This is a genomic window from Pseudomonas sp. (assembly GCF_049300855.1).
Lineage (GTDB): Bacteria > Pseudomonadota > Gammaproteobacteria > Pseudomonadales > Pseudomonadaceae > Aquipseudomonas.
The window spans coordinates 1-57,671 of the sequence record NZ_JBAQKH010000061.1; the positions used below are offsets into that span (position 1 = coordinate 1).

Here is a 57,671-nt window from a genome sequence, read left to right on the forward strand (position 1 = left end):
CAGCAGTGAAACGATGCATCGCCGATGGTAGTGTGGGGTTTCCCCATGTGAGAGTAGGTCATCGTCAAGATTAAATTCCGAAACCCCAATTGCGAAAGCAGTTGGGGTTTTGTTTTGCCCGCAGGAAAGTTCTTACAGCATGCGTGGACGTCGTCCGGCTGCCACAACCTGCCGACAATGCTAAGGTTCTGCCCTAGCTTTTGTACTTTCCAAGGAAACCCTTATGCCGGACGCCCAGTCCCTCAACGCTGCATTCATGGTGGTCCAGAGCAACAGCCTGGACGAACTGCGCAGCCTTGTGATCAGCATCATGCGGCGCTATCCGCTAGCGCCCCTGGAAAACGAAATTGCGTTGGTGCAGAGCAACGGCATCGCCCAGTGGCTCAAATTGGCGCTGGCTGAAGATCCAGAGGAAGACGACCTCGGCGGTTGCGGCATCGCCGCTGCGATTGACGTGCAATTACCCGGCAGCTTCATGTGGCAGCTCTACCGCATGGTTCTTGGACGAGAAGAAATTCCGCTCAAATCCCTGCTCGATAAGGCACCGCTGACCTGGCGTCTGATGCGCTTGTTACCCCAGGTTATCGATCGCCCGCATTTTGAGCCGTTACAACGTTTCCTCACTCACGACACCGACTTGCGCAAACGCTATCAACTGTCCGAGCGTCTGGCGGATCTCTTTGACCAGTATCAGGTCTATCGCGCCGACTGGCTCGAGGATTGGGCTGAAGGACGGCATCAACTGCGCAATGTCAGGGGCGAAGTAAAACCGCTACCACCGACCAGTTGCTGGCAAGCCGAATTGTGGCGTGCATTGCTCGACGACGTGGGTGAGCAGGGGATGGCACAGAGTCGTGCCGGCGTTCATCAACGATTCATCGAGCGTATCAACAGCCTCACAAAGGCCCCGCAGGGGCTGCCCTCTCGAGTGATTGTCTTCGGGATTTCTTCGTTGCCCGCGCAAGTACTTGAAGCGCTGGCCGGGCTTGCGCGTTTCAGTCAGGTTCTGCTGTGTGTGCACAACCCTTGCCGTCACCACTGGGCCGACATCGTCGCCGACAAGGACTTGCTGCGTCATCAATACAAGCGGCAGTCGCGCAAAAGCGGAATGCCCGTCGTGCTTGACCCTGAAACCCTGCATCAGCATGCCCACCCACTATTAGCGGCCTGGGGCAAGCAGGGTCGTGACTACATCAACCTGCTCGACAGCTATGACGATCCCAACAGCTACCGCGCAGCATTTCGCGATAGCCGTATCGATCTGTTCAGCGAAACCGAGCCAGAAAACCTGCTCAATCAACTGCAGAATGACATCCTCGAGCTACGCCCCCTCAACGAGACCCGCGAGCACTGGCCAGCGGTAGATCTGGCGAAAGATCAATCGATCCGTTTTCACGTAGCCCACAGTGCTCAACGTGAGGTTGAAATTCTTCACGATCAACTCCTCTCACGTTTCAGCGCCAACCCGGATCTGCGCCCTCGTGACGTGATCGTCATGGTGCCGGATGTCGACAGCTATGCGCCGCACATACGTGCTGTTTTCGGTCAACTCGATCGACATGATCCACGCTTCATTCCTTTCACGTTGGCAGACCAGGGACAACGTGGCCGCGACCCTTTACTGATTGCCGTCGAGCACCTGCTCAAATTGCCGGACAGTCGTTTCCCGGTCAGTGAAATCCTCGACCTGCTCGACGTTCCCGCGCTGCGTGCCCGCTTCGGTGTGGAGGAGCGTGACTTGCCGACACTGCACCGCTGGATCGAAGGTGCGGGTGTCCGTTGGGGCATGAACGCCGAGCAACGCGCCGGGCTCGGGCTGCCGGATGAGCTCGAACAGAATAGCTGGCACTTCGGCCTGCGCCGAATGTTGCTGGGTTACGCGGTTGGCAGCGCCGGTGCCTGCGCAGGTATCGAGCCTTATGATGAAATCGGCGGCCTGGATGCTGCACTGATCGGGCCGTTGGTGGCGTTGCTTGATGCACTGGAACTCGCTCACCAGGCGCTCACGCAAGCGGCCCAACCCAAAGAGTGGGGTCAGCGACTGCAAACGCTGATGCAGTTATTTTTCAAGGCCAGCAATGAGCATGACGACTACTTGCTGACTCAACTGGAAGAGCTTCGCGAGACCTGGCTGGAGACCTGTGAGTCGGTCGGGTTGGTGGATGAACTGCCATTGACGGTTGTGCGTGAGGCCTGGCTCGCCGGACTGGATCAGGGCCGTTTGTCTCAGCGTTTTCTCGCCGGTGCGGTAAACTTCTGTACGCTGATGCCGATGCGCGCCATTCCCTTCAAACTGGTCTGTCTGCTAGGGATGAACGACGGCGATTATCCCCGTGCGCAACCGCCGCTGGATTTCGATCTGATGGGCAGCGACTACCGTCCCGGAGATCGTTCGCGGCGTGAGGACGACCGATATCTTTTGCTCGAAGCGCTCTTGTCGGCACGCAATCAGCTGTACGTCAGTTGGGTCGGCCGCAGCATTCGCGACAACAGCGAGCGTCCGGCGTCGGTGCTCATTGGTCAGTTGCGTGATCACCTCGCCAGCGGCTGGCGGCTGCTCGACGAAAGTCAGGATCTGTTGGGCGCCATGACCGAAGAGCATCCGCTGCAACCGTTCAGTGCGCGCTATTTCCATGAGGGCGATCAGTTGTTCAGCTATGCCAGCGAATGGCAGGTGTTGCATCAACAGCATGCGCCACCCGGCAACACGGAATTGCTTACACCCTTTATTCAGGAAGAGCCTCTGAGCCTGGCGTTGCTACAGGACTTTCTACGCAACCCGGTACGGCATTTCTTCACGCAGCGACTCAAGGTGTACTTCGAAGCTGCCGACGCTCCGCTCGCCGATGAAGAACCCTTTGTGCTTGATGCACTGCAGCGCTATACGCTCAGCGACAGTCTGCTCGAGGCGGCTCTGCGGCAACCGGACAACGTCGAGCAGGCACTTGAAGCTCAGGCCCGACGCCTGCAAAACAGTGGGTTGTTGCCCATGGCCGGCTTCGGCGAATGTCTGCAGCGTGAACTGATCGAGCCGCTTCCGGATCTGTTGCAACGTTATCAACAGTTACTGGCACTATGGCCGACGCCGCTGACCAGCGCGATCCCGGTCAATCTTGAGCTGCAAGGCTTGCGTATTGAAGGCTGGCTTTCCAGCCTCCACCAGCGCGCTGACGGCAGCCTGTTGTCGGTGACGACCATTCCCAACAGCATTGGCTCGATCAAAAGCCGCAAATGGCATCGGCTGACCAAATCATGGGTAAATCATCTTGTCGCCTGCGCCAGCGGACTGTCATTGAGTACCGCATTGGTCGCCAGTGACGACACATTGCTGCTTGAGCCTATGGCGCAGGACCGCGCATCGCGTTTGCTTGGCGATCTGCTGCTCGCTTGGCAAGCAGGCATGCGCCAGCCTCTGCCAATCGCCGTGAAAACCGCTTTCGCCTGGCTGTCTCAGACTGACCCGCTCAAGGCCGAAACGGCTGCCCGTAAAGCCTATGAAGGTGACGGGCAGACCAGCGAGGGCGAGCGTCGTGAGAGTCCTGCGTTGTCCCGCCAATATGCCGACTTCGACGCCTTGCTCGCGGACGAAACATTCTCTGGTTGGTGCGATACTTTGTATCGTCCTTTGTTTGAAGCGCCATGGCGTTCATTGTCCAGCGAAGGAGCTCGCACATGAGCACGAAGACACCGCTGGCTCTGGCATTTCCCCTGCGTGGCAGCCAGTTGATCGAGGCGAGCGCCGGCACCGGCAAGACCTTCACGATTTCTGCGCTTTATCTGCGTCTTATCCTCGGCCACGGCGGCGAGTCGACTGGCTTCGCACGAGAGTTGTTGCCGCCGCAGATTCTCGTGGTGACGTTCACGGATGCGGCGACCAAAGAGCTGCGCGAGCGCATTCGTACGCGACTGGCCGAGGCGGCGCGATTCTTCCGCGACGAGATGCCCGCACCTGATTCATTGATTGCGGAACTGCGCGATCAATTCGAACCGCCGCAATGGCCCGGTTGCGCCAACCGCCTCGATATCGCTGCGCAATGGATGGACGAAGCTGCGGTTTCGACCATCCACAGTTGGTGTCAGCGCATGCTGCGCGAGCACGCGTTTGACAGCGGCAGCCTGTTCACCCAATCCCTGGAAACCGATCACAGTGATTTGCTTGGCGAAGTGCTGCGCGATTATTGGCGATTGTTCTGTTACCCGATGCAGGGAGACGCGCTCAATTGGGTCCGCGGCAACTGGGGCGGTCCTGCAGCATTGTTACCTCGAGTACGCGGTCTGTTCGCCAGTGAACGCGATAGCGAGGCGGGCAAAGCGCCAGCGCAATTGATTGAAGAATGCCTGCAAGAGCGTCGCGCGGCGTTGATTGAATTGAAAATGCCTTGGCGCCAATGGGCGGACGAGTTGCTCGCCATTTGTCATCAGGGCGTTGCCAGCAAGACCGTTGACGGTCGAAAAATGCAGGCGCGCTACTTTGAACCGTGGTTCGAGAAGCTCAAGTCCTGGGCCGAAGACGAGGCGCTGGAACAGTTGGACATCGGTACCGGCTTCAGTCGCCTGACCCCCGACGGCATGGCCGAAGCGTGGAAAGGTCAGGCGCCGACTCACCCGGGGCTGGACGCGATGTCGGGGCTCAAGTCGAGTCTCGATGCCTTGCCCACGCCTGACGCCGCAGTGCTGCAACACGCTGCCAAATGGGTCGGCGCGCGCTTCGAGGAAGAAAAACGCCGTCGCGCCGAGATGGGCTTCGATGACATGCTTTTGCGCCTGGATGCCGCGCTGCAGTCCGACGGCGGCGAGCGTCTGGCGACATTGATCCGCGAGCAATTTCCGGTCGCGCTCATCGATGAGTTTCAGGACACCGACCCGGTGCAATACCGGATTTTTGAAAGCATCTACCGCATCGAAGACAACGACCCGGCTACCGGGCTGTTTCTGATCGGCGATCCCAAACAGGCGATCTATGCTTTTCGCGGTGCAGACATTTACACCTACCTGCGCGCGCGTCAGGCCACCACCGGCCGGCTGCATACCTTGGGCACCAACTTCCGTTCCAGCCACGGCATGGTCAACGCGGTCAACCATGTATTCGAACGCGCCGAGTCCAGAGAGCAGGGACGCGGCGCGTTTTTGTTCCGGGAGAAAACCGGTGAAAACCCGGTGCCATTCCTGCCCGTCGAATCCCAGGGGCGCAAAGAAAAACTGCAGGTTGCCGGGCAAGATATCGCGGCGCTGAATGTCTGGCACTTGTCCACAGACCAGCCACTGTCAGGCGCGGTCTATCGCCAACAATTGGCGGCTGCCTGTGCCAGTGAAATCACTGCATTGCTCAATGGCGGGCAAAGCGGCAGCGCGGGATTCACTCAAGAGGGTAAAGACTTCAGAGGTCTGCGTCCGTCGGACATTGCGATCCTGGTGCGTGATGGCAAGGAGGCTCAGGCGGTGCGTGGTGAGCTGGCCGCCCGTGGCGTGCGCAGCGTTTACCTGTCGGACAAGGACTCGGTGTTCGCCGCGCAGGAGGCTCACGACCTGTTGTCGTGGCTTAAAGCCTGCGCCGAACCGGATGTCGAGCGTTCGCTCAAAGCTGCGCTGGCCTGCATCACCTTGAACCTGCCACTGGTTGAACTGGAGCGGTTGAACCAGGACGAGTTGGTCTGGGAATCCCGTGTCATGCAGTTCCGTGGTTACCGCGAACTCTGGCGCAAGCAAGGTGTATTGCCGATGTTGCGCCGCCTGCTGCACGACTTCCATTTGCCGCAAACCTTGATGACACGCGGTGATGGCGAGCGGGTGCTGACCAACCTGTTGCACCTGTCTGAACTGATGCAACAAGCCGCTGCCGAACTGGACGGTGAACAAGCGCTGATTCGCCATTTGGCCGAGCTTCTGGCGTTGTCCGGTCAGGCCGGCGAGGAGCAGATCCTGCGCCTGGAAAGCGACGAGCAACTGGTCAAAGTGGTGACCATCCACAAATCGAAAGGTCTGGAGTACCCGTTGGTGTTCCTTCCGTTCATCTGCTCGGCGAAGCCGGTGGATGGCAGTCGGTTGCCACTGCATTACCACGACGCGACGGGCAAGGCTCAGGTCAGTCTCAAGCCCACCGCCGAGCTGATTGCCCAAGCGGATGAAGAGCGTCTCGCCGAAGATTTGCGTTTGCTCTATGTCGCCCTGACTCGCGCGCAGCATGCCTGCTGGTTAGGCGTGACGGATCTCAAACGCGGCAATAACAACAGTTCCGTGCTGCACCTTTCCGCGCTCGGCTATCTGTTGGGGGGCGGTGCATCGTTGGGCGAGTCCAGCGCACTCAGCCGTTGGTTGCAAGACCTGCAGCAGGATTGCGCGGCAATCAGCGTCGACGAAATGCCCCAGGCCAGCACCGAGCACTATCAGCCGCCGCGCAATGAAGCCGTCCTCAGTGCCACGCTGCTGCCCAAGCGCAAGGCCAGCGAAAACTGGTGGATCGCCTCTTACAGCGCGTTGCGCATCAGCGATGTGCTGAGTGTCGGCAGCGACGAGGCTCCGGACAGCCCGCAGGCACAAAAGCTTTTCGACGATGAACGCCTCGACCCGGACGCGCCACGAGAAATCATCAGTGGCGGTGCCGACATCCATCGTTTTCCTCGCGGGCCCAATCCGGGAACATTTCTCCACGGCTTGCTGGAATGGGCCGGTGACGATGGTTTTGCGGTGTCCCGTGATGCGCTGGAAGATGCGATTGCCCGGCGTTGTAACCTGCGCGGCTGGGAAGGCTGGATCACCACGTTGAGTGACTGGTTGCAGCACCTGCTTGAATCGCCATTGCCGATTGGCGGGGGGCAGCCGCCGGTGATTCTCGAGCAACTCAAGCAATACCGCGTCGAGATGGAGTTCTGGTTCGCCAGCCATAAGGTCGACGTGCTCAAACTCGACGAACAGGTGCGTCAGCACACTCACCGAGGCGTGGCCCGTGTGGCGGCAGAACCGGTGCAGCTCAACGGTATGTTCAAAGGCTTCATCGACCTGACCTTTGAACACAATGGCCGTTACTACGTCGCCGACTACAAATCCAATTGGCTGGGCGTGGATGATCAGGCCTACACCGAGCAAGCCATGGAGCAGTCGATCCTCGACAATCGCTACGACCTGCAATATGTGCTGTACCTGTTGGCGTTGCATCGCCAGCTCAAGGCGCGGCTGCCCGATTACGATTACGACCGGCACGTTGGCGGCGCGTTGTATCTGTTCTTGCGTGGCACACGAGCCGACAGCCGTGGTGTGTATTTTGCGCGCCCGCCCCGCGAGCTGATCGAGCGCCTTGACCGGATGTTCCAGGGCAAACCCGAACCCAAGGCCGAACCCGCATGGGAACAGGGAGTCTTGTTATGAGCCGCACCTTCACCGATCTGTTGCCGACACCCTTGGCTGCCGACAGCCTGTCGGCCCTTGCTCCGCTGACCCGTGCCGATGATTTGCTGCTGTTGCTCACCCGCTGGGTCGAGCGCGGCTGGCTGCGCGCGCTGGACAAGGCGTTCGTTGCGTTCCTGCACGAGCTTGAGCCGGACACCGATCCGCTGGTGTTGCTCGCCGCTGCGCTGACCAGCCATCAGCTCGGCCACGGACACGTGTGTCTCGACCTGTTCGAAACCCTCAAGGCACCGGATTTTGCATTGTCGTTACCGCCCGAAGGGGATGTGCAAGGTGGGGTGCTATTGCTGCCTTCGCAATTGCTCGAAGCGCTCGATGGTGTGCACTGGTGCAAGGCATTGGCCGGCAGTGCCCTGGTCGCGCTGGCGGCCGACGCCAGTGACGCGGCGCAACAACGCCCGCTGGTGCTCAGTGGCAAGCGTCTGTACCTGCGGCGCTACTGGGCTTACGAGCGACGCATCGATACCGCGTTGCGCCAGCGTCTGGCTCAAGGCGAAGCGAGCCCTGGCGATTTGCCGCTGCGGCTGAACGAGTTGTTCGGATCGGCCCGCTCCGGCGCGGTGATCGACTGGCAGAAACTCGCCTGTGCCCTCGCCACGCGTGGCGCGTTCAGTATCGTCACCGGAGGCCCGGGTACCGGCAAAACCACTACGGTGGTGCGTCTGCTGGCATTGCTTCAAGCACCCGCCGTAGAAGCCGGGCAACCGTTACGCATTCGTCTGGCGGCGCCGACGGGCAAGGCCGCCGCTCGACTGACCGAGTCCATCAGCCAGCAAGTGCAATCGCTGAAAATCGCTGAAGAGGTGCGCGCGAAAATCCCCTGCGATGTGACCACCGTGCACCGTTTGCTCGGCAGCCGGCCAGGTACGCGACATTTCCGCCACCACGTCGGCAACCGTTTGCCGCTGGATGTGCTGGTCGTCGATGAAGCATCGATGATCGATCTGGAGATGATGGCCAATCTGCTTGATGCGCTGCCGCCCCATGCGCGCCTGGTGTTGCTCGGCGACAAGGATCAACTGGCCTCCGTTGAAGCAGGAGCGGTGCTCGGTGACCTGTGTCGTGACGCCGAGCATGGCTGGTACAGCCCGCAAACCCGGCAATGGCTGGAGTCGGTCAGCGGTGAGTCGTTGCAGGGCAGCGGCTTGCATGAGGACGTCGATGGCTCTCATCCGCTGGCACAGCAAGTGGTGATGCTGCGCCACTCGCGGCGTTTCGGTGAGGGTAGCGGCATCGGGCAACTGGCGCGGCGGGTCAACCAACAGTTATCGGACGAGGCGCGACAGTTGCTGAAGGCCGGGCACTATGACGATGTGTTTTCGTTGCCACTCCCTCAGGGCGAGCACGATCAGAAGCTGGAACAACTGGTGCTTGAGGGCCATGGTGATGGTCCGCAAGGCTATCGGCACTACTTGACGGTGTTGCGCAATCAACGCCCGCCGTCGGGCAGACCGCTGGAGCATCCGGACTGGATCAACTGGGCGCGTGACGTCTTGCAGGCGTTCGATACCTTCCAGTTGTTGTGCGCCGTCCGTAAAGGACCTTGGGGCGTCGAAGGGCTGAACCAGCGCATCACCGCGGCGCTGCTCAAGGCATGCCTGATCGATAACGACCAGCAATGGTATGAAGGCCGGCCAGTCCTGATGACCCGCAATGATTACGGTCTGGGCTTGATGAACGGCGACATTGGCATTGCGCTCAAGCTGCCCGAGCGTGAAGGCCCGGATGCCGGTAAACCGGTGCTGCGCGTAGCGTTCCCGCGCAATGACGGTCAGGGCGGTGTGCGTTTCGTTCTGCCAAGTCGACTCAACGATGTTGAAACCGTCTACGCCATGACGGTGCACAAGTCCCAGGGCTCGGAATTTGCGCACACCGCGTTGATCCTGCCGGACACCTTGAATCCGGTGTTGACCAAAGAGCTGATCTACACCGGTATTACCCGCGCTAAACATTGGTTCACCCTCATCGAGCCGCGCCCCGGGGTATTTGAGGAAGCGGTGCAGCGCAAGGTCAAACGCCTGAGCGGACTGATGCTGGAACTGGAAGAGGGTAGCGAGACTCGCGGATGAAAATACCCGTGACCGGCGGCGAATACTGACTGGCCGGTCAGAGCTCGCTGCCTCGCTGGTGTTTCTTCGCTGTGCTATCGTTGCGGCATCATTTCGCTACGATCCAAGAGAATCCTGCATGAAGGTGTCTGTCTGGGCGACAGAGCGCGTGGTTGGCTGCAAGCACACGTTGCTTATCGGCCTGCTCTGGTTGTTGACGGGCGTTGCCGTCGCGCAAACGCCAGCGCCGACGGGCATGGCCGAGCAACGGGCAAAATCTGTCACGCAGGTCGTTCTTGGCATCCTCAGCTATGCACGCTGGCCGGTAGAACCTGCACAGTTGCGTCTGTGCATCGTCGGCCCGACCGAGTACACCGATGACTTGGTCAAAGGCACCACGCAAGCCACCGGCCGGCCAGTCATCGTCCGTCGACTGCTCGCCGACAACCCGGCGATCGTCAGTGAATGTGATGCGGTGTACATCGGCAAACTCACCGCGGATGAACGCAGTCGGCTGTTCGCTTCGCTGATCGGCCATCCGGTGCTGAGCATCAGCGAAGGCGGTGATCAGTGCACGGTGGGCAGCCTGTTCTGTCTGCGGGTTGGCGATGACCAAGTGTCCTTCGAGGTCAATCTCGACTCCGTTGCCCGCAGTGGCGTGCGCATTCACCCAAGCGTCTTGCAATTGTCGCGTCGCAAACCGGCGGCGCCATGAAACTGTTCAGAACCAGTAGCCGCCCCACGTTGGGCTCGGTCATCGGCCGAGGTCATTTGATCGTCGCGTTGGTTGGCGTGGCCATGGCCAGCGTTTCACTGACCTTTCTCGGGGTATTGGCGCTGCGTGTCTACGCCGATCACAACTTGCACCTGATCGCCCGCTCGATCAGCTACACCGTTGAGGCGGCCGTCGTGTTCAACGACAAAACAGCCGCGACCGAAGCACTGGCCCTGATCGCCTCGACCGAGGAGGTGGCGGATGCGCAAGTACTCGACGCGCAGGGTGAGTTACTCGCCCGTTGGCAGCGCCCGGAGAACGGCTTGTTCTCCGGCCTGGAAATGCAGATTACCCGTGCACTGCTGGAGAAACCGATCAGCCTGCCAATCCTCCACCAGGATCGCGAGATCGGGCGGATTCTGCTCACAGGGCACGGCGGTAGCCTGATGCGTTTTCTGTTGAGCGGTCTGGCCGGGATTTTTCTGTGTACGGCAATCAGTGCCTGGGTTGCGCTGTACCTGGCGCGTCGACAGTTGCGTGCGATCACCGCGCCGCTGCGCAGCCTTGCCGATGTCGCCCACGCCGCGCGCAGTGAACGGGCGCTGGACCGTCGCGTGCCGGCGGCGCAAATCGCCGAACTCGATAACCTCGGCAACGACTTCAATGCCCTGCTCGACGAACTCGAAGCGTGGCAAAGCCACCTGCAAAGCGAAAACGAAACCCTCGCCCACCAGGCCAGTCATGACAGCCTCACTGGACTGCCGAATCGGGCCTTTTTCGAAGGTCGATTGATCCGCGCCTTGCGCAACGCCAGCAAACTCAACGAGCGCGTGGCGGTGCTGTTTCTCGACAGTGATCGCTTCAAAGGCATCAACGACAACTTCGGCCACGCGGCGGGTGATGCGGTTCTCGTTGCAGTGGCTAATCGCATTCGGGCGCAGTTGCGCGAAGAGGACCTGGTGGCGCGGCTGGGCGGTGACGAGTTCGCCGTTCTGCTCGCACCGCTGCACAAGGTCGAAGATGCCGAGCGTATTGCCGACAAGATCCTCGCCAGCATGGACATGCCCATCGCATTGCCGGGCGACACCCGTGTGGTGACCTCGCTCAGTATCGGCATTGCGGTTTTTCCCGATCATGGGGCCACGCCGGGAGCCTTGCTCGATGCCGCGGATGCGGCCATGTATCAAGCCAAGCGGCTGTCGCGCGGCGCCCAATTCACGGCCGGGGCGGAGCACCCGGCTGATTCCGTTCAAACCAGGAGCTGACTCTCGTGTTCACACTGTCCATTCGATCTTTTTACGCTGTGTTGTTGATGGCCGTACTGGCCCTGACCGGTTGCCAGACCGCGCCACAAAAGGGCCTGACCCCGGCGCAAGTTGCGGTGCTCAAACAACAGGGCTTCGAGCTGACCGACGAGGGTTGGGAGTTTGGCCTGTCCGGCAAAGTACTGTTTGGCAGCGACGTCGAAAGCCTGAACAAGGAAAGCACCGAGATCGTCGAACGCATCGGCAAGGCGTTGCTGGGTGTCGGCATCGAGCGCGTGCGTGTCGATGGACATACCGACGCATCGGGCAAGGAAACCTACAACCAGCAACTGTCGCTGCGCCGCGCAAAAAGTGTCGCCAACGTGCTGGGCACGGTTGGCATGAAGCAAGAGAACATTCAGCTGCAGGGCCTGGGCAGCAAAGAGCCGGTGGCATCCAACGATACGGCGGCGGGCCGCACGGAAAACCGCCGTGTCGCGATTGTGGTCAGCGCCGACTAGTCGGCGAACTGCATGTCGCGGGACTCGCCCATCAACAGCGGATGATTGCGCTCGGTCACCTCACGGATGTAATCCCACAACAGGGTGATCCGCTTCAACTTCCTCAGGTCCTCGCGGCAGTACATCCAGAACTGCCGGGTGATGTTGATTTCCTCCGGCAGGACCGGCAGCAGGCGCGGATCCTGCGCGGCGAGGAAGCACGGCAGGATCGCCAGCGAGCGGCCTTGCTGCGCCGCGACGAACTGCGCGATCACGCTGGTGCTGCGCAAGTTGGCGCTGGCGCCGGGCAGCACGTTCGCCAAGTAGAGCAGCTCTGAACTGAACGCCAGATCATCCACATAACTGATGAATTGATGTTTGCCCAAATCTGCTGGGCGGCGGATCGGTGGGTGTTTGTCCAGATAGTCCTGGGTCGCGTAGAGCTGCAAGCGGTAGTCGCAGAGTTTGCAGCACACGTATGGCCCGTGTTCCGGACGCTCCAGCGCAATGACGATGTCGGCCTCGCGCTTGGACAGGCTGATGAAGTGTGGCAGCGGCAGGATGTCCACCGAGATGGCCGGGTAGGCGTCGACGAAATGGCTCAACTGCGGAGTGATGAAAAAACTGCCGAAGCCTTCGGTGCAGCCCATGCGCACATGCCCGGACAGCGCCACGCCGGAACCTGACACCTGCTCGCAGGCCATGTGCAAGGTGCTTTCAATCGACTCGGCATAGCCGAGCAGGCGCTGGCCTTCGGTGGTCAGGACGAAGCCGCTGGTGCGCGACTTTTCGAACAGCAAGGTGCCGAGTGCCGCTTCCAGCGAACTGATTCGCCGCGACACCGTGGTGTAGTCGACAGCCAGGCGTTTGGCAGCGGTACTGGCCTTGCGGGTGCGGGCGACTTCGAGGAAAAACTTGAGGTCGTCCCAGTTCAACGAACCGAGTGAGGTGATGTTTTTTTGCATGATGGACGGGCTTATATGTGCGTTCTTATTAGAAGTTTGCACATCTATACTCCAAAAACCGTCCGACAACCAATTCATGACACACGCCTCATCTCAAGGCGAACCCTTCGCCTTGGCTCCTACGATAAAAACAAGTTTCGGAGACCAGCATGAACGCATCGCTTACGCCCAACGAAACCACGGTCCAGAATGTCAAACTGCTGATCGATGGCGAGTGGGTCGAGTCGCAAACCACCGAGTGGCACGACATCGTCAATCCGGCGACCCAGCAAGTGCTGGCGAAAGTCCCGTTCGCCACCGCCGCTGAAGTCGATGCCGCCGTCAGCGCCGCCCAGCGCGCCTTCCAGACCTGGAAACTGACCCCGATCGGCGCGCGTATGCGCATCATGCTCAAGCTGCAAGCGCTGATTCGCGAGCACTCTAAACGCATCGCCGTGGTGCTGAGCGCCGAGCAAGGCAAAACCATTGCCGACGCCGAAGGCGATATTTTCCGTGGCCTGGAAGTGGTCGAGCACGCTTGCTCCATCGGCACCCTGCAAATGGGCGAGTTCGCCGAGAACGTCGCCGGCGGCGTCGATACCTACACCCTGCGTCAGCCGATCGGCGTGTGTGCCGGTATCACACCGTTTAACTTCCCGGCGATGATTCCGCTGTGGATGTTCCCGATGGCCATCGCCTGCGGCAACACCTTCGTCTTGAAGCCTTCGGAACAGGATCCGCTGTCGACCATGCTGCTGGTCGAGTTGGCAATCGAGGCCGGCGTTCCGGCCGGTGTGTTGAACGTGGTGCATGGCGGTAAAGACGTGGTCGATGGCCTGTGCACGCACAAGGACATCAAAGCCGTGTCCTTCGTCGGTTCGACCGCCGTTGGCACCCACGTTTACGACCTGGCCGGCAAGCACGGCAAACGCGTGCAATCGATGATGGGCGCGAAGAACCACGCCGTGGTGCTCGCCGATGCCAATCGCGAGCAAGCACTGAATGCCCTGGTCGGCGCCGGTTTCGGTGCGGCCGGGCAACGTTGCATGGCCACCTCGGTGGTGGTGCTGGTCGGTGCGGCGAAGCAATGGCTGCCGGACCTCAAAGCGCTGGCGCAGAAACTCACCGTCAACGCCGGTAACGAGCCGGGCACCGATGTCGGCCCGGTGATCTCGAAAAAAGCCAAGGCACGGATTCTCGAGCTTATCGAAAGCGGCATCAAGGAAGGCGCCAAACTGGAGCTGGATGGCCGCGACATCAAGGTGCCGGGCTACGAGCAAGGCAACTTTGTCGGACCGACCCTGTTCTCGGGCGTGACCACCGACATGCAGATCTACACCCAGGAAATCTTCGGCCCGGTGTTGGTGGTGCTGGAAGTCGACACCCTCGATCAGGCGATTGCGCTGGTCAACGCCAACCCGTTCGGCAATGGCACCGGCCTGTTCACCCAAAGCGGCGCGGCGGCGCGTAAATTCCAGACGGAAATCGACGTAGGCCAGGTAGGCATCAACATCCCGATCCCCGTGCCGGTGCCGTTCTTCAGCTTCACCGGTTCGCGCGGTTCGAAACTCGGCGACCTCGGCCCGTACGGCAAGCAAGTGGTGCAGTTCTACACGCAGACCAAAACGGTCACGGCGCGCTGGTTCGATGACGACAGCGTCAACGACGGCGTGAACACCACCATCAACCTGCGCTGAGGAATGGCCATGAAAATCGCATTTATCGGTCTGGGCAACATGGGCGCACCGATGGCGCGCAACCTGATCAAGGCCGGCCACTCGCTGAACCTGGTCGACCTGAACAAAACCGTGCTGGCGGAACTGCAGCAACTGGGCGGCACTATTCGCGCTTCAGCGCGTGAGGCGGCCGAGGATGCTGAGCTGGTGATCACCATGTTGCCGGCCGCGGTGCATGTGCGCAGCGTCTGGCTCGGTGAGGACGGCGTGCTCGCCGGCATCGGCCAAGGCGTACCGGCGGTGGATTGCAGCACCATCGATCCGCAGACGGCCCGCGATGTCGCCGCCGCTGCGGCTAAACAAGGTGTGGCCATGGCCGACGCGCCGGTGTCCGGAGGCACCGGTGGCGCGACCGCTGGCACGCTGACCTTCATGGTCGGCGCCACGCCTGAACTGTTCGCCACCCTGCAACCCGTGCTGGCGCAGATGGGCCGTAACATCGTGCATTGCGGTGAAGTCGGCACCGGGCAGATCGCCAAGATCTGCAACAACCTGCTGCTGGCGATTTCGATGGTCGGCGTCAGTGAGGCGATGGCGCTGGGTGATGCACTGGGCATCGACACCAAGGTGTTGGCCGGGATCATCAACAGCTCGACCGGGCGTTGCTGGAGTTCGGAGATGTACAACCCGTGGCCGGGCATCGTTGAAACAGCGCCGGCCTCGCGCGGTTATACCGGTGGTTTCGGTGCCGAGTTGATGCTCAAGGATCTCGGGCTGGCGACGGAAGCGGCGCGTCAGGCGCACCAACCGGTGGTGCTCGGCGCGGTGGCGCAGCAGTTGTACCAGGCGATGAGTCAGCGTGGGGATGGCGGGAAGGATTTCTCGGCGATCATCAACAGCTATCGCAAGCCTGCAATTGAAGGGCAGCGCTGAACAAACTGTAGGAGCTAGCCCCCACAGGGGACTTGTGAGTATCAGATATTGTTTGCCGGGAATCACGTCGGGTGATCTCCCGGCTTTTTTGCATCAGGCGAACACGAAATATTTGCGCACGGTCTCGACCACTTCCCATGTGCCCTTCATACCTGGCTCAACCACGAAGATATCGCCGGCGCGCAGGTGAATCGGCGCCATGCCGTCCGGGGTGATCACGCAGTAGCCTTCCTGGAAATGGCAGTACTCCCACTTCACATATTCCACGCGCCACTTGCCCGGCGTGCAGATCCACGTGCCCATGATCTTGCTGCCGTCTTCGCTGGTGTAGGCGTTGAGGTTGACGGTGTGCGGGTCGCCCTCGAGTTTTTCCCATTTGCAGGCGTCGAGTACCGGCAGCGGGTGGGTGTCGCGCAGAACGGTGATAGGGGCGGTCGCGGTCATGAGGACTCCGGGCAGTGGACGTGAGAAATGAACTCGCACCCTATAGCGTCAGGTCAGTGCTCAGTTGTCTGGGGTCGACATCGAACTGCTCATAAACGCGCACAGGCTCAGAGTTTTTCCAGCGGGCATTCGGTACGGGCCTGTTCGAGGCTGGATTCGAACACTTCCAGTTGCGCGAATTGCCGGGTTAGTTCGGCCAGGGTGTTGCTGATTTCGCGTTTCTTCGCTTCGATGGCCTGCTGCGCACGTGCCCAAGGCATGGCCTCACCCTGATGGTCGGCGAAAATCACCTGCAATTCCTTGAGACGAAAGCCCATGTCTTTGGCGCATTTGATGAAGATCAGCAACTCGACGGTCTGCTGATCGTAGAGACGATAATTGCCCTGGCGCCGGGGCGTGGGCAGCAGGCCGATCGACTCGTAATGACGGATGCTTTTAATGGTGGTGCCGGAGCGTTGCGCGGCTTGGCCGATGTACATAAAAGTCCTTTTTGATGTGAAACAGCGCGCTGCATTATCTGCAGAGTCAGTGAGCGGCGATAGCCTGTGCCTGCCGCAACCAGGTTTTTCGCTGCGGCTCACTTGAGCCCAGTACCGGGCCAAACGTCAGTGTGCGCAGCGGTTTGATCCCGCAGAATTCGAGCGTGGTCTTGCGCACCTGATGCAGTCCGGGCATGCGATAAAACCAGCGGTAATACCAGGCCGGCGTGTCCATCGTCACCAGTAAGTGCGCGGTACGGCCCTTCAGTAACTTATCGGGAAAGGCTTTGCCTGGACGGTATTTGAAGGCAAACCCCGGCAGAAACACGCGATCAAAAAAACCTTTGAGCAACGCCGGAATGCCACCCCACCAGATCGGGTAAACCAGCGTCAGGTGTTCGGCCCATAGGATGTCGGACTGCGCCGCGCTCAAGGCCTCTTCCAGCACTTGGATCTGTCGATAACCCTCGCGCAGCACCGGGTCAAAATCCAGTTCGCCGAGGCGTAACTGACGAACTTCGTGGCCGGCGTCGATCGCTGACTGGAGGTAACGCTCGGCCAGTGCGGCGCAGAAACTCGCGGAGGAAGGATGACCGAGAATCAGCAGAATTCGTTTACCCATCATGACTGTCCTTGCTGTTGAAAAGCCAAGGATGAAGTCTGCCCCTTAGGGGAGAGTCAAGGCGTGCAGCAGGGCTTTGGCGTAACCCGGCAGGGCAGGGAAGTCTTTCGCGCAGAGCATCAAGGTGCGGCGCGCCCAGGGTTCGTTCAATGTCACGCTGTTGAATGAGCGCTGCCCCGCGCGTTCGACGGCGGCCAGCGGCACGATGGCCAACCCGGCGCCCCGGCCGACCATGCGCATTACCCCATCGAAACCGTCGGCGCGAATACGCACCTGCATTCGCGCGCCGCTGTGCAGGGCCTGTTCCTCCAGGTAAATCGCCAGAGCGCTGTTGGCGCTGAGTCCTACGAAGTCATGGTGCAAAGCGTCGCTGAAACTGACCTCAGTGGCGTCTGACAATGGGTGGTCGAGAGGCAGAATCAGCACCAGCGGATCGTCGCGAAATGGCTGGGTCTGCAGGTCGCTGGTGTCCACTGCGTCGGACACAATCCCTAAATCCGCCGCACCTTGGCGTAAGGCGTGGGTGATGCGTGCGCTGGGCAGTTCCTGCAAATCGATGTCGAGATTGGGATGATCGCGCAGGAAGTCCGCGAGCACTTCCGGCAGGTATTCGGTGATCGCCGTGGTGTTGCACAGCAAGCGCACCTGACCTTTGACGCCTTGGGCGTATTCGGCCAGATCCTGTTGCAGGCGTTCGGCTTGTTGCAGGAGGATGCGCGCGTGCTGGGCGAGGGCTTTGCCGGCCGGCGTCGGTGTGACGCCACGGCGTCCGCGCTCGAGAAAGTCGGTGCCGAGTGAGGCTTCCATGGCACGGATTCGGGCGCTGGCGGCGGCCAGGGATAAATGGCTGCGGGCGGCGCCGGCGGTGATGTTGCCGGTGTCGAGGATGTGCAGGTAGAGGCGCAGGTCGGTGAGGTCGAAGTGCATGATTGGCAGCCTCTGGTTTTTGTGGTGTCTGGGCTGGCCCTATCGCTGGCAAGCCAGCTCCCACAGGTTTCAGTGTTGATCTCAAAATGTGTGAACAACAAAAAAACTGTGGGAGCTGGCTTGCCAGCGATGAGGCCAACAGCTTCAAAAAAAATATCAGCCTCTTGTCTGGGCAGAGGCAGCCTCAGTATATGGCAGATTTTCAGCCAGCCTCGCCTTGCGCACAGTAACGCCATGAACACACTCGCAGACTTCTATCAAAATCTCGGCCTGGCCCTGTCCTTGCTGGTGATCATGACATTCATGCTCGCCGGCCTGATCAAAGGCGTGATCGGCCTCGGCCTGCCCACGGTCGCCATGGGCTTGCTCGGTCTGGCTATGGCGCCATCGCAGGCTGCGGCGTTGCTGATCATTCCGGCCACCCTGACCAATGTCTGGCAACTGGCATTCGGCGGGCACTTGAAAGGACTGATCAAACGCTTGTGGCCGATGCTGCTGATGATCTTCCTCGGCACCGGCGTCGGCACCTTGTCGATCGGCATGGCGGGCGGGCATTGGGTGGTGCGCGGACTGGGCGCGGCGCTGTTGCTTTATGCCTTGAGCGGACTGCTGCTGCCAACGCTGAGCATAAATCCGCGCCATGAACGCTGGCTCGGCCCGGTGTGCGGCTTGATCACCGGCGTCATCACCTCAGCCACGGGCGTGTTCGTGATTCCGGCGGTGCCGTATCTGCAAGCGCTGGGTTTGAATCGCGATGAACTGGTGCAGGCGCTGGGGCTGTCATTCACCGTTTCGACGCTGGCGCTGGCCGCCGGTCTGCTCTGGCGGGGTGCGCTCGGTAGCGGCGAACTCAGTGCCTCGTTGTTGGCGCTGATTCCGGCAGTGCTCGGCATGTTGCTCGGCCAATGGCTGCGCCAGCGCATCAGCGCCGTGCTGTTCAAGCGGGTGTTCTTTATCGGTCTGGGCGCGCTCGGCGCCCATTTGCTGATCAGCGGTTAGCCGAGGCCTCGCTGAGCATGTCGATCTGGCGGATATCGAAATCCTGTTCCAGATAATTCATGCGCTCGGCGAAGAACGCCTTCATGTGCGGCAGATTCGAATGCACATCCAGGTGCGCTTGCGACGCCCAGATCTCGTAGAAGATAAACAGCGTGGGATCTTCCTTGTCGCGCAACATGTGGTACTCGATGCAGCCCGGCTCAGCGCGACTCGGCTCAACGTATGCGCGAAACAGCGCTTCGAAAGCCTCGGCTTGTTCCGGGCGGGTCTTGGCGTGCAGGATAAAACCCAAACGTTCACTCATCACAACCACTCCTCAAATGCAGATGGCTGCGAATCCTATTGCAACAATCGGCGTTTGATTCGTGCTTTTCAGTCAAATGTATTTTGCGCAATCACGGCTTATTCCGCGCGAGGCGGATCGTTAATCTGCCGCCATTCCAATTTCTCTTCTCCATCCAGCCCTATGGCTGCGCCGAGGCTTTCTCATGAAAAAAGTGCTGTTGCTCAATGGCGGTAAAAAATTCGCTCACTCCGACGGTCGCTACAACACCACCCTGCACGAAGCCGCGCTGAGGGTGCTGGATCGCGGCGGCGTCGACGTCAAAACCACGTTCATCGACGAGGGTTACGACGTCGCTGAAGAAGTGGCGAAATTCCTTTGGGCCGACGTGATCATTTATCAGATGCCGGGCTGGTGGATGGGCGCACCGTGGACGGTGAAAAAGTACCTCGACGAGGTTTTCACCGAAGGCCACGGCAGCCTCTACGCCAGCGATGGCCGCACCCGTTCCGACGCCTCGCAAAAGTACGGCAGCGGTGGTCTGATTCAGGGCAAGCAATACATGCTGTCGCTGACCTGGAACGCACCGCAGCAAGCCTTCGACGACCCGACGGATTTCTTTGAAGCCAAAGGCGTTGATGCCGTGTACTTCCCTTTTCACAAGGCCAACGAGTTTCTCGGCATGACCGGTTTGCCGACGTTCCTTTGTGTCGACGTGATGAAGCGGCCGAATATCGAGGCTGATGTGGCGCGTTATGAGCAGCATTTGACTGAGGTGTTTGGCCTCAAGGGCTGATGCTCGGCTACTATCGAAGGCCTGAGCCTGCGGGGCAGGCCAATCGATTTGAGGACACCCGTGAAAGCCAGATCCGATGAGTTGCAGATTTTCGTCTGTGTGATCGAGTGCGGTTCGATCTCCGCTGCCGCCGAGCAGGTCGGGCAGACGCCATCGGCAGTCAGCCGCACGTTGTCGAAGCTGGAAGCCAAGCTCGACACCACACTGATCAACCGCACCACGCGGCGCATGGATCTGACCGAGGAGGGCAAGTACTTCTTCGAGCAGGCCAAGCTGATTCTCGACCAGATGGATCAACTCGAAGAACGCCTCTCTTCACGTCAGCAAACGCCGTCCGGGCGCCTGCGCATCAACGCGGCATCGCCGTTCATGCTGCATGCGGTCGTTCCGTATATCGATGAATTCCGTCGTCTTTACCCGGACATCCAGCTCGAACTCAACAGCAATGACCTGATCATTGACCTGCTGGAACAAAGCACCGACGTCGCCATTCGCATCGGCACCCTCGCCGATTCGACGCTGCACGCGCGCTCGCTCGGTTGCAGTCCGTTGTTGATCGTCGCCAGCCCCGCCTACCTGGAAAAACACGGCGCGCCGCTGCAAGTGGCGGATCTCAGCGAACACAGCTTGCTCGGCTTCACCCAGAACGAAGGCCTCAACCAATGGCCGCTGCGCTATGTGCACGGTGACCGCTGGCCGATCACCCCGGCGATCAGCGCCTCCAGCGGCGAGACTGTGCGCCACCTGGCGCTGGAAGGGCAGGGCATCGCCTGCCTGTCGCACTTCATGACCATCGATGACATTCGGGCCGGGCGCCTGAAAGTCTTGCTGGGCGAATTCAACAGCGGTTATCGCCAGCCGATCAACGCGGTGTACTACCGTAACTCGCAACTGGCGCTGCGCATTCAGTGCTTCCTCGACTTTATCCAGAGCAAACTCGCCGCTTACGCCAGCGCCGATTTCAAGGGCTGATTCGTGACCCCTGCGCAAGAGTGAATTGGCCGAGGGCGGGTTTTTCCCTCGGGTCGACGGGCAGATACTCGTCCCATCACTTACTCACGCAGGGAGTTTTTCCATGAACGTATTCGTCACCGGCGCTGCCGGTTTTATCGGCGGCTCGATCGCTACCGGTCTGGTTCAGGCTGGCCACACCGTTACCGGTCTGGTGCGCAGCGCCGAACAGGCTGCTGAGTTGAAAGCGCTTGGCATCACCCCGGTCTTCGGCACCCTCGACGACAAAACTCTGCTCGCCGCACAGGCGCGCGCCGCCGATGCGGTGATCAACGCCGCCAGCAGCGACCATCGCGGCGCGGTCGAAGCGTTGCTCGATGCCTTGCGCGGCTCCAACAAAGTCTTCCTGCACACCAGCGGTTCGAGCATCGTTGGCGATGCGTCGGGCGGTAAATCCAGCGACATCATTTACTACGAAGACAACTTGCCAGAGCCGACCGTCGACAAAGCTGCGCGTGTGGCCATCGACAACCTGATCCTCGCGGCGGCAAAGGATGGCGTGAATTCGGCGGTGATCTGCAACACGCTGATCTACGGCCACAGCCTGGGCGTCAAGCGTGACAGCGTGCAATTGCCGCGACTGCTCAAGCAAGCTCGCAAAAGCGGCGTGGTGCGCCACGTCGGCACTGGCCAGAACATCTGGTCCAACGTGCACATCGAAGACGTCGTCGCCCTCTACCTGCTGGCGCTGACCAAAAACGTCCCGGGCACGTTCTACTTCGTCGAAAGCGGCGAAGCCTCGTTCATCGACATGACCACCGCCATGGCCGAAGCCCTGAACCTGGGCCAACCGCAAGACTGGCCATTGAAAGACGCCGAAGCCGAATGGGGCTATGAAATGGCCAACTACGGCCTCGGCTCGAACAGCCGCGTACGCGGCAAACACGCCCGCGAACTGCTTGGCTGGGCACCAAAGCGCACGTCGGTGGTTGAATGGATTCGTAACGAAATGGTGTGATGGGTGTTTGAGCCCCGCTGGGCTTTGCTATCACCCTTCAAAATCTCCAAAACGGCTGCCATCGGGCAGCCGTTTTCGTTTAAGGCTTTGCGCTTATATTGCGTCAGACCTATGGTGCTCTGAAAGTCGCCAGTTCAGCAGGTACAGGGATGATTAACCGTTACGACGCAGAAGGGGCACAGGCAAATCCCTCGGTTGCTCGATGGATTTGAAAGGGACTGTCTTGCCAAATACACACCGTGCAGGCCCGAACTGGACGAGAACCTGATTCGCGCCATCGCTGTAACGCACGTGGAGTTCATCCTTATTCATCCCTTTCGCGAAGGTAATGGGCGCTTGTCGCGATTATTGGCGGATGTCATGGCCGTGCAGGCGGGCTACGTGCCGCTGGACTACAGCAGTTGGGAGCGAAACAAAGAGGCTTACTTTGCCGCGATCAATCAAGGGCTGAATTGCAACTACGAACCCATGGAGTATTGGGTTCGGCAGGCATTGTGGACTTGAGGCGGGGCTACTTGGCCAGGGACAAGTGCAGGAACTTACTGGATCTGAGTTTGAGTTTGCGCTCAATAGTCTCCACGCTTTGACCTGTCTCGATGGCTGTCGAACTGGCAACTGCGCGAATCAGAGTATCGGCTGTCAGTTTTTTTCTGGTGCGAGGCGTGGGGCTCATGGCAGGGACTCCGCGGAGGTTGTCAGGCGAGTATAGCGTTTGGCTGGCTTAGAGAAACACAACGTAGGGTTGGACGCGAACCTGTGGGAGCTGGCTTGCCAGCGATAGCGGTCGATCAGTCAGCATTTAAGTTGAATCTGTAGCCGTCATCGCTGGCAAGCCAGCTCCCACAGGTTATTCGCGTTGTACCTGATGCAACGCAATCAAACTGTGGGAGCGAGCTTGCTCGCGAAAGCGCTGGATCAGTCGCCAGAGATGTTGAATGTGAAGCCGTTTCGCGAGCAAGCTCGCTCCCACAGGGTTTTATGTTCGGCTGAGTATTATGTAAATCCCGCCCCGCTATTTTCATTAATCACGACAAGACATACCCATCAGCGACACGCCTTGCCTCTCCACGAAAATTACTTTCATGCGGTTTGAAATCTCGATCTCGAAATGATTTATGAGTTTCACAACCCATTCGAACGTGACCCTTTCGAGGAGTACCGCATGACGCCTTCCTTCGGCTATTGGCTGCTGGTCTATGCCGCCGTCGCCATCATCGCGCTGATCGTGTTGATCGCCCGTTACCGGCTCAATCCGTTCATCGTCATCACCCTGATTTCCATCGGCCTGGCGCTGGTGGCCGGGATGCCGCCGTCGGGCGTGGTGGGGGCGTATGAGGCCGGGGTGGGCAAGACGCTGGGGCATATTGCGCTGGTGGTCGCGCTGGGGACGATGCTTGGCAAGATGATGGCCGAGTCCGGTGGCGCCGAGCAGATGGCGCGTACGCTGATCGACAAGTTTGGCGAGAAGAACGCGCACTGGGCGATGGTCTGCATCGCGTTTCTGGTCGGGCTGCCGCTGTTCTTCGAGGTCGGGTTTGTCTTGCTGGTGCCGATTGCCTTTACCGTGGCGCGCCGCGTCGGCGTGTCGATTCTGATGGTCGGCCTGCCGATGGTCGCCGGCCTGTCGGTGGTGCATGCGCTGGTGCCGCCGCACCCGGCCGCGATGCTCGCGGTACAGGCTTATCAGGCATCGGTCGGGCAGACTTTGCTGTATGCGATCGCCATCGGCATTCCGACCGCAATCATTGCCGGGCCGCTGTACGCCAAATTCATCGTGCCGCGCATTCAATTGCCGGCGGATAACCCGCTGGAAAAACAATTTCTCGACCGCGAACCACGCGACAAACTGCCGGGTTTCGGCATCACCATGGCGACCATTCTGTTGCCGGTGGTGTTGATGCTGATCGGCGGTTGGGCCAACCTGATTTCCACGCCGGGCAGCGGTTTCAATCAGTTTCTGTTGTTCATCGGCAACTCGGTGATTGCGCTACTGCTGGCGACTTTGTTGAGCTTCTGGACGCTGGGTATCGCCCAAGGTTTCAACCGTGAATCGATTCTGAAATTCACCAACGAATGCTTGGCGCCGACCGCCAGCATTACTTTGCTGGTGGGTGCTGGCGGTGGTTTGAACCGCATTCTGGTCGACGCTGGCGTCACCGATCAGATCGTCGGCCTCGCTCATGAGTTTCACCTGTCGCCGCTGATCATGGGCTGGCTGTTCGCGGCGTTGATGCGCGTCGCCACCGGTTCCGCGACCGTGGCCATGACCACCGCGTCTGGGGTGGTCGCGCCGGTGGCCATTGGTCTGGGTTATCCACACCCTGAGCTGTTGGTGCTGGCGACTGGCGCTGGCTCGGTTATCTTTTCCCACGTCAACGACGGCGGCTTCTGGTTGATCAAGGAATACTTCAACATGACGGTCGCGCAGACGTTCAAGACCTGGACCGTGCTTGAGACGCTGATCTCGCTGGTCGCGTTCGGGCTGACTGTCGGCCTTTCTTACCTGCTGTAACCGGAGCCTGACGCCATGGACATCCTTTATCAGATCCGCGCCCGCCAGGATTCCTTCAGCGCCGGCGAAGGTCGCATCGCCCGGCTGATGCTCGACGACGTCGGTTTTGCCGCCAGCGCCAGCCTCGAAGACCTCGCGCAACGCGCCGAAGTCAGCACTGCCACGCTGTCGCGCTTCGCCCGCACTGTCGGCTGCCGCGACCTGCGTGATCTGCGCCTGCAACTGGCTCAGGCCAGCGGCGTCGGCAGCCGTTTTCTCGACCCGGCGGGCACGCCTGAGCAGTCGGCGTTCTACGGGCAGATCGTCGGCGACATCGAAACCACGCTGCGCCAGCACCTGGCCGGATTCGACGAGTCACGCTTTGCCGATGCGGTGAAAATGCTCGGTCAGGCGCGGATGATTCACGCCTTCGGCATGGGCGGTTGCTCGACCCTGTGCAGCGATGAATTGCAGGTGCGCCTGGTGCGCCTCGGCTATCCGATCGCGGTGTGCCATGACGCGGTGATGATGCGCGTCACCGCCGCCAGCCTCAACGCCGAGCAAGTGCTTATCGTCTGTTCGCTGACTGGCATCACCCCGGAATTACTTGAGACTGTCGAACTGGCGCGCAACTACGGCGCACGCATTCTGGCGATCACCCGCGCTGACTCGCCGCTGGCGGAACTGGCCGACATCGTCCTGCCGCTGCAAGGTGCGGAAACCTCGTTCATCTACAAACCGACGGCGGCGCGCTACGGCATGCTGCTCGCCATCGACGTGCTCGCCACCGAGCTGGCACTGGCCAATCCTGAAGACAATCAAGAACGTCTGCGGCGGATCAAACTCGCCCTCGACGAATACCGTGGCGGTGACGATCACCTGCCGCTGGGAGACTGACATGCTGTACGACACGCTGATTCGCAATGCCCTGATCATCGACGGCAGCAACGAGCCCGGTTACCGCGCCGACGTGGCGATCCGCGAGGGCCGCATCGAGCGTATCGGTGACTTGCACGACGCCACGGCAACCGAAGAAATCGACGCCGCCGGCCGTGTGCTGGCGCCGGGTTTTATCGACGTACACACCCATGACGACACCGTAGTCATCCGTCAGCCAGAGATGCTGCCAAAACTCAGCCAAGGCGTGACCACGGTGATCGTCGGTAACTGCGGGATCAGCGCTTCGCCCGTGACATTGAAGGGCAATCCGCCGGACCCGATGAACCTGCTCGGCACCGCGGCGGCGTTCGTTTATCCACGCTTCAGCGATTACCGCGCGGCGGTCGAAGCGGCCAATACCACATTGAACGTTGCCGCGTTGGTCGGCCATACGGCGCTGCGCAGTAATCATCTGGAAGACTTGTTCCGCACCGCGACGCTGGACGAAATTGCCGCAATGCGCGAGCAGTTGCGTGAAAGCCTTGAGGCCGGTGCCTTGGGCTTATCCACAGGCCTGGCCTACGCCAGCGCCTTCAGCGCCTCCACCGATGAAGTGAAGCAACTGACTGAAGAGCTGACGGCATTTGGTGCGGTGTACACCACGCATCTGCGCAGCGAATTCGAACCGGTGCTGGAGGCGATGGATGAAGCGTTCAGCATCGGTCGTCACTCGCGTTCACCGGTGATCATTTCCCACCTCAAGTGTGCCGGTGTCGGTAATTGGGGGCGCAGTCCGCAGTTGCTGAAGTCGCTCGAAGAAGCGGCGAAAAACCAACCTGTGGGTTGCGACTGCTATCCCTATGCGGCGAGCTCTTCGACGCTGGATCTCAAGCAAATCACCGACGCCCACCGCATCACCATCACCTGGTCGACGCCGCACCCGCAAGTCAGTGGTCGCGACCTGATCGACATCGCCGCCGAATGGGACATGCCGCTGCTTGATGCCGCCAAACGCCTGCAACCGGCGGGCGCGGTGTACTACGGCATGGATGAGGCCGATGTACGAAGAATCCTCGCGCATCCGTTGTCGATGGTCGGTTCTGACGGACTGCCGGAAGACCCGTTCCCGCATCCGCGTCTGTGGGGCGCTTTCCCACGGGTGTTGGGCCATTTCAGTCGCGACGTCGGCCTGTTTCCGCTGCACACCGCGGTGCACAAGATGACCGGTTTGTCGGCGGCGCGGTTTGGTTTGAAGGAGCGCGGCGAGATTCGTGAAGGTTTTTGGGCGGATCTGGTGTTGTTCGATCCGGCGACGGTGCGTGATGTGGCCGACTTCCACGACCCGCAGCGTGCGGCGCAGGGCATCGATGGCGTGTGGATCAACGGCGTATTGAGCTATCGCGATGGGCAGGCGAATGGTCGCCGGGCAGGGCGCTTTCTCGCTCGGCAGGGTGATCTGCGCGACAACTTTCATTGAGGATTCGTGGCGTGCATCACAGTAGTGGCACATTGCAATTAAAGAAAGCCATCAACAGGCCGAATTGCTGACATCCACCCCGTCTACACTGTGGGGCCAATCAGTCAGGGAGCACCCCATGAGCTTCGGCAAAACCACCCCGATCCTGCGGATTTTCGATGAAGCGAAGGCTGTCGAGTTTTACGTCGATTTCCTCGGTTTCAAGATCGACTGGCAGCATCGTTTCGAGGCGAATTTCCCGTTGTATCTGCAGGTGTCGCGCGGCGATTGTGTGCTGCATTTGTCCGAACATCATGGCGATGCGTGCCCGGGTTCGGCGCTGCGTATCGAGACCGACGAGCTGGAGGCTTTCCAACAGCAACTGATCGCCAAGGACTACAAGTTTTCGCACCCGCAGATTCAGGCGATGCCGTGGGGCAGCCAGGACATGACGATTGCCGATCCGTTTGGCAATCGGTTGGTGTTTACCAACGCGATTTGTCTCTGAGCTGAAAAGCCCCTCACCCTAGCCCTCTCCCGGAGGGAGAGGGGACTGACCGAGTTGTCTGACGCTGTACACCGACCTGAAAGATCTGCAGCGATTATGGATTCACGGCAATAGATCGATCTGAACCTGCTCGGTCAAATTCATAATCGACTCGGTCATTCAGGTCGATGTATAGCGCCAGACACCTCGGTCGGCCCCCTCTCCCTCCGGGAGAGGGCTGGGGTGAGGGGAAAGCGATTCACCCCCGATGCATCTGCCGAAACTCCCCCGGCGGCATCCCGCGCCGGCTCTTGAACGTGCGGTGAAACGACCTCGGTTCGGTAAACCCCAGATACTGCGCAATGTCCTGAATCGGCAGCGTGCTGTTGAGCAAATAATGCTCAGCCAATTCCTGGCGCAAATCATCGAGAATCTGCTGATACGACGTCCCCGCCTGATGCAACTGCCGCTGCAACGTGCGCACGGAAACAGCGAGCTGCTCGGCGACCTGTTCCTTGCGCGGTAAGCCTTCCTTGAGCAACTGCCGCAGGATGTTCTTCACCTGTTGCTCGAGCGACGCATCTTCCAGCGTCGCCATCAAGCCCAGCGCATGTTCTTCCAGGGTGCGCAGCAACTGCGCATCGGCCTGACGCAGCGGCAACTGCAAATAAGCCAGCGGCACGATCAGCGCCGAATACGGCTGATCGAACACCACCGGGCAATCGAAAAACGCTTCGTACTGCGCCGGCGTCGCTTCGGCCGGGCACGAATGTTCCAACCAGACCCCGGCCGGCGACATCTGCGTGTCGGCAATCCAGCGCGCGTATTGCAGCCACGAACCGAGCACATTTTCCACCAGATGCCGACGAATCCGTGGACGCTGATAGCGACACGTCCAGATCAAATGTACTTGGCCATCCAACACCTCGGCGCGGCTGACGCCCATGTCGCCGACCAGTTTCTCGAACGGCATGATCCGGCTCATCGCATCGCCCAGCGTCGCGCAGTTCATGGTGATGTAACCGAGCACGCTCCACGAATTGGGCAGGACGAAATTCGCCGCGTTGAGCCCGAACAGCGGATCTCCCGAGTGCTCGCAGAAATAATCGAGCAGGCGTTCATGCGCTTCACCGGGCAAACGCAGGGTGTTGTCGCTCAACTGCTGCGCCTGCAAACCCGCCGCCGCCAACGCCGGCTCGATGGCCATGCCCAGCTGTTCGGCATGGCGCAGGTACTTGAGCAGTGGCGGAACTGAAGTGAAGCCCAGCGATTGCATGATCCCATTCCTTTGATCAACGGCGGCGGAGGCGGACGAATAGCCTGAAAGGTAATTTGAAACCCCGACTAAAGTAAATGGCTGACGCTTGCGCGACGTTTGACTCAATTGGCTACACGAACTGGCCGGATGCGACCGTGACACTTTTCGGCCGCTGGCTAGTATGGGGGCCTGAAATATCACTGATCCGACGGTTAGAAGGACACACGCATGCGACGCTGGAACGGCTGGGGAGATGCAACCACGGTGGTCGAACTGCCGGCCCAGGGCGCGGAGTTTCTTCATGAGCGACTGGGCGAGGGGCGCGCGCTGCCCGATGCTTCGCTCGAAACAGCATTGGCGCGTGTGCCGATATCGCGATTGCCGGCGCACAGCTTGTACAGCGTCGATGCCCATGACCGCTTGCTGCATGCGCGCGGCCAGAGCCTGCCGGACTGGCTGGCGTTGCGTGAGGGTGCGCTGGGTAATTATCCCGATGCCGTCGCGTTCCCCGAGACCGCTGAACACATTCGCCAATTGCTGGCGCTCGCTCACGAACACGACTTGTGCTTGATCCCGTATGGCGGCGGCACGTCGGTGGCCGGGCACATCAATCCACCGGATTCGGCGCGGCCAGTGGTGACGGTGTCGCTGGCGCGGATGAATCGCCTGATCGATCTCGACGAACAAAGCCTGCTGGCGACGTTTGGCCCCGGTGCGAGTGGCCCGCAGGTCGAGAGCCAGTTGCGCGCGAAAGGCTACACGCTGGGGCATTTCCCGCAGTCGTGGGAGCTGTCGACATTGGGCGGTTGGGTGGCCAGCCGTTCCAGCGGTCAGCAGTCGTTGCGCTATGGCCGGATCGAGCAGTTGTTTGCTGGCGGCACTTTGGAAACCTTTGCCGGGCCGATGCACATTCCAACGTTCCCAGCCTCTGCCGCCGGGCCTGATCTGCGCGAAGTGGTGCTCGGTTGCGAGGGCCGTTTCGGGATCATTTCCGAAGTCAAAGTGCGGGTCAGCGCATTGCCCGCTGACGAGCGTTTCTACGGTGTATTTCTGCCCACTTGGACCAAGGCCCTGCAAGCCATCCGCCAACTCGCGCAGGCGCGCGTACCACTGTCGATGCTGCGCCTGTCCAACGCCGTCGAAACCGAAACGCAACTGGCACTGGCTGGTCATCCGCAACAAATCGCCTGGCTGGAAAAGTATTTGAAGCTAAGGGGAGCGGCAGAGGGCAAATGTCTGCTGACGTTCGGCGTAACCGGCAATCGCCGGCAAAACGCGCTGTCGCTAAAACAGGCGCGACAACACCTAAAATCGTTCGGCGGCGTATTCACCGGCACCTTGCTCGGCAAGAAATGGGCGCAGAACCGCTTCCGTTTTCCCTACCTGCGCGAGAACCTGTGGAACGCCGGTTACGTGGTCGACACCCTCGAAACCGCCACCGACTGGAGCAACGTCGACCACCTGCTCAACCTCATTGAAAACAGCCTGCGCGAGGCCTTGGCCGCGGAAGGCGAGCGCGTGCACGTGTTCACCCACCTGTCCCACGTCTACGGCGAAGGCTCGAGCATCTACACCACTTACGTGTTTCGCCCGGCGACGGATTACCCCGCGACGCTAGCGCGCTGGAAAGCGCTGAAACACGCGGCTAGCCAGACTATCGTCGACAACCACGGCACCATCAGCCACCAGCACGGCGTCGGCAAGGATCACGCGCCGTACCTGCTGCGCGAGAAGGGCGCACTGGCGATGGATACCTTGCAGGCGCTGAGCAAACATTTCGATCCAGCCGGGCGCCTCAACCCCGGCACGCTGTTGCCGGAGTGACGGCCATGAGTCAGGACTGGAACGCCGCATGGCGCCAGCAAGTTCTGCCGACGCTGGCCGAGGAAACCTGGGATCTGATCGTCATCGGCGGCGGTATCAGCGGCGCCGGAATCCTGCGTGAAGCGGCACGCCGAGGCTGGCGCTGTCTGTTGCTGGAGCAACGTGATTTTGCCTGGGGCACGTCCAGTCGATCGTCGAAAATGGTGCACGGCGGTTTGCGTTACATCGCCAAGGGGCAGTGGCGTCTGACCCGCGATTCGGTGCGCGAGCGTCAGCGCTTGCTCGACGAAGCGCCGGGGCTGGTCGAGCCGATGAGTTTCATGATGCCGCACTATCGCGGCGGCTTTCCCGGGCCTCGGGTGTTGGGTGGCTTGCTGCGCGTTTACGACGCCTTGGCCGGGCGTCGCAGCCATCGTTTTCATGATGCGCAACAGCTTCGATATCTGGCGCCGGGTGTGAAGGAAAGCGACTTGCTCGGCGGCACCAGTTTTGTCGATGCGCTGACCGACGATGCGCGGCTGGTGATGCGTGTGTTGAGCGAGGCACGGGCTGATGGCGCTGTCGTGGTCAACGGCGTGCGCGTCGAACATTTGCTGCGTGAGAACGGGCGAGTGTGCGGCGTTCAGGTCGAGGATTGCGAGGCCGGTTCGTCACTGCAATTGCGCTGCGGCGTGCTCGCTGTGGCAACTGGCGCTTGGGCTGAACGCTTGCGGCCGACTGAGGCGCCACGGCAATTGCGGCCGTTGCGCGGCAGTCATTTGTTGCTGCCGGGTTGGCGTTTGCCGGTGGCACAGGCGTTCACTTTTATGCATGAGCGTGATCGGCGGCCGGTGTTTGTTTTTCCGTGGGAAGGCACGACGGTGGTCGGCACCACGGACCTCGATCATCGTGAGGATCTCGATCAGAGCGCGAGCATCAGCGGCGAAGAACTCGACTATCTGCTGGCGGCCTGCACGCAACAGTTTCCCGGCGCAGAAGTGACGGCCAATGACGTGCTGTCGACCTGGTCGGGCGTGCGTCCGGTGGTGGGCAACGCTGGTGCGCATCAAGACAAACCCTCGAACGAAACCCGTGAACATGTGCTGTGGCAGGAGCCCGGTTGCGTGACCCTGGCCGGCGGCAAACTGACCACGTTTCGCCCGCAAGCCATCGAAATGCTCAAGGCCTGCGCGAGCATGCTGGGTCGCACCTTTGTCGATGACGCCGCGCCAGTGTTTGCTGCTGTGCCAGCGTTGCCGATCGCGGCACTGAGCAGCCATCAGTGGCGACGTCTGGCCGGGAGGCATGGTCGAGAGCTGCCAAGGCTGGCGCAACTGATCAAAGACGTCGGCCACGACACGATCGGCGCCACGGATACGTTGTGGGCGGAATTGGCCTTCGCCTGCGAGAGCGAAATGGTTCTGCACCTGGATGATCTACTACTGCGCCGCACGCGTCTCGGCCTGCTGCTGCCCCATGGCGGCGAAGATTATTTCAACGCCATCCGTCAACTCTGCCAGCCGCGACTGGGCTGGAGCGACGAACACTGGCAGCAGGAAGTGCAGCGTTATCAGGCATTGTGGCGACGCCATCACGGTTTACCGGATGCCACGCCTTGATGCCCCTTGAAGAGAGCTCCATGGATAACCACCCGAACAAGCGTTACCTGCTGGCCATCGACAACGGCACACAGAGCGTGCGCGCGCTGCTTTTCGATTTGCAGGGCAATCTGCTCGGCAAAGGCAAGGTCGAGCTGCAGGCGTATTACTCGACGCAACCGGGCTGGGCCGAGCAGGATCCGGAGTATTACTGGGCGAAACTCGGCGAGGCGTGTCAGCAAGTCTGGGCGCAAACCGGCATCGATCGCTCGCAGATTGCCGGCGTGTCGCTGACCACTCAGCGCGGCACAGTGATCAATGTCGATGCCGAGGGCAAACCGCTGCGCCCGGCGATTCTGTGGCTCGATCAGCGTCAGAGCGAAGTCGAGGGCGGGATCAAGGGACCGTGGGGCTGGTTATTCAAACTGGTCGGCGCGCAAGGCACTGTGGATTACTTTCGTGCCCAGGCTGAGGCGAACTGGATCGCTCAGCATCAGCCTGAAGTGTGGGCGGCGACGGACAAGTTTTTACTGCTCTCGGGGTTTCTCACCCATCGACTGTGCGGGCGTTTTGTCGACTCGGTCGGTTGCTGTGTCGGCTACCTGCCGTTCGACTTCAAACGGCTGAAATGGGCCGCGCCGAGTGACTGGAAATGGCAGGCACTGGCGGTGCGCCCCGAGCAATTGCCGAGCCTGCACAAACCCGGTGAAACCCTCGGCTACATCACCGCCGAGGCCGCTCGCCACACCGGTATCCCCGAGGGCTTGCCGCTGATTGCGGCGGGTGCCGACAAGGCTTGCGAAGTGATCGGTGCCGGCGTGGTCGAAGCGGGTACGGTGTGCCTGTCCTACGGCACCACGGCGACGATCACCAGCACCCGATCGCGTTATCTGGAAATCGTCCCGTTGATCCCGCCGTACCCCTCGGCAGTGCCGGATCAGTACAACTGCGAGGTGATGATTTATCGCGGTTACTGGATGGTCAGCTGGTTCAAGAACGAGTTCGGTCTGCGCGAGATGCAGCAGGCCAAAGAGCAGGGCATCGAGCCGGAGCAGTTGTTCGATGCGCTGGTCGATGCAGTGCCGCCGGGCTCGATGGGATTGATGCTGCAACCGTACTGGTCGCCGGGGATTCGCGAGCCGGGTGTCGAGGCGAAAGGCGCGATGATCGGCTTCGGCGATGTGCACACCCGTGCGCATATTTACCGGGCGATTCTGGAAGGGCTGGCGTACGCGTTGCGCCAGGGCATGGAGAATATCGAGCGGCGTTCCAAGGTTTCGATCAAGCGTCTGCGCGTGGCCGGTGGCGGCTCGCAAAGTGATGCGGCGATGCAGCTCACGGCGAATATTTTCGGCCTGCCGGCGGAGCGTCCGCATGTGTATGAAGCGTCGGGTCTGGGCGCGGCGATTTGTTGTGCGGTGGGGTTGGGGTTGCATGCGGATTTCCCCACGGCGATCGCGGCGATGACCCGGGTCGGCGCGGTTTTTACCCCGCAACCCGAGGCGCAGAAAATCTACGAGCAACTGTACAAAGAGGTCTACCTGCGCATGTACCGCCAGCTCAAGCCGCTGTATCAAAGCATCCGCAAAATCACCGGTTACCCCGCCTGAAAGAACACCACCAATCCCTGTGGGAGCGAGCTTGCTCGCGAATGCGGAGTGTCAGTCAATATTGTTTTGTCTTACCCACCGCTTTCGCGAGCAAGCTCGCTCCCACAAGTTTATGCGGTGGAATCAGATCCTCTTATGTGGCGCCATCGGAGACCTTTTCTGGCGAAATCGGACAGTGTCAGCGCCGGGGGCGGTTGTTAGGCTCATCCCCCACGGCACCGCCAATAAGAACGAAAAGCAATGAAGCTGACCTTCCTCCTGTTGCTGCTTTGTGCAACCGCCCCGAGCGCCTGGGGCTGGTCGAACCATACGGTCGGCAGCTATCTGGCGTTGCAGGACCTGCCAGCGTTGCGCGACGCGCCAGCGGTTGCAGTCGAGCCTCTGGAGCATTTTCTCACCGAGCAATACCCGGCCGTGCTGGCGCTGTTGGAACAGCAGGAAAGCTTCGCCCGCGCGCACTTCGCCCAGTACCCGCCACGGCCCGACAACCTGAAATTGCCGGCGGTACCGAGTGACAATTTGCGCCACGACTTTCTCACTGCGCTGCGCATCAATCCCGAGATTCATCTGGCGATGGTCATCCAGCCATTGCCCGGTAAAGACCTGCCTGAACGTGAGCACTTGCAGGCCAATCAAGTCATGGTCGAGCAAACCCTCTCTCCATGGAATCGCCAGCGCTTCATCGTTGTCGCCGAGCACGAAAAAGTCGCGCCTCTCGCAGTGCTCGCCAGCGCCGCCGACGAACCGGATTACGGTCATGACATCAACCTGTTCAGCGACAACCCTGGTGCAGTCGGCGCGGTCTATGGCTTCGGCCCGCAACCGTTCGGCGATGCGCGTTTCCAGTACAGCTCGCAGGCGCCGTTCCACATGGGCTTCTTCCACGAAAGCCCCGTGGTGTACGCCGCTGCCGGTTTCCTCGAGCGCAGTTGGCCGGACTGGCGCGCCTATCAATACATGGGCCTGGCGCGACTGGCGTTTGCCAGCGGTCATCCGTACTGGGGCTATCGCTTTCTCGGCTGGGGCCTGCACCACATTCAAGACCTGACTCAGCCGTATCACGCCAAGCCCTTGCCGGGCGTCGACCTCGCCAGTCTTCTGTTGCTGGAAGGCAAGGCAATCGCCGGTTTCGCTGAGGACAAACAAGCCTCGATCGAACGCGTCGCCACTCGGCACATGGAAGTGGAGAAGTACCAGTCGACCTGGCTGCGCCGCTTGCTGCGCGCCGGTCAGCCGCACCCGATGCTCGCGGCTTACACCGATGTGGCTCAGGACAAAACCTACCCGCCGTACTCGGTCGACTACCTGCGCGAAGTGGTCAGTGCCGAGTCGGTCAACGACTCCGCAGCGTTTGATGAGGCCATCGGGCAGTGGCTTGAGACAGCACCGACTACCGGTGATTTCAGCAGCGGCAATCAGCTGCATCGCGAAGATTTCGACCATCCGGCACTTAACCAGCAGCTATTCAAATTGCTCGGGCATTTCGGATCACACAGCCGGATTTACGTCAGCGCGGGATTGGCGCCGTAGCGCGGCAACGCACACCACAACAATAAAAACACAGGGAAGGAGGAACACATGATCAACACTCGATTGCGCCTGACGGGCGCGGCGCTCCCCGGTGTCGGCCTGGCCGGGCTGCTGCAACTGTGCGCAGTCGATGCGGCGCACGCGGTGGAGTTCAGCTTCATGGACAAACAGGTCACCGGTTCCGTCGACACGACCTTGTCTTACGGCCGTTTGTGGCGGGTGCAGGGCCGCGATAAAACCAACGATGACGTCAACACCAACGACGGCAATCGCAACTTCGACACCGGGCTGGTTTCCGAGGTGTACAAGATCACCTCCGAACTTGAAGCCAACTATCAGAACTACGGCGTGTTCGTGCGCGGCACCGCGTTTTACGACACGCAACTGATGGACAAGCGCAACGACTACTACGACAACAACAGCCCCTCGCAACCGAGCCAGAGCTACCCGCAGGACGACCATTTCACCGGCCAGACCCGCGACATCGCCGGCAGCCGTATCGAGATGCTCGACGCCTATGTGCACGGCAGCTGGGACGTCGCGCAGATGCCGGTGACCGCGCGCGTCGGTCGCCAAGTGTTCAACTGGGGCGAGGGGATTTTCTATCGCGGCGGGATCAACACCACCAACCCGGTGGACGCCGCCAAGTACCGTTTGCCCGGCGCCGAAGTCAAGGAAGTGCTGGTGCCGGTCGAGGCGCTGAGTTTCAACATCGGCCTCACTGATTCACTGACCATGGAGAGTTTCTACCAGACCAACTGGAAGGAAACCCGCATCGATCCGGTTGGCACGTTCTACTCGCAAACCGACCTGTTCGCCGACGGCGGCAACACCGGTTACAACAACTTCAGCGGCACGGCGCTCGACACACCGGTGCCGGGGTTTGGCAATGTCATCGGTTTGTACAGCGCACTGGGCAACAACCCGTTGCTGAGTTCCGCCCTGCAAAGCACCGGGCTATACGCCAATGGCGTGACGCCGGCCTACGGCAATACGCTGAAAGTGGCGTCGATCGGCAAGGATTACAACGCACGAAACGACGGGCAGTTCGGCTTCGCTTTCCGCTACATCGCCGAGCAGCTCAACAGCACCGAGTTCGGTTTGTACATGGTCAACTACCACGCCAAGGAGCCGACCATCGCGGCGGATCTGGGCGGCTACAAAGGCATCGATATGGATGCGCTGACCAACCTGTTGTCCGGTGTCGCCGGCAGTCAGGCCGGGGCGCTGGCCAATGGTCTGGCCACCGCTGATGTGATGGGCAATATCCAGGCGCACCGGCGTTACGCCGAAGACATCCGCATGTACGGCTTCAGCTTCAACACCACGTTGGGCGAGGCGTCGGTGTTCGGTGAAATTGCTTATCGGCCGAATCTGCCAATCGGCGTTGCGGCCACCAACGATCTGATCGGCGACCTGGCCAACGGCGCGGCTGTGGCGGTGACGGGCAAGTCGGTCAACGTCGGCGGGCAGATGGTCACTCTCGATAGCCAGATCAACAACGCCGAGCGCGTCGAAGCCTTCAACACCTCGCTCGGCACCATTTACAACTTCGGCCCGACGGCCTCGTTCGACTCGCTGTTCGGCATCTTCGAACTGGCCTCCGAGCACCTGCGCGGCAGCAGTTTGCAATACACCGCGTATGACGGCAGCCGTCGTTATTACGCCGGCACCGGTAACTATTCCTATGTGTCTGGCGGTGATCGAGACGATCAGGTCAACCGCAATTCCTACAGCTACACGGCGATGCTCAACGGCACATGGAACGACGTGTACGCCGGGGTCAACGTCTCGCCCTACATCGTTTACAAGGATGATTTCGAAGGCAACAGCTATCAGGCCGGCAACACCATCGAAGGTCGCAAGGCCTACACGCTGGGGATCAAGGCCAACTACCAGAACAAGCTTGAAGCCGAACTGCAATACACCGAGTTCTACGGCGGCGGGCAGAACAACGGCATCCGCGACCGCGACAACGTCGGGTTCAACCTCAAGTATTTCCTTTGATTGCCCAGAACAAAACTTGCGGCACCCCGTCCCCCTGTGGGAGCGGGCTTGCCCGCGATGACGGCAGCACATTCGACATCAGTGGTGGCTGACCCACCGCAATCGCTGGCAAGCCAGCTCCCACAGGTTTCTGCATTTTGGAGAAGATCATGGTTCGCACTTCACGATTGACCAAGGCTTCGCTAGGGCTTGTTTTAGGCCTGGCCGCCGGCACCGCTCTGGCCGCCATCACCCCGCAACAAGCCGAACAACTGAAAACCACCCTGACCCCCATGGGCGCCGAACGCGCGGGCAACGCCGCCGGCACCATCCCTGCGTGGACTGGTGGCATCACCCAAGCCCCGGCCGGCTACAAACCGGGTCAGCATCACCCTGATCCGTACGCGGCGGACAAACCGCTGTTCACCATCACCAAAGCCAATCTCGACCAGTACAAAGCCCACCTCAGCCCCGGCCAGATCGCGCTGTTCAACAGCTACCCCGACACCTTCCAGATGCCGATCTACCCGTCCCGTCGCTCCGGCTCGGCGCCGCAGTGGCTGTACGACAACACCCTGAAAAATGCGACCTCGGCGAAGTTGCTCGAAGGCGGCAGCGGTTTCTCCGATGCCTACGGCGGCGTGCCATTCCCGGTGCCCAAGGACGGCGTTGAAGTGTTGTGGAACCACATCACCCGCTATCGCGGCATCTACGTCGTGCGCCGCGCTTCCGAAGCGCCGGTCCAGCGCAACGGCAGTTTCGCGCTGGTGACCTCGCAGCAGGAAGCGCTGTTCAACTATTACCGCCCGAACGGCCAGTTCGCCGACCTGAAAAACATCCTGTTCTACTACCTCGCCTTCGTGAAAAGCCCGGCACGATTGGCCGGTGGCGCCGCCCTCGTGCACGAAACCCTCGATCAGCTCAAAGACGCACGCCAGGCCTGGATCTACGACGCCGGCCAACGCCGCGTGCGCCGCGCACCGAACCTCGCCTACGACACGCCGATCGCCTCCTCCGATGGCTTACGTACCGCCGACGACACCGACCTGTTCAATGGCTCACCGGATCGCTACGACTGGAAGCTCAAAGGCAAACAGGAAATCTACATCCCCTACAACAACTACAAAGTCGGCAGCCCCGATGTGAAATACGCGCAGTTGCTCACCCCCGGCCATCTCAACCCGCAATACACCCGCTATGAACTGCACCGGGTCTGGGTGGTGGAAGGCAACTTGAAACCGGGCTCGCGGCATATCTATTCCAAGCGCGTGCTGTTTCTCGATGAAGACAGCTGGGGCGCGGCACTGGTCGATCAGTACGATGGACGAGGGGAGTTGTGGCGCGTATCGATGGCCTACCTGAAAAACTTCTACGACCTGCCGACGACGTGGAGTGCGCTGGATGTTTTCCACGATTTGCAGGCGCGCCGTTACTACGTACAGAACCTTGATAATGAAGAGGCGGAGACGGTCGATTTTGCGCAGCCGGTGCCGGAGGATGCGTACTTCATGCCGTCGGCGTTGCGCCAGCGTGGGACGCGATAGGAGGGGGCGGGCAGTTTCGAGGCATGACCAGACTTCGGTAGTGCTAGTCATAACGCAATCGCGGGCAAGCCCGCTCCCACAGGTCATGAGTCGAACACAACCTCTGTGAACGACTCAAAACCCTGTGGGAGCGGGCTTGCCCGCGATTGGTTTTTTGCTTAAGCGCGAAATCAGGATCAAACGCGGAAGTGGCTGACCATCTGCTGCAACTGACCACCCAGGCGCGCCAGTTCAACACTCGACGCCGCCGTCTCATCACTCGCCGCTGCGGTCTGTTCCGACACGTCGCGCACGTTGATGATACTGCGGCTGATCTCTTCGGCCACGGCGCTCTGCTGTTCGGCAGCGGCGGCGATCTGCTGGTTCATCGACTGGATGTTCGACACCGTACGGGTGATGTTTTCCAGTGATGCGCCGGCCTTGCGGGTCAGGGCGACGCTGCTGTCGGTCAGGGCGCGGCTGTTGCTCATCACCGCTGAGACTTGCTGGGTACCGTTCTGCAGACCGGCGACCAGGCCTTCGATTTCTTCGGTGGATTTCTGCGTACGCTGGGCCAGACCACGCACTTCGTCGGCAACCACGGCAAAACCACGACCGGCTTCACCGGCACGCGCGGCTTCAATCGCGGCGTTGAGGGCGAGCAGGTTGGTCTGTTCGGCCACGGCTTTGATCACGTCCATGACGCTGCCAATCTTGTCGCTTTCCTGTTGCAGCACGCTCATGGCTTCGGTGGAACGCACCACTTCGCTGGCCAGACGCTCGATCTGCGCGATGGCTTCGTTGACCACTTTGTCGCCTTCGCGGGCTTCGCCGTCAGCGGCGGCAGCGGCTTGCGAGGCTTCTTCGGCGTTGCGCGCGACTTCCTGCACGGTGGCGGTCATCTCGTGCATGGCGGTGGCGACCTGATCGGTCTCGACTTTCTGGCTGTTCACACCGGCGCTGGTCTGCTCGGTGACGGCAGACAGTTCTTCGGCGGCGCTGGCGATCTGGGTGACGCCGTCGCGGATGCCGCTGATCAAGTCACGCAGGGTCACGCCCATGCGTGCGATGCCCTGTTGCAGCACGCCGAGTTCGTCGCGACGGGTAACGGTGACGTTCTGGGTCAGGTCGCCGCTGGCGATGCGCTCGACTACAGCCAGGGTTTCTTGCAGCGGACGGGTGATCTGACGGGTGATGATCACCGCAGCAATCACGCCGACCAACAGTGCCAGCAGGGTGCTGATCAGCTGGAAAGTACGTGCCTGAGCGCTTTCTACATCACGACGATCAAGCTGGATCTGATACAGCTGCTCGCTGGTGTTGACGATCGCGGTGCCTTGATCGGTCATTTCCTTACGGGCCTGCACGGCGTCGGTGTTGGCGTTTTTATACGCCATCAATGCGCTGCGGTAGTTGATCAGGGCGGTTTCCAGCTGACGCAGGGCGTCTTGCTGAGAATCAGCGAAATGCACGTTCAGTTGCTTGAGGCTGGCGATCGCGACATCCAGTTGGCCGACGGCTTTCTGCTCGGTGTCGGCATTGGTGGTGGCGGTGTAGCCGCGCACTTCGTAGCGCGCGAGGATGAACGCTTCCTTGGCGGCGGTGATCGCCTGGAACTGTTCAAAACGCTGCTCGCTCATGTCCATCTGCTGCACGCGTTTGCTGATCGATTCGATCTGGTTGTACGCGGTCTCGGCACTCACGCTCATGCTGTCGCGCGCACTGTTGCCGGTGCGGTAGGCATTACGCATTTTGTTCAGCGACGTCTGGTATTCAGCGATGGTCGCGGCCTGCTCCTTGAGCAGTTTGACGTTTTCCGGGCTCTTGAAGCTGTTGATCAGCTTCTGTTGCTGCGCGGCGAAGCTTTCGAGGGTGGTTTGCACGTTCTGTGCGGCGGTTTCGTCGCCATTGGTCAGCATGTATTGCAGGCGCACCACACGCAGTTTGGTCAAACCGGCGTTGAGCTGGGTGATGTCGCTCATCCAGTTGCTGCGGTCGATCAGGCCACCGAGGCTGGTCCAGCCCGTCAGGGCCAGCACGCAGGTCAGGGCCAGCACCAGGCCGAAGCCCAGGCCCAGTTTCATGTTCACGCTGATGTTGCCGAACCAGCTATTCATCAAAAATCCTCCAGAAACGTTGGGTTTCTTGTCGTCGGTTAGGCTGGAAGATTGTTGTTTTTTTGAGCCAGCAAGGGTGTTAGCAGGTTTGTATCGGCCGCATTTCCCAGAGCTGAAAGGATTTTGTCCTACGGAATTTGTAACAACGGATCCCAAGACTTTTTTCACATGGGTTTCACTGGCTGCCCACGCTGGCCTCTGTACCTTCGCCGCATCGAATGAACCCGTGATGCACAGTGGCGAGGCGGTTTTTGTGGAATTGAGACTGAGTCTGTTCGGCGTTAAACGCTCGATCGATCTGAGCTTTTTGGCGCGTTTTCGCAACACCTGGGTGGTGTTGGCGGCATCGGTATTGGTAATCCCCTTGACCCTGTGGTTGCTCGCGCCGGCGGCGGTACCGGATCTGGCCCACGGCAATGCCGCGGGGGCGCAGGCACTGGCGGCAGGTTGGGCCAACGGCGACATGATCGTGCTGGTGCGTCATGTCGAGCGTTGCGATCACTCGAAAGCCGCGTGCCTGAGTGGCAATGACGGCATCACCGATCGCTCGCGCAGTGTCGCGGTGGCGGTCGGTGCACGGTTCGAACAACTGGGCCTGAACAACGCCGACATCTACAACAGCCCATCGATGCGCACCGTGCAGACCGCCGGTTACATGTTCAACCATGCCGCCAGCGGCGATGACTGGTTGATCAACTGCCGGGGCCGCATGTTGCAGGACGCGTTGGCCCACAAGGTTCCAGGTCGCAACCTGGTACTGGTGACCCACAGCGAATGCATGGCGCAAATCGAGAAAGACCTCAAAGTGCCGACCTCGGACATGGGTTATGGCTCGTCATTGTTTGTTTCCGCTGCCAGCCCGGCAGCTCCCAAGATGCTCGGCTTCATTGAAGCTTCCGACTGGCGCACGGTGACCACCCGATGAAATCTCGTTTCTACGCTTACAATTTTGGCATTCCGCTAGCCTGCGCGGCGCTGGTGTTCCTGATGTTCGACATGACCAAAATCGACGTCGCCTTCAGTAATTTGCTGTTCGATCCAGTGACGCAATCTTTCCCGCTCGACAAGATTCACTTCTTTGAAAAACTTACCCACAAGTGGGCGCGGATCATTCCGAACTGGACCGCGGAAATCGCTCTGATCGGCGCAATGCTGTCGTTGGTCTGGCCCTTGGTCAATCCGCCAAAGCATCCGCAATTGGCGGCGTTTCTTGAGCGCAGCAGAGTTGCGCCGGTGTTGCGCTTTGCCGCTGACCATCGTCGGGACTTTTTCTTTATCGTGGTCGCCTTCGCCGTCTGCACCGGCGTGATCCATTTTCTCAAATCCCATACCAGCGTTTATTGCCCGATCGAGACCACGCTGTATGGCGGAAAAATGGCCCATATCGAGTGGTACAACAATTTCCAGCTGTTCCATGAGGCGGGAGAAGGGCGTTGCTGGCCGGGTGGTCACGCCTCCGGTGGTTTCACCATGCTGGCGCTGTATTTCGTTGCGCGGCGTTATCAGTGGCGGTTTTCCAGTGCCATTTTGTGGGGCTCGTTGTTGCTCGGCTTCATCTACGGCACCACGCGCGTCCTGCAAGGCTGGCACTACATGTCCCACACGTTCTGGGCCGGAATCTTTGTGTGGCTGGCGTGTTTGCTGACGGCATTGGCCTTCTACGGACGCGCGCGGCTGGATGTGCCGGTGGTGGGCAAGCGTGAGCAGAAAGCTTTCAGTGCTCAGCCTGAGGTCTCTCTCTGAACCCGTTCGGATGAAATGAAAAACCCGCCAATCATCGGCGGGTTTTTTTATGCGGCTGCGCAGGCCTCAATAGCCGACGAAGTAATACGCCTGACGCCCGACCATCATGGTCTTGAGTACTTTCAGTGGTGGCGCGGGCTCGCTGTCGCCGGCCATCACCACGACATGCGAGGGCGAGGCCGTGAGGAAGTCTCGCAACTGCGCCTCGGTATCCAGCCCTTTGAGTACTTGCTGGGTATAGAAGACCGTCGCGCCACCGACCCGCTCATTGGCCTGAAACAGTGCGACTTGATGCCCGGCGGTCTGCAGTGTCTGAATTTCCGCGCTCAATGGCAGGAACGAAAGCTTTTTATCGGCGTGGGGCAGTGCCCATTGCGCGGCGGCGAGATAACTGCCGATCACCAGCGTGAGCACAGTTACTGCCAATGTCTGACGGTGACGGGCGATTCGGCCTACGAATCGATTGGCGGATTGGTACTGCTGCAATCGTTCGAACAACACACCGGCATATTCTGCCGCAATCACCGCCGCCGCCGGCGTCATCGACATCAAGTACACCGTGCGCTTGCTCGACGCCAGGGTCAGCATGATGAACTGCGCGACGATCCACAGGCTGAAGAACAACAGGTAACGATTGGCCTTCAGTTCTTTGCGAAAATGCCACAGTCCCAGGTACACCAGAATGTTCCACGGCAGGAAGGCTTCCGGCAACTTGGCGAGGTAGTAGTAGAACGGCTCGTAGTGTCCGGCTTCGACGAACGACCCGCTGAATCGGCCGACACTGTTGGTCAGCAACACTTCTCTGACCGCTTGCACGCCGCCGTGCTGATAGAGCACCACCAGCCAGATCAGCAGCGGAATCAGCCCGACCACGGTCAGCAACCCCGGGCGTAACCAGTCAGCGAGTTTGAGGCGCTTGTCCATCAGGTTGTCAGCCAGCAGGTAAGCAAAAATCACCACCCCCGGCATCGCCAGCCCCAGCACACCTTTGCTCAACGTGGCGATGGCAATCCCGACAACGAACAACAGCGAGCTGCCGAGAGTCGATGCCCGTTGCGCCTGGAAAAAGGCCAGCAGCGCCGTGGTCACGCCGAGCGCCAGCAGCGCATCCTCGCCGACGCCGCGCACGTTGCTCCAGTAACTGGCCATGGTCGCCAGCAGAATTCCCGCTGTCCACGCGAGCATTTTCGGCCGCCCAAAGCGGCGCAACATGGCGTACAGCAGCATCACGCTGAGCAAACCGGCCACCGCTGAGGCCAGCCGCACTGCCCACGGCGAAACACCGAAGACACGCATGGCGCCGGCATCCAGCCATAAACTCAGCGGTGGTTTTTCCAGAAACGGTTCGCCGAACAGACGTGGAGTGACCCAGTCATCGTCCAGATGCATCTCCATGGCAATCCCGGCGACGCGGGCTTCAGTGGAGCCTTGCAATTGATGGTTGCCCAGCGCGAAGAAAAACAGCAGGGCAGCAAGCAGAAACAGTGACGGGGCGGCACGCGACATAGGTTTCAGGCAACCGGAAAGGGCAGGAGGCCTGAGCATACTTCGCCAATGCTTAACAAATTGTGAAACTCACGACAGTCGCCGTGACCAGCGTTTATCCGGCGTCTCGAAGACGGGATTGACCAGCGCCGTCAGCACGTGATCCTGCCAGCGCCCGGCGATGTTCAGATAGGCCTTGGCGTAGCCCTCACGCTCAAATCCGAGTTTTTCCAGTAGCTGCGCGCTGCGGTCATTGCCGGGAATATAGTTGGCCATGATCCGGTGCAGGTTCTGGGTTTCGAACATGTAGCCGATACCAGCTTCCAGCGCTTCGCGCATCAAGCCCTGGCCCTGATGGGCTTCGTCGATGTGATAACCCAGATAACAGGCCTGAAACGCTCCACGAATGATCCCGCTGAAGTTGCACGCACCGATCATCTGCTCGCCATCCGGCGTCAACAGCGCAAAGTGCATCGCCAACCCGGCTTCGAATGCGCTGGCCTGGATCTCGAGACGACGGTAAATCTGCTCGGTGGAAAAATAGTCAGTGGTACGGATCGGTGACCACGGCGCGAGGTGACGCTGGTTGCGTTGATAGAAATCGCTTTCCAGTTTGGCCTGATCCGGGTCAAGGATGGCGAGCGTCAGGCGTTGGCAGGGCAGGGTCAACAGCGGCATCAGGCGCTCCGGTCATGGGGATCAAAGGACAGGATTGCCCGCGATGGCAGAAAATACAAACCGGCTTGCTCAGAGCGCTAGCCAGCACTGGCCGAAACGGCGGGTTTTGTGCTGCTCAGCGTTCATCCACAGGCTCGGCATTGGCAACGTCATGCCGTACAGGACTCCCGCGTCTACCGCTTCGACGCCAATCCGCAGGCAAAAAAAAGCCCGCGGGAGAGCCGCGGGCGAACCGTAGTTTCTTGAATGAGCGAACGGACTGTACCGGTTTGGCAGAAGCCCGGCAGTGAAGAAAAATTCATCTCGATGGATCGCCCAGGCGACGGTGCGGTCAGTGCCGGTGTCGCCCGTTAATGGCGAATTTCAGGGCCTGATGGAGCAGGCGATCCCTATTGCACGACCTGGTCCCGGGCCCGACAGACCACAATCTCGGCCAACGCGCTCAGTTGCCTGATCGCCACCGCGATATGACGTTGGGATTCGTCGCATTCATCGGCAAAGTTTGCGCTGATCTGCGTAAGGGAATCGAGAAGATCACTGGCGTGCGAGAGCAGACTGATCGTGTCGACATCGTCGCGCACGCTGAACATCTGCTTGAGGGGGATGGTACGACGGCGATTTCGACCGGTTGAGCCGGTGGCGCTGGCGTGCGTTTGCTGGCCGGGCGTTTTCGCGTCGGCGGATGCCGGTCCAACAAGGGAAAGTCGGGTGATCTTTTTCATGACGTAGCTCCGTGGAATGAACAATCTCTGAGGGGGCGGTCTGTCAAACCGTCCGCTGGAGGGCGGCGAGTCGTGGAGGGTAGCGCCGCAAAAAACTGTCCACCAGTTCATGAAAGCCGACGCGTATTGCGGGAAAGTTCCTAGGACCTGGAATGTAGGAAGCGAAGGCTTCTCTCCGTCGCTCATGGTGTCGCCGGTTTTTTGCCTGCGGTATCAGCGTGCAATGAGGGCGACTGCCAACGCCCGAATAAAACCGAAATCCGGTTTGATAATGTTTTGCAGGAGAACTAATGTGCGCGACGTTCAATCGGCAGCCCTCGCTCTCCAGCGAGAGTCATGGCCAAGTCCTCTCTGATATAGAACACGCGTCGCCACATCCGGAAGATTTCTCTACAAGGAGTAGAAAGCATGTTGAATCGACAGCGTTCACTACGACGCCAATACGCGCGCCTCACTGTCGCCCTCCTGCTTACTTGCGGCATGGCCGTGTGCGCGGTGCCATCGGTACAAGCCCAGACACAGGCGTCAACCCCGGCCGAGCTGATGCGCGAAGCTCTGCGTCTGGACAAGGACGGCTCGCTGGCGCAGGCCACGGAAGTTGCCCGAGCGGCCATGGTGGCGGGTCGCAAGCGCGGTGGTTTCGATTTCACCGAACTGGACGCCGGCGAGCTGCTTGTAGATCTGCTGTACAAACAGGCTCGATATGACGAGGCCCGCAGCGCCGCAGAAGAGCAGATTGCCTACTGGGAGCAGCAGGCCACCAGTAACGGCAGGCCGGTCAAGCGCGACGCCCGGAGCACGGGCATGCTGGGCCAGGCGATCAAAGCGAGCATCATGGCGGGCGAAAACGACCAGGTCGCACGCCTGCAAGAAAAACTGGTTGCCGTCACCAGCCCTGATCCCGCTCTCTGGCGCTTGTCTGCGCAGGAACCACGCTTGCGATACAGCCTCGCTGATTTCTCGATGCCCTTCACGGTGGGGCAGTGGAACCTGACCAAGTTCGAGCCAGCGGCCAAACGTGATTTCAATAGCATCGTTGTTTATACACAGGCGTTGCCGAACGGCCCGTTGATTGCCGAGATCGCTCTCTCCTACGACGAAGCTCAACGCAAGCAGGGCGAAGCCGAGCGTCAGGAGCAGCAGGTGGCGTATCGTCAGCGACATGAGCCAAGCGCACTGGAAGCCGCAATGCCCGATCTGCCTTTCAACGGTCTGACCTCCTTTAAACGAGGAGCTGAATCGTTGTGTAAAGATCAGGCTTGCATGAATGTTCATTGGCTGGCGTTCCGCGGCGATTGGCGCATTGACATCGACATCACCTTCGGACTGCACGACGAGGCCCAGGCCACTGCGCAAATGCAGCAATTGTTCGCCGCGTTGAAATGGCCCAGCGCGCCGCCGCTGTTTCGCGAACGGCCGCTTGAACAGCAGATCAGGGAGATCGAAATAGCCGCTTCTCTGCCTGACGGCGTCAACAAAGCGGCTGTACTCGCGGAGCAGGCGTTGCCCGATGCGTACTTCCCGGACGAGATCGCGCGTATGCAGACCTACATTGGCGTGTCTCAATATCGACGTGGCAACCTCGACGCCGCTCGCCGTGCGCTGAGTGTGGCCGTGCCGGCCTGGGAGAACGCCCTCGTCGATGAGCTGCTCTATCGCAGTGCGCTGGATTACGCCGCCGACATCGCCTATCGGCAGGGCCGAATTGAAGACGCCGTGCCGCTGAACCGCCAGTTCATCGAATGGCAGGAAAGTGATGCGACGCTGGGCTGGTCAGTACCGAAGGACGAAAATGCCCTCGTCAACCGCCGCCAAGGCACGCATCTGCCCTTGCGCGTGGGTGACTACCGGTTGCGACTGGATACGCAGGGTCGGTTCTACTACGACAATCTGCAGACTGGTGCACAACTTGGCCTGACCGTCGGGTTGCCTCAGTCCTCGAATCAGGAGCTGGAGTTGACGCTGCGTTCCTTCCTGTCGAAAACCCTTGGCCTGCAGGCCGGCAATATTCACAAGAGCGGTTTTTCGCCCAGGTCCGCGACACCGGGCGACGCCAAGCCCACCGGCCACAAGTGGGAGTTCGATGTGACGGCTTTGCCTACGGACCCGGACGACTCCAGGGTAAATCCGCTCACCGGCATCCCGGACAAAATACCGAAGAAGATGACCTTCTGGATTGTCGATCGTAAAGAGCAACGGTCGATTTTGCGGGCCCCTGTGACGGACAGTGGCCGATCCAGGACTGAAGCGGATCAGGTTGTACAGGCGTTGTCCTGGTAGAAAAGGGGAGAGTGTCATCCCGGATTCAATCCGGGCTGACTAATCCTCTATTTTCTCTTCACGCAACACCCAGCCTGCCTCTCCCGCCACCAGTTTGTACTGGATCTGCCGCATCTTCCCCGTCCGACCCGCCCCCGCTTCGGCGCTGTCGTACACCGCAAAGCGCTGCACGAGCCTGTTCTCCACCACCGCAAACGAATCCTCGCCCTGATACCCCTCGGCCGCTTTTGGATTTTCGCTGATCGGCGGCAAATAGATTTCGCTCAGGGTTTTTTTCCGGTTGGCGGAGTAGGCGATCAGTTCACCCGGCATACCGCGACCGGGCGCGCGCGTAGAGATATAGACCTCGGGCGAGCCATCGTTATTGAGGTCGGCGACTTCGGCGCGGATGATGGTGCCCTTGAGGGGGCGGGTGATCGCCGAGTTATCGATTTCCAGGCCTTTGGGCTCGATACGCACGATGGGCTTGCCATCGACCCGATCCGCTTTCACATCAAAGCCGATGCCCTGCAACGCCAGGTTCTGTTCGAAAGGTGTGTTGTTATCCACAGCGTCGCCGTTGGCGAGGATCAGCGAAATTTCGTAGTTGGCCACCTCATTGCGCCGGGCTGCGTTGCGCATTAGATAGACCTGCACCGTGTAATCGCCATCGGCGGGCAACGAGCCGATGAAGTGATTGCCCATGATCGAGCCGTTGAACAGCGCGTAATCGGCGCCTTTGGCGGTGATATTGAAATAGGCGGAACTGTTGGATGGCTTGAAGTCCACAGTCAGGATCTGCCCTGCCTTGGCATTGAGTTTGTACTCCGCCGTTTTATAGCCCTTGATCGACTGCTTGAACTGCACGCTGCCATAGCCGCTTTTGTAGACGACTTGCTGGATCCTTGGCGGGACGTCGGTGGTGGCGTGGGCGTGGGCAGACAGTGAGACGAGGGTCGCCAGTGCGGCGCCGAGCCAGATGTTCATGAGGGTCCTTCGGGTAGTGGCCTATGTGGCTCGAAGGATAGATCCGCAGGCATGGGTCCGTCCAACCGGGGGGGGATTGGAATCCGGCGGCGATCTCTGCCCCTCCCGTATACGGGGCATTTCGCGGGGTAGCATCGTTTTCGCCGCTTTCGGTGGAGCCAACCAATTGAGGTTAATGCAGGCTCCCACAGAAAGCACTGCGCCCTACAGGGGGGCGCAGTGCTTTTGTGAATGAGGCGGCTTGGCTCACTCCTGCGCCTGATGCTGCAGCAGTTCGCAAACCTCCACATTCATTTCTACAAACGCCTCCCAACTGAACCGCTGGGCGTAGTGCATCTGGTACTGTCGGTCGACGCGGCAGATATCCGGCCGGGTATCGTAGATAAAGCAGTGCTTGTCGGCATCACTGTAATGCCGACAAGTCCCATCTCCGCGATCCAGGTAGTGCGTCTGTTCCGCCAGGTGCACATTGCGGCAACACAGGCCGCACTGCGTACAGGGAAACGCCGGCAGCGTCATACCAGTGACGCCAGCCAGTTGCGCGTGCTGGCCGCGTTACCCATCTCGAACGGCAACTCTATCCCGCGAGCCGCCACAGCATTCTGCAGTATCGCACTGCGCCGGATTTCGTCATTGCACTCCTCAAGCTCTTGGGTAAAAGCCTGCAATTCCTCCACGTCCAGGTTGAACTCCAGCCGGCTCAGCTCCAGCAGGTAACGGTCCAGTTCCGCGTTGATTGCCTGGAACTCGCGCACCGTGCCGGCGTGCGGCGTCAGAGATTCGATGAAGGCCCAGAGCTTGCGCGCCATCGCGCTGTGCAGCAGGAAGTAGTTCAGGCCCAGGGTCACCAGACCCGTAACCAGGGCACCGGCAAACGCCGCCAGCTCGGTGCCGAACGGGAAACTGAGGAACGGCACCAGTTGGGTGTAAGCCATGGTGCCGACCACCGTGGCAACGCCCACCGACAGCAACGACGTCACTGCCTGGCACTGCTCCACGAAGCTTAGGTGATCAGGGTTGAACACCATCAGCTTGATGGCCTTGACCAACTGGCCCCACAGCTCGCGGATGATCTTGATCGCCATCGCCTGAGTGGTGGCGAAGATGTTGAACAAGGTGGTAGTCAGGCTCCCGAGCACCCCAGCAAACACGCCATCCTTGAACGCCACCAGGAAGTCGTTGAAACGCGCCTGCACCCGCTTCCAGATGCCCTTGAGCGACTTGTTGATGCTCTCGACGAAGGCCTCTAGGCTGAAAGTGTGCTTGAGCTTGTCCAGCAGGGCCGGCAGTTGCTCGCGCAGTTCGAACCACACTTCCGCCATCATCAGCCCGAGCATCTGCCGGGTACCCATGGCCAGGCCTGCCGAGCCGGCGGCATGAGCCGTTTGGTGGAGAAATTTGCTGCTGGTGTAATAGGCTTTGTTGATCTGCTGAAGTGAAGGGGTGCTGCAGGTGGGGCAGTGAGTGAACCAGTCGCGGTTCAGCACCAGCACGTCACTGCTTGGAAGAAAGGTCTTTTTCCAGGAGCAGTAGTGGCAGACGAGGGTAAAGGGCGAGAGAGCGATCGGCATGGCTGCACCTAATGATTACCAAGTGCAGTCAGGATGGCAGTGGCGGGCGACAACCTATGTCGTGCTTGCTGAGGTGATACTTTCTCGAACGTATGTTCCGTATCGGCCAGCTTGGCCTGAGAGGTTATTGCGATGAGCTTTGGGATCAATCCCTTCAGGTCGGGGAATACCGAGATGGCTGGCACTCAAAAAGCCGTTATGGTTTTCGAAAGAGCTACAAACCGTTGATTTAGCCGAAATTCAGGCACAAAAAAAGACGTCCGTGGACGTCTTTAGATGATTATTTGGTGGGCCGGGGTAATCTGAACCTGACTTTTATCTTATTGTTTTTTATGACAAATATTTGTTCTGTTTTTTAGTTGGAATACCAATTGGAATACCTAGCGGAATTCCATTCTACTTGGCCGACCGCTTGCAATCGACCTAACAAACTTGCTTCGCCCAGATGATTAGCCGCGATTTTCTTACATTTGTTGGGATATTGACTGCGTTCGATAAGAGGCTGAAGGTGGCGACAGGCAGAAACCGGCCAATAGCTACCTGCTGTAAAGGATTACGTGGATGGCTGCATCATTTCGGATACGTCTCTAACGGTGGGGCCTAGCTTTGCAGTATCCAAGCTAGTATCTAGGCTTAGACCAACCCGGATAACCGTCGATTTCTTCAAGCAGGTCATCACGGTCATCCCGAGCGCTGCGATAGCCACTCGATACTGGGCGCTGTTCAAGCTCTTCGAAAATGAGGATGGACTGAGTCTGTTTAGTCGGGGCGTGGTAGGTTGCTTGCTCATAGCAAGCGAATCGACTGGCATCATCGCTGTTGCTCCAATCCAGACCCTCGGTGTCAGCCTCATGAGGGCCGCTGATACCGGACTTCAGTGCGCTGGCCGCTGCTGAGTCTTGAGGCAGCGGAATGCCTTTGGTGATCCACACTCGGGCTTCTCTCAGTGCCTTCGAAACGATTGAGTATTTAACGACCCCTTCCTCGGCTACCACAAACGCCAAGTGGGCCCCAGAGGCCTGAGCGAACCTAGAGGCGATACAAGATCGGGAGGCCTGGAATAGTTCTGCTAGCTCGGCGAGGTGCTCAAGTGTGAAGTCTTTCTCTTCAGCGAGGGGTTGAATAATCACCCAGGGAACCAAACACTCAGCGGCAAAGATGTCGCACAACACTTCTTCAGGGTGGCGCCCAGTGAAACGTTCCAGCTCGTCAGAGGGCACCTTCTCACCATGACGGGATGGAAGCTCAAGAACGTGGTGAGCAATCTCATGGAGGATGGTAAATCGCTGCCTTAGCGGACTGTCATTCTGATTGACCCAGATGCATATTTTCCGGCGCCGCTCAACGGTACAGCCGGCCTCACCATCAGCCAACTCCGTTCGAGAAACCTGAAAGCCCAAGAATGATGCTAGGGTCTCGACATCCACAGGCACTGTCGTTATTCCAGCATCTTTCAGGAGTTTTCTAGCTCGTGCGACCGCAATATTTTCGTCCATGAAAATCCTCGCCCTACATCTGTTGGATAAGCTCGATCCGCTTGAGCCAAGCCTCCTCTGTATTGGGACGCTCACCTCGGAAGCTCATGGTTGCTACGTCCTCAAAGTCCTCCCAAGGAATGTCCAAGCGCGAGATCATTAAGTGGTAGAGCGCATCATCAAGGGTTACTGGCTTAGCGAGCAGTCGAAACACCTCCGCCTCTCGATCACCCAATCCCAGCGCCTGGCCCAGCCGCGATACGACATCGTCGGAAGGGGCCTGCTTATTACCCTTCTCTAGCCTCCAGATGTACGCGTGATCCAGATCGCCCGCACGCTTCTCAAGCTCACGAAAGCTCAGCTCTTGTCGTTCACGCATGGATGCGATGAACCCAGCCAAATCCATTATTTTCTCCAACTGCTTGCATTGCCCGCGCTGGCGGGAGTAGTCTGTTGTCCAGACAGACAACAGCTGCGTTTCATGTTCCATGATAAGCGGCTTTTTTTTGAAGTCCACTGTTGTCTGCTTGAACAACGGCCCTTGGGTCGTTTTTTTGAATGATGGTGTTGTCTGGTTGGACAACGAGTTGTTTGGTTCCTATACGAGGGCTTTACCATGACGCAGTTAAACGATCTTGATGTAGAGGATGTGGCCGCCGCTGTATCGGCTGGTCGCGAAGTCCGCGAGCACGGGCCATATAAAATCCAGGTGGGCGATGAGAGCTTGGAATACCAGTCTTTGGTGATCGCGGATCCGGTTCCAACCGGTCTGCAGGTTCTGGAGTTAGCGGGGCTACGGCCTGTCGCTGAGTACCTGCTTTTTCAGATGTACGCCAATGGCCACTTGGAGCTGCTCAGCCCAAGTGAAACAACGGATTTGCGCCAGGCGGGTATCGAGAAGTTTCTAGCGTTCAAAAACGATCGCTCGTTTCGATTCTTCATTGATGAACGTTCGCAGGACTGGGGGGCTCAACGTATCTCCGGTCATGCGCTCAAGCAACTCGCCGGCGTCGATCCGAGCAAATATGAGGTCTACTTGGTTATTCCTGGCGAGGACGATGAGCTGGTCGAGGACCGTGACCTGTTCGACTTGGCTCGCCCCGGGGTAGAGCACTTCGCTGCGGTGGAGATCAACATCAAGGTGTTCGTAAACACGCTGCCTACCTACGTCCACGCCCGTTACCTCAGCTACTGGGAAGTGGTGCACCTCGCCCACCCTGAAGCGGTGCCCGGCCCTAACGCACACTTCACAGTGACCTATGCCAAGGGCTTCGAAGGTAACTCGCTTACCAACCTGGTTGATGGCCAGCTCGTCCATATCAAGAAAGGGATGCACTTCAATGTCACACCAACTGATAAGTCGTAGTCCGCACCTTCTGCGCTTGCGCAACGAAGGGTACAACCTGGAAACCATTGGAGCCTACCTTTTGGTTCGAGATGTTCCCTATGTGAGTGCACAGCGCCAGGTATGCAAAGGCGTCCTGGTTGTGATGCTCGATCTGACGGCTGATATTGCAGAGCGACCGAACGATCACACCGCACACTTCATCGGTGAAACCCCATGCGATTCACGGGGGCATCCCCTTGAGCAAATCATCAACAACAGCCAGCCGAACCAATTGCTTCCTGAGTTAAAAGTGAACCACTACTTCTCTGCTAAGCCGCGTTCTGGCAACTATGCGGACTATTACGAGAAAGTGTCGTTGTACGTAGCGATGCTGAGTGGTCCTGCTAATGCTCTCGATAAAAACATCACCGCAAAAACGTTCGCACCTATTCGGTCGGATGTTGAAGACACGGTATTTACGTACACCGATACGGCCTCTGCCCGTGCCGGTATTGGGATGCCTACTGAGAAATTTAAACGACTGAAAATTGCGATTGTTGGGTTAGGTGGTACTGGCGCTTATATCGTGGATCAGGTGTCAAAGACCCCTGTGGCTGAGATTCATCTGTACGACGGCGACGCGCTCCAGCAGCACAATGCGTTTCGTTATCCCGGCGCTGTGCCGTTTGCCGCCCTGGAGCGGGGTATGAAGAAGGTGGAGTACCTGCATGAAGTATTCAGCGCAATGCACCGCCATATCATCCCGCACCCGAGCATGATCACTGCGGATAATGTGGTTGAGCTTCGCGCTTTCGACTATGTGTTCCTTTGCGTTGATAACGCCAAGGCACGCGAGCTGGTGGTGAAGGAGCTCCGGGGGACGCAGGCTTCACTGATCGACGTTGGCATGGGCGTGCACCTTGTCGGCGAGACTCAACAGGTTTGGGGAACGTGCCGGGTCACAACACTGACCCCGGAGCACCATGATCATGCTGATCGGACGATGCCACTGGTGGAAAATGATGCTGAGGATATCTACCGGTCGAATATTCAAATCGCAGATCTGAACGCCCTTAACGCGATGCTGGCAATTGGGATGTGGAAGCGGCTCTGTGGCTTCTACTCCGATAACAGTCAGGCTGACCACATTACCTATTCGACCAACCTCAACGAGATGGGCAACAGCGAGGAGCGGCAATGACTATTAGTCGACTCACCCCGCAATTTGTCGAGCATTTCCCGGAAAAACTTGAGTCAGGTGAGCTCTATCTGGCGATGGAGTTCGGCACTGCAGCGCACCTATGTGCGTGTGGATGCGGAAACAAAGTGATAACGCCGTTCTCCCCCACTGACTGGCAAATGTTCTTTGATGGTGAGACGGTTTCGCTGAAGCCTTCGGTTGGTAACTGGACACTGCGCTGCAGATCGCATTATTGGGTGCGATCAGGTCGGGTTGTTTGGGCTGGAGACATGTCCCAAGAAGCGATCGACGCGGGCCGCAAACGAGATATTCAAGTGAAGGCACTGCATGGCGCAATAAAGGAAAGCGGGGAGAAGGTACATCAGCCGCAGCAAATCGTTGTTCAGGTGGAGCGTAAGGCATCCACCTGGTTTGACAAGCTAAAAAACAGGCTCGGCTTTTAATGAGGGCACCAGATTGGACACTGATTGGCAAGGAAGTTAGAAAGCAAAGGGCAAGATACTTGGTCTTGCCATTTGCGCAAAAGGATTTGAGGGCGAAGTTTTATTGTGTAAAGCTGGTTTAAGGCATTCGTATAAAGTATCAATGCGGGCACGAAGATTCGACACAAAATATCGAATAGCCGGGATGAGTAAGTATTCGTAACCGGTTAAGCCTCAAATGCCGTGGCAACAGAGCCGCAGAATCATTTTCGAATCGATCGGATTTGTAAAAATTTCAACCGTTCGAGTCCTCGCTTCGCCAAATCATCATGACGAGTTATTCTAGATAGTCATTTAAAAACAATGAGTTGCGCGAGATGTGAACAAATATGTTGTGGGGCGCTGGCAATTTGCTATATTTGTGCAGAGAGCCATTCACGGATGTAAGGCCGTACCACATGCAAATATTAAAATGTCTCCATACAGGTAGAGATGTAACTTATACCGTCACCGATGGTATTGACCTCCTCGCGACAGCAAACCTTGACAGGGACTGGAGCGCAGAAAAAGCAAAAATTCTAGGGCAGCTATTTGTAGAACATCCTGATGCTTTGAGTGATCCAAGTAAATGGGAAGGTTTGCTTGATACTTATCAATTGAATGATCATCACTGGGCTTGGACTCAAAAAGCTAGACTTTACAATTCTGCCGAGTTTTTTTGGTTCTATTTGATGGCAGATGGACAAGTACAAGCTGCATGCATAATTAAGCACCCAAAAGAAAGCCGGGCAGATAAAGCAGGGATCTTCTACGTGGATTACCTAGCCGTGGCGTACTGGAATCGACGTAGGGACGGCTATGTTCGCCGCTTTGATGGCGTTGGAACCAAATTGCTGATTCACGCTATAAACTATTCGATTGATGTCTTGGGGTACCGGCCAGGATTCTCACTTCACTCTCTTCCCTCATCTGAAGGATATTACCAAAACCTCAAAATGACGGATTTTGGTATGGATCAGAGTTACCAAAATCTTCGTTACTTTGAGGCCTCAGAGCCAGTAGCGCTATCGATAGCGCAAGGAGCCGCGTGATGGGTGAGGATAATTTCTCTCCTTGGGATGACGCGCCAGTCGTTCCGCGCGCCGATGCGTCGGCTCGGACCTTATTCGAAGCGTTCAAACGATTTAGCGAAGATTTATCAAATAAAGATATTGATTCGCAGAGGCCGGCGAATATGTCTAGGCAAGAGTTTTTGGCAACACTTGCGCTTGAGTCAAATGAGGTCGCCGGTATCTTATATAGGAAGAACTCTAAAGCGCATGAGACAAAAATTCAGGCATGGCTTTCCTCATCTATTACGAAAGCAAAGCGGCTCTCACTTGCGATGTGCACTAAATTTGAAGGTATCACCCAAGAAGATATCAATGCCATTATAAAGTTAAGCGCAAATCCAGAGAATATTGTAAGTCTGCCAACTGTTCTGTCTGAGCGATACGGGGTGGTATTGATCGTTCAACCTGGATATGCGTCGATGAAGATGGATGGCTGTGTACTCAAGTTGCCGGACTCCAGACCAATGATTGGAATTTCGCTTAGGTATAATCGGTATGATAATTTTTGGTTCACGCTGGTACATGAGCTCGCACACCTGTGCCTACACAGCGATCAGCTTGATACACCAATCGTTGATGACCTAGAAGATATTGTAACGGAGGATATAGAAGCGGAGGCGAATTCTTTTGCAAGAGAAAGTTTTGTGCCGCGTCGCGAATGGCGTGTTTTATATGAGAATCGTCATAGCGACGCCGTGCTAGAAAAAGTGTGTGCTGATTTAGGTACCCATCCAGATATTGTCGCAGGGCTAATCAGATTCGCCGCCAAAGACTATAAGTTATATTCCAGTCGTCATCGTACAGTGGATGTTAAAAAACTTTTGGGGTTCATGGATGTATAATTATGCTCCGTTTTTAAAATTTAAACAAAATGAAATTCAAGCCGTATTCTCAATATCTCCGGATGTTCAAGATTTTACGTTGCCCCTCTTTGATATTCCAAAGGAGAAAAAACAGGACACTGAGCTGGATATAATAAATCGATTGAGTAAAGGTGAAAAGCAATTAGCCGTTCATTCAAAAAAGATCCCTAATCTACATTTTTTGATAGATAATCACGACCTTGATGATAGTGTGCTTTTGGGTGGGACTCATCAATATAGATATATTTTAGATGAACTCAAGGCATATAATATTATACCTGTCGTTGCTTTTGATCGCGTGGCGGATCACAACGTCGCAGCCATTGAATATTGTCAGGGCGGTTGCAATACGTTGGGTGTTAGACTGCAAGTCGAAGATTTTAAAAGTTTCAATTTGCTTAAGCCGAAATTGGCAAAAATTCTAGCTGAGGCGGCTAGCGTAGGTGTGACGAAAACTTATCTTATTTTTGATTGTAGAATGATCGAAGCGCAGGGAGGTGTTGATGATCTTAAAGTTTTGATTGAAAAATTCTACAAACAGTGCAGTCAGCAGCTTCCGATTAATCATTATATAGTAGTTGGTTCGGTTATTCCTGCAAATATAACCAAGCTAATGAAAACTAAAACCACAATGATGGTTGAAAGATTAGAGGATAAGCTTTGGAGGAAGTTGATTGTCATTCCAGAGTTGTCGGAAATTAACTATGGGGACTATGGTGTAGTTAGTCCTGAGTTTTCTGAGGCGGACTTGCCCGTCGAGCTAATGCCGAAATTTATGGCTCCGAAAGTATTTTATACTACAACGGGGGAATTTTATGCCGAGCGTGGGGGGCAGTTCCAAGGGCATGCTAAAGGATACGGCCAGTATTTCGATATAGCCGATAACATTGTGAATAAGTCTTATTATCGTGGTGATAGATATTCTGATGGTGACAAGTATGTACACGCAAGAAGTCATCTGAGTGCGCGTCGACCTAAGAAAGGGGGATCACCAGGTAGCTGGATTAAAGCAACCCTCTCAGCTCATATCACGTTTGTCGTAAGGGTACGTTAGCGCGGTTAAGAATAGCGCCTTGGATCTGCGCCAAGGCGTCACTCTTATTTATAG

The 57,671-nt window shown here is 58.8% G+C and carries 49 protein-coding genes and 1 pseudogene (1 of these 50 running past the window's edge); 32 read left to right on the forward strand and 18 right to left on the reverse strand.

What is annotated here, in order from left to right; translation table 11 throughout:
- Positions 1 to 223 precede the first annotated feature (223 nt).
- The 6 genes from recC to WA225_RS28300 all read left to right on the forward strand — a co-directional run bounded on the left by recC (position 224) and on the right by WA225_RS28300 (position 11,929).
- Complete coding sequence (gene recC / locus WA225_RS28275; RefSeq protein ID WP_422610489.1) at positions 224 to 3,676, forward strand: exodeoxyribonuclease V subunit gamma; 3,453 nt, start codon at positions 224 to 226, stop codon at positions 3,674 to 3,676.
- Complete coding sequence (gene recB, locus WA225_RS28280; RefSeq protein WP_422610490.1) at positions 3,673 to 7,362, forward strand: exodeoxyribonuclease V subunit beta; 3,690 nt, start codon at positions 3,673 to 3,675, stop codon at positions 7,360 to 7,362. The genes recC and recB overlap by 4 nt, the downstream gene beginning before the upstream one ends.
- Positions 7,359 to 9,470: an exodeoxyribonuclease V subunit alpha gene (gene recD / locus WA225_RS28285; protein ID WP_422610491.1), complete on the forward strand. Its 2,112-nt coding sequence runs from the start codon at positions 7,359 to 7,361 to the stop codon at positions 9,468 to 9,470. Before recB ends, recD begins: the two co-directional genes overlap by 4 nt.
- A 118-nt stretch (positions 9,471 to 9,588) precedes the next feature.
- Entirely contained in the window at positions 9,589 to 10,164 is a 576-nt protein-coding gene (locus WA225_RS28290) for a YfiR family protein (protein ID WP_422610492.1), read from the forward strand.
- Entirely contained in the window at positions 10,161 to 11,429 is a 1,269-nt protein-coding gene (locus WA225_RS28295) for a diguanylate cyclase domain-containing protein (protein ID WP_422610493.1), read from the forward strand. The genes WA225_RS28290 and WA225_RS28295 overlap by 4 nt, the downstream gene beginning before the upstream one ends.
- A gap of 47 nt (positions 11,430 to 11,476) precedes the next feature.
- Entirely contained in the window at positions 11,477 to 11,929 is a 453-nt protein-coding gene (locus WA225_RS28300) for an OmpA family protein (protein ID WP_422610571.1), read from the forward strand.
- On the opposite strand, the gene WA225_RS28305 is transcribed toward WA225_RS28300, so the two are convergent.
- Complete coding sequence (locus WA225_RS28305) at positions 11,926 to 12,873, reverse strand: LysR family transcriptional regulator (protein ID WP_422610494.1); 948 nt, start codon at positions 12,871 to 12,873, stop codon at positions 11,926 to 11,928. The genes WA225_RS28300 and WA225_RS28305 overlap by 4 nt on opposite strands.
- Positions 12,874 to 13,022: 149 nt before the next feature.
- Between WA225_RS28305 and WA225_RS28310 the strand changes: the two genes are divergently transcribed.
- Both WA225_RS28310 and mmsB read left to right on the forward strand, forming a co-directional pair.
- Positions 13,023 to 14,549 (forward strand): CoA-acylating methylmalonate-semialdehyde dehydrogenase, encoded by a 1,527-nt coding sequence (locus tag WA225_RS28310; protein ID WP_422610495.1) that lies wholly within the window; start codon positions 13,023 to 13,025, stop codon positions 14,547 to 14,549.
- A gap of 9 nt (positions 14,550 to 14,558) precedes the next feature.
- Entirely contained in the window at positions 14,559 to 15,461 is a 903-nt protein-coding gene (mmsB, locus tag WA225_RS28315; RefSeq protein ID WP_422610496.1) for a 3-hydroxyisobutyrate dehydrogenase, read from the forward strand.
- A 93-nt stretch (positions 15,462 to 15,554) separates the two neighbouring features.
- On the opposite strand, the gene WA225_RS28320 is transcribed toward mmsB, so the two are convergent.
- The 4 genes from WA225_RS28320 to WA225_RS28335 form a co-directional block, all read right to left on the reverse strand.
- Complete coding sequence (locus tag WA225_RS28320) at positions 15,555 to 15,905, reverse strand: cupin domain-containing protein (protein WP_122589396.1); 351 nt, start codon at positions 15,903 to 15,905, stop codon at positions 15,555 to 15,557.
- A 107-nt stretch (positions 15,906 to 16,012) separates the two neighbouring features.
- Positions 16,013 to 16,384, reverse strand: a complete 372-nt coding sequence (locus tag WA225_RS28325; RefSeq protein WP_422610497.1) for a MerR family transcriptional regulator — start codon at positions 16,382 to 16,384, stop codon at positions 16,013 to 16,015.
- Positions 16,385 to 16,430: 46 nt separating this feature from the next.
- Positions 16,431 to 17,009 (reverse strand): NAD(P)H-dependent oxidoreductase, encoded by a 579-nt coding sequence (locus WA225_RS28330; RefSeq protein ID WP_422610498.1) that lies wholly within the window; start codon positions 17,007 to 17,009, stop codon positions 16,431 to 16,433.
- A 42-nt stretch (positions 17,010 to 17,051) separates the two neighbouring features.
- Positions 17,052 to 17,933, reverse strand: coding sequence for a LysR substrate-binding domain-containing protein (locus tag WA225_RS28335; RefSeq protein WP_422610499.1), 882 nt, complete (start codon positions 17,931 to 17,933; stop codon positions 17,052 to 17,054).
- A 234-nt stretch (positions 17,934 to 18,167) separates the two neighbouring features.
- On the opposite strand from WA225_RS28335, the gene WA225_RS28340 reads away from it, so the two are divergent.
- Entirely contained in the window at positions 18,168 to 18,932 is a 765-nt protein-coding gene (locus tag WA225_RS28340) for a sulfite exporter TauE/SafE family protein (RefSeq protein ID WP_422610500.1), read from the forward strand.
- Here WA225_RS28340 and WA225_RS28345 read toward each other — a convergent pair.
- Positions 18,922 to 19,236 carry a putative quinol monooxygenase gene (locus WA225_RS28345; RefSeq protein WP_422610501.1) on the reverse strand — a complete coding sequence of 105 codons (315 nt, stop codon included), beginning with the start codon at positions 19,234 to 19,236 and terminating at the stop codon, positions 18,922 to 18,924. The two genes, WA225_RS28340 and WA225_RS28345, sit on opposite strands and share 11 nt — an antisense overlap.
- Positions 19,237 to 19,420: 184 nt before the next feature.
- Between WA225_RS28345 and WA225_RS28350 the strand changes: the two genes are divergently transcribed.
- The 8 genes from WA225_RS28350 to WA225_RS28385 all read left to right on the forward strand — a co-directional run bounded on the left by WA225_RS28350 (position 19,421) and on the right by WA225_RS28385 (position 27,314).
- Positions 19,421 to 20,011: an NAD(P)H-dependent oxidoreductase gene (locus tag WA225_RS28350; protein WP_422610502.1), complete on the forward strand. Its 591-nt coding sequence runs from the start codon at positions 19,421 to 19,423 to the stop codon at positions 20,009 to 20,011.
- 60 nt (positions 20,012 to 20,071) lie between these two features.
- On the forward strand, positions 20,072 to 20,983 hold the full coding sequence (locus WA225_RS28355; protein ID WP_422610503.1) for a LysR substrate-binding domain-containing protein: 912 nt from the start codon (positions 20,072 to 20,074) through the stop codon (positions 20,981 to 20,983).
- Between the two features lie 103 nt (positions 20,984 to 21,086).
- On the forward strand, positions 21,087 to 21,980 hold the full coding sequence (locus tag WA225_RS28360) for an NAD-dependent epimerase/dehydratase family protein (protein ID WP_422610504.1): 894 nt from the start codon (positions 21,087 to 21,089) through the stop codon (positions 21,978 to 21,980).
- Positions 21,981 to 22,175: 195 nt separating this feature from the next.
- Positions 22,176 to 22,484, forward strand: coding sequence for a Fic family protein (locus WA225_RS28365; RefSeq protein WP_422610505.1), 309 nt, complete (start codon positions 22,176 to 22,178; stop codon positions 22,482 to 22,484).
- 658 nt (positions 22,485 to 23,142) lie between these two features.
- Positions 23,143 to 24,492, forward strand: a complete 1,350-nt coding sequence (locus tag WA225_RS28370) for a GntP family permease (protein WP_095051052.1) — start codon at positions 23,143 to 23,145, stop codon at positions 24,490 to 24,492.
- A 15-nt stretch (positions 24,493 to 24,507) separates the two neighbouring features.
- Complete coding sequence (locus tag WA225_RS28375) at positions 24,508 to 25,368, forward strand: MurR/RpiR family transcriptional regulator (RefSeq protein ID WP_093442302.1); 861 nt, start codon at positions 24,508 to 24,510, stop codon at positions 25,366 to 25,368.
- A gap of 1 nt (position 25,369) precedes the next feature.
- Entirely contained in the window at positions 25,370 to 26,827 is a 1,458-nt protein-coding gene (locus tag WA225_RS28380) for an N-acyl-D-amino-acid deacylase family protein (protein WP_422610506.1), read from the forward strand.
- A 118-nt stretch (positions 26,828 to 26,945) separates the two neighbouring features.
- Complete coding sequence (locus WA225_RS28385; protein ID WP_422610507.1) at positions 26,946 to 27,314, forward strand: glyoxalase superfamily protein; 369 nt, start codon at positions 26,946 to 26,948, stop codon at positions 27,312 to 27,314.
- Between the two features lie 238 nt (positions 27,315 to 27,552).
- Here WA225_RS28385 and WA225_RS28390 read toward each other — a convergent pair whose 3' ends face one another.
- Complete coding sequence (locus WA225_RS28390) at positions 27,553 to 28,569, reverse strand: AraC family transcriptional regulator (protein WP_422610508.1); 1,017 nt, start codon at positions 28,567 to 28,569, stop codon at positions 27,553 to 27,555.
- 210 nt (positions 28,570 to 28,779) lie between these two features.
- On the opposite strand from WA225_RS28390, the gene WA225_RS28395 reads away from it, so the two are divergent.
- From WA225_RS28395 to WA225_RS28420, 6 genes are all read left to right on the forward strand, one after another.
- On the forward strand, positions 28,780 to 30,375 hold the full coding sequence (locus tag WA225_RS28395) for an FAD-binding oxidoreductase (RefSeq protein ID WP_422610509.1): 1,596 nt from the start codon (positions 28,780 to 28,782) through the stop codon (positions 30,373 to 30,375).
- 5 nt (positions 30,376 to 30,380) lie between these two features.
- Entirely contained in the window at positions 30,381 to 31,973 is a 1,593-nt protein-coding gene (locus WA225_RS28400; RefSeq protein WP_422610510.1) for a glycerol-3-phosphate dehydrogenase/oxidase, read from the forward strand.
- A gap of 20 nt (positions 31,974 to 31,993) precedes the next feature.
- Entirely contained in the window at positions 31,994 to 33,562 is a 1,569-nt protein-coding gene (locus tag WA225_RS28405; RefSeq protein WP_422610511.1) for an FGGY-family carbohydrate kinase, read from the forward strand.
- Positions 33,563 to 33,802: 240 nt separating this feature from the next.
- Positions 33,803 to 35,092, forward strand: coding sequence for a phospholipase (locus tag WA225_RS28410; protein ID WP_422610512.1), 1,290 nt, complete (start codon positions 33,803 to 33,805; stop codon positions 35,090 to 35,092).
- A gap of 48 nt (positions 35,093 to 35,140) precedes the next feature.
- On the forward strand, positions 35,141 to 37,099 hold the full coding sequence (locus WA225_RS28415; protein WP_422610513.1) for a DUF1302 domain-containing protein: 1,959 nt from the start codon (positions 35,141 to 35,143) through the stop codon (positions 37,097 to 37,099).
- A 149-nt stretch (positions 37,100 to 37,248) separates the two neighbouring features.
- Positions 37,249 to 38,622, forward strand: coding sequence for a DUF1329 domain-containing protein (locus WA225_RS28420; RefSeq protein WP_422610514.1), 1,374 nt, complete (start codon positions 37,249 to 37,251; stop codon positions 38,620 to 38,622).
- Positions 38,623 to 38,798: 176 nt separating this feature from the next.
- On the opposite strand, the gene WA225_RS28425 is transcribed toward WA225_RS28420, so the two are convergent.
- A complete protein-coding gene (locus tag WA225_RS28425) occupies positions 38,799 to 39,662 on the reverse strand; it encodes a methyl-accepting chemotaxis protein (RefSeq protein ID WP_371748303.1) in 864 nt (287 codons plus the stop codon).
- A pseudogene (locus tag WA225_RS28430) lies at positions 39,657 to 40,718 on the reverse strand (methyl-accepting chemotaxis protein); the annotation flags it as partial. The gene WA225_RS28425 and the pseudogene WA225_RS28430, both read right to left, overlap by 6 nt.
- Positions 40,719 to 40,971: 253 nt before the next feature.
- On the opposite strand from WA225_RS28430, the gene WA225_RS28435 reads away from it, so the two are divergent.
- Both WA225_RS28435 and WA225_RS28440 read left to right on the forward strand, forming a co-directional pair.
- On the forward strand, positions 40,972 to 41,643 hold the full coding sequence (locus tag WA225_RS28435) for a histidine phosphatase family protein (protein ID WP_422610515.1): 672 nt from the start codon (positions 40,972 to 40,974) through the stop codon (positions 41,641 to 41,643).
- On the forward strand, positions 41,640 to 42,461 hold the full coding sequence (locus WA225_RS28440; protein WP_422610516.1) for a phosphatase PAP2 family protein: 822 nt from the start codon (positions 41,640 to 41,642) through the stop codon (positions 42,459 to 42,461). The genes WA225_RS28435 and WA225_RS28440 overlap by 4 nt, the downstream gene beginning before the upstream one ends.
- Positions 42,462 to 42,527: 66 nt before the next feature.
- Here WA225_RS28440 and WA225_RS28445 read toward each other — a convergent pair whose 3' ends face one another.
- The 3 genes from WA225_RS28445 to WA225_RS28455 form a co-directional block, all read right to left on the reverse strand.
- Positions 42,528 to 43,967 (reverse strand): ArnT family glycosyltransferase, encoded by a 1,440-nt coding sequence (locus WA225_RS28445; RefSeq protein ID WP_422610517.1) that lies wholly within the window; start codon positions 43,965 to 43,967, stop codon positions 42,528 to 42,530.
- 69 nt (positions 43,968 to 44,036) lie between these two features.
- Complete coding sequence (gene rimJ / locus WA225_RS28450; RefSeq protein WP_422610518.1) at positions 44,037 to 44,624, reverse strand: ribosomal protein S5-alanine N-acetyltransferase; 588 nt, start codon at positions 44,622 to 44,624, stop codon at positions 44,037 to 44,039.
- A gap of 389 nt (positions 44,625 to 45,013) precedes the next feature.
- Positions 45,014 to 45,346 (reverse strand): DUF6124 family protein, encoded by a 333-nt coding sequence (locus WA225_RS28455; RefSeq protein WP_422610519.1) that lies wholly within the window; start codon positions 45,344 to 45,346, stop codon positions 45,014 to 45,016.
- A gap of 408 nt (positions 45,347 to 45,754) precedes the next feature.
- Between WA225_RS28455 and WA225_RS28460 the strand changes: the two genes are divergently transcribed.
- Entirely contained in the window at positions 45,755 to 47,626 is a 1,872-nt protein-coding gene (locus WA225_RS28460; RefSeq protein WP_422610520.1) for a hypothetical protein, read from the forward strand.
- Positions 47,627 to 47,665: 39 nt separating this feature from the next.
- On the opposite strand, the gene WA225_RS28465 is transcribed toward WA225_RS28460, so the two are convergent.
- The 5 genes from WA225_RS28465 to WA225_RS28485 all read right to left on the reverse strand — a co-directional run bounded on the left by WA225_RS28465 (position 47,666) and on the right by WA225_RS28485 (position 52,221).
- Entirely contained in the window at positions 47,666 to 48,592 is a 927-nt protein-coding gene (locus tag WA225_RS28465; RefSeq protein WP_422610521.1) for a hypothetical protein, read from the reverse strand.
- A gap of 246 nt (positions 48,593 to 48,838) precedes the next feature.
- The gene (locus WA225_RS28470; RefSeq protein ID WP_422610522.1) at positions 48,839 to 49,111 is read right to left on the reverse strand and encodes a YkgJ family cysteine cluster protein; all 273 of its coding nucleotides are present in this window, start codon (positions 49,109 to 49,111) and stop codon (positions 48,839 to 48,841) included.
- Complete coding sequence (locus tag WA225_RS28475) at positions 49,108 to 50,163, reverse strand: hypothetical protein (RefSeq protein ID WP_422610523.1); 1,056 nt, start codon at positions 50,161 to 50,163, stop codon at positions 49,108 to 49,110. Before WA225_RS28475 ends, WA225_RS28470 begins: the two co-directional genes overlap by 4 nt.
- A 620-nt stretch (positions 50,164 to 50,783) precedes the next feature.
- A complete protein-coding gene (locus tag WA225_RS28480; RefSeq protein ID WP_422610524.1) occupies positions 50,784 to 51,659 on the reverse strand; it encodes an ImmA/IrrE family metallo-endopeptidase in 876 nt (291 codons plus the stop codon).
- Positions 51,660 to 51,672: 13 nt separating this feature from the next.
- Positions 51,673 to 52,221, reverse strand: coding sequence for a helix-turn-helix domain-containing protein (locus tag WA225_RS28485; protein ID WP_422610525.1), 549 nt, complete (start codon positions 52,219 to 52,221; stop codon positions 51,673 to 51,675).
- 33 nt (positions 52,222 to 52,254) lie between these two features.
- Between WA225_RS28485 and WA225_RS28490 the strand changes: the two genes are divergently transcribed.
- The 6 genes from WA225_RS28490 (at position 52,255) to WA225_RS28515 (ending at position 57,617) form a co-directional block, all read left to right on the forward strand.
- Positions 52,255 to 53,004 (forward strand): multiubiquitin domain-containing protein, encoded by a 750-nt coding sequence (locus WA225_RS28490; RefSeq protein ID WP_422610526.1) that lies wholly within the window; start codon positions 52,255 to 52,257, stop codon positions 53,002 to 53,004.
- Complete coding sequence (locus WA225_RS28495; RefSeq protein WP_422610527.1) at positions 52,979 to 54,166, forward strand: ThiF family adenylyltransferase; 1,188 nt, start codon at positions 52,979 to 52,981, stop codon at positions 54,164 to 54,166. Before WA225_RS28490 ends, WA225_RS28495 begins: the two co-directional genes overlap by 26 nt.
- Positions 54,163 to 54,609 (forward strand): DUF6527 family protein, encoded by a 447-nt coding sequence (locus WA225_RS28500; RefSeq protein WP_422610528.1) that lies wholly within the window; start codon positions 54,163 to 54,165, stop codon positions 54,607 to 54,609. Before WA225_RS28495 ends, WA225_RS28500 begins: the two co-directional genes overlap by 4 nt.
- A 437-nt stretch (positions 54,610 to 55,046) precedes the next feature.
- Positions 55,047 to 55,679 carry a hypothetical protein gene (locus WA225_RS28505; protein ID WP_422610529.1) on the forward strand — a complete coding sequence of 211 codons (633 nt, stop codon included), beginning with the start codon at positions 55,047 to 55,049 and terminating at the stop codon, positions 55,677 to 55,679.
- Positions 55,679 to 56,542: an ImmA/IrrE family metallo-endopeptidase gene (locus WA225_RS28510; protein WP_422610530.1), complete on the forward strand. Its 864-nt coding sequence runs from the start codon at positions 55,679 to 55,681 to the stop codon at positions 56,540 to 56,542. Before WA225_RS28505 ends, WA225_RS28510 begins: the two co-directional genes overlap by 1 nt.
- Positions 56,535 to 57,617: a beta family protein gene (locus WA225_RS28515; protein ID WP_422610531.1), complete on the forward strand. Its 1,083-nt coding sequence runs from the start codon at positions 56,535 to 56,537 to the stop codon at positions 57,615 to 57,617. Before WA225_RS28510 ends, WA225_RS28515 begins: the two co-directional genes overlap by 8 nt.
- Here WA225_RS28515 and WA225_RS28520 read toward each other — a convergent pair.
- Positions 57,592 to 57,671, reverse strand: the final stretch of a protein-coding gene (locus tag WA225_RS28520) for a sce7726 family protein (RefSeq protein WP_422610532.1). Its footprint extends 487 nt past the window's final position; the window shows 80 of its 567 coding nt (coding positions 488-567); the start codon falls outside the window, past its right edge; its stop codon occupies positions 57,592 to 57,594. The genes WA225_RS28515 and WA225_RS28520 overlap by 26 nt on opposite strands.

Excerpts from the sequence above, each read along its gene's own strand:
- WA225_RS28470 (WP_422610522.1), bottom strand. The coding sequence starts at position 49,111 with ATGACGCTGCCGGCGTTTCCCTGTACGCAGTGCGGCCTGTGTTGCCGC.
- WA225_RS28455 (WP_422610519.1), bottom strand. The coding sequence starts at position 45,346 with ATGAAAAAGATCACCCGACTTTCCCTTGTTGGACCGGCATCCGCCGAC.
- WA225_RS28420 (WP_422610514.1), top strand. The coding sequence starts at position 37,249 with ATGGTTCGCACTTCACGATTGACCAAGGCTTCGCTAGGGCTTGTTTTA.
- WA225_RS28350 (WP_422610502.1), top strand. The coding sequence starts at position 19,421 with ATGAAAAAAGTGCTGTTGCTCAATGGCGGTAAAAAATTCGCTCACTCC.
- WA225_RS28480 (WP_422610524.1), bottom strand. The coding sequence starts at position 51,659 with ATGGACGAAAATATTGCGGTCGCACGAGCTAGAAAACTCCTGAAAGAT.
- WA225_RS28380 (WP_422610506.1), top strand. The coding sequence starts at position 25,370 with ATGCTGTACGACACGCTGATTCGCAATGCCCTGATCATCGACGGCAGC.
- WA225_RS28515 (WP_422610531.1), top strand. The coding sequence starts at position 56,535 with ATGTATAATTATGCTCCGTTTTTAAAATTTAAACAAAATGAAATTCAA.
- recC (WP_422610489.1), top strand. The coding sequence starts at position 224 with ATGCCGGACGCCCAGTCCCTCAACGCTGCATTCATGGTGGTCCAGAGC.
- WA225_RS28390 (WP_422610508.1), bottom strand. The coding sequence starts at position 28,569 with ATGCAATCGCTGGGCTTCACTTCAGTTCCGCCACTGCTCAAGTACCTG.
- WA225_RS28505 (WP_422610529.1), top strand. The coding sequence starts at position 55,047 with ATGCAAATATTAAAATGTCTCCATACAGGTAGAGATGTAACTTATACC.
- WA225_RS28460 (WP_422610520.1), top strand. The coding sequence starts at position 45,755 with ATGTTGAATCGACAGCGTTCACTACGACGCCAATACGCGCGCCTCACT.
- WA225_RS28340 (WP_422610500.1), top strand. The coding sequence starts at position 18,168 with ATGAACACACTCGCAGACTTCTATCAAAATCTCGGCCTGGCCCTGTCC.
- WA225_RS28500 (WP_422610528.1), top strand. The coding sequence starts at position 54,163 with ATGACTATTAGTCGACTCACCCCGCAATTTGTCGAGCATTTCCCGGAA.
- WA225_RS28410 (WP_422610512.1), top strand. The coding sequence starts at position 33,803 with ATGAAGCTGACCTTCCTCCTGTTGCTGCTTTGTGCAACCGCCCCGAGC.
- WA225_RS28335 (WP_422610499.1), bottom strand. The coding sequence starts at position 17,933 with ATGCACTTCGACCTCACCGACCTGCGCCTCTACCTGCACATCCTCGAC.
- WA225_RS28385 (WP_422610507.1), top strand. The coding sequence starts at position 26,946 with ATGAGCTTCGGCAAAACCACCCCGATCCTGCGGATTTTCGATGAAGCG.
- WA225_RS28310 (WP_422610495.1), top strand. The coding sequence starts at position 13,023 with ATGAACGCATCGCTTACGCCCAACGAAACCACGGTCCAGAATGTCAAA.
- WA225_RS28400 (WP_422610510.1), top strand. The coding sequence starts at position 30,381 with ATGAGTCAGGACTGGAACGCCGCATGGCGCCAGCAAGTTCTGCCGACG.
- recB (WP_422610490.1), top strand. The coding sequence starts at position 3,673 with ATGAGCACGAAGACACCGCTGGCTCTGGCATTTCCCCTGCGTGGCAGC.
- recD (WP_422610491.1), top strand. The coding sequence starts at position 7,359 with ATGAGCCGCACCTTCACCGATCTGTTGCCGACACCCTTGGCTGCCGAC.
- WA225_RS28490 (WP_422610526.1), top strand. The coding sequence starts at position 52,255 with ATGACGCAGTTAAACGATCTTGATGTAGAGGATGTGGCCGCCGCTGTA.
- WA225_RS28445 (WP_422610517.1), bottom strand. The coding sequence starts at position 43,967 with ATGTCGCGTGCCGCCCCGTCACTGTTTCTGCTTGCTGCCCTGCTGTTT.
- WA225_RS28300 (WP_422610571.1), top strand. The coding sequence starts at position 11,477 with ATGGCCGTACTGGCCCTGACCGGTTGCCAGACCGCGCCACAAAAGGGC.
- mmsB (WP_422610496.1), top strand. The coding sequence starts at position 14,559 with ATGAAAATCGCATTTATCGGTCTGGGCAACATGGGCGCACCGATGGCG.
- WA225_RS28375 (WP_093442302.1), top strand. The coding sequence starts at position 24,508 with ATGGACATCCTTTATCAGATCCGCGCCCGCCAGGATTCCTTCAGCGCC.
- WA225_RS28415 (WP_422610513.1), top strand. The coding sequence starts at position 35,141 with ATGATCAACACTCGATTGCGCCTGACGGGCGCGGCGCTCCCCGGTGTC.
- rimJ (WP_422610518.1), bottom strand. The coding sequence starts at position 44,624 with ATGCCGCTGTTGACCCTGCCCTGCCAACGCCTGACGCTCGCCATCCTT.
- WA225_RS28465 (WP_422610521.1), bottom strand. The coding sequence starts at position 48,592 with ATGAACATCTGGCTCGGCGCCGCACTGGCGACCCTCGTCTCACTGTCT.
- WA225_RS28425 (WP_371748303.1), bottom strand. The coding sequence starts at position 39,662 with ATGGGCGTGACCCTGCGTGACTTGATCAGCGGCATCCGCGACGGCGTC.
- WA225_RS28360 (WP_422610504.1), top strand. The coding sequence starts at position 21,087 with ATGAACGTATTCGTCACCGGCGCTGCCGGTTTTATCGGCGGCTCGATC.
- WA225_RS28305 (WP_422610494.1), bottom strand. The coding sequence starts at position 12,873 with ATGCAAAAAAACATCACCTCACTCGGTTCGTTGAACTGGGACGACCTC.
- WA225_RS28395 (WP_422610509.1), top strand. The coding sequence starts at position 28,780 with ATGCGACGCTGGAACGGCTGGGGAGATGCAACCACGGTGGTCGAACTG.
- WA225_RS28295 (WP_422610493.1), top strand. The coding sequence starts at position 10,161 with ATGAAACTGTTCAGAACCAGTAGCCGCCCCACGTTGGGCTCGGTCATC.
- WA225_RS28290 (WP_422610492.1), top strand. The coding sequence starts at position 9,589 with ATGAAGGTGTCTGTCTGGGCGACAGAGCGCGTGGTTGGCTGCAAGCAC.
- WA225_RS28345 (WP_422610501.1), bottom strand. The coding sequence starts at position 19,236 with ATGAGTGAACGTTTGGGTTTTATCCTGCACGCCAAGACCCGCCCGGAA.
- WA225_RS28510 (WP_422610530.1), top strand. The coding sequence starts at position 55,679 with ATGGGTGAGGATAATTTCTCTCCTTGGGATGACGCGCCAGTCGTTCCG.
- WA225_RS28440 (WP_422610516.1), top strand. The coding sequence starts at position 41,640 with ATGAAATCTCGTTTCTACGCTTACAATTTTGGCATTCCGCTAGCCTGC.
- WA225_RS28330 (WP_422610498.1), bottom strand. The coding sequence starts at position 17,009 with ATGATGGGTAAACGAATTCTGCTGATTCTCGGTCATCCTTCCTCCGCG.
- WA225_RS28495 (WP_422610527.1), top strand. The coding sequence starts at position 52,979 with ATGTCACACCAACTGATAAGTCGTAGTCCGCACCTTCTGCGCTTGCGC.
- WA225_RS28320 (WP_122589396.1), bottom strand. The coding sequence starts at position 15,905 with ATGACCGCGACCGCCCCTATCACCGTTCTGCGCGACACCCACCCGCTG.
- WA225_RS28370 (WP_095051052.1), top strand. The coding sequence starts at position 23,143 with ATGACGCCTTCCTTCGGCTATTGGCTGCTGGTCTATGCCGCCGTCGCC.
- WA225_RS28405 (WP_422610511.1), top strand. The coding sequence starts at position 31,994 with ATGGATAACCACCCGAACAAGCGTTACCTGCTGGCCATCGACAACGGC.
- WA225_RS28325 (WP_422610497.1), bottom strand. The coding sequence starts at position 16,384 with ATGTACATCGGCCAAGCCGCGCAACGCTCCGGCACCACCATTAAAAGC.
- WA225_RS28475 (WP_422610523.1), bottom strand. The coding sequence starts at position 50,163 with ATGCCGATCGCTCTCTCGCCCTTTACCCTCGTCTGCCACTACTGCTCC.